We start from the raw sequence: 57,671 nt of genomic DNA, 5'->3' as shown, positions 1-57,671 counted from the left end.
TTCATCAAGGTAATTGACTTAGTGCTGTATGTGTTCAAAGCGCTTGGTTTTGAAGACTATACCGCCCAAGTTTCCCTGCGTGATCCGGAGAACAAAGCCAAATACATCGGCTCAGACGAGAACTGGGAAAAAGCCGAAAGTGCCATTATCGAGGCTGCCGCTGAGAAGGGGCTCACCACTGTAACCGAACTGGGCGAAGCCGCGTTTTACGGTCCAAAGCTTGACTTTATGGTGCGCGATGCGCTGGGCCGTAAATGGCAGTTGGGAACTATTCAGGTGGATTATAACTTACCAGAAAGGTTCCAGCTCGAATACATCGGCGCTGACAATGCCAAACATCGCCCAGTGATGATTCACCGGGCGCCTTTTGGCTCGCTGGAACGCTTTGTGGCCGTGCTGATTGAGCACTGCGGCGGCAACTTCCCGCTGTGGCTCAGTCCCGAGCAGTTTGCCATATTGCCAATCTCAGAAAAATACCAGGACTTCGCGCAGCAGGTATACGACCGACTGCAGCAGAACGACATCCGTGGTTTTGTGGACAACCGCGACGAGAAGATCGGACGCAAGATCCGCGATGCAGAAGTGAGCAAAGTGCCTTACATGCTGATCGTAGGGGAGAAGGAGCAGGAAAACGGAGCTGTGTCGGTGCGCAGGCACGGAGAAGGCGATCTGGGCACCATGACGGTGGATGAATTCATCGTGACCTTTCAGTCAAAAATTGCTGAGATGCTGAACAATTAAGAAGAGATATTTTTTTCTTGATATAAAATGTGCGATATTCGCACCCTGATTGTAGAAACTAAACTTAAGGAGGTAAAACTATAGCTACGCCAAACAAGCGCTACATCCCACGCGGAAAAGTGGAGGAGCCATACAAAGTCAATGATAAAATAACTGCCAGAGAAGTCAGGTTAGTTGGTGACAATGTAGAGCAGGGAGTATTCTCAACCAGAGATGCTCAGAAAATAGCGAACGAGCAGAATCTTGACCTGGTTGAGATTTCGCCAACTGCTAATCCGCCGGTATGCCGTATCATCGACTACTCGAAATTCAAGTACGAGCAGAAGAAGAAAACCCGTGAGATGAAGGCCAAAGCTCAGAAGGTAGTCATCAAGGAGATCCGTTTCGGCCCTAACACAGATGATCACGACTTTGAGTTTAAGCTGAAGCATGCAAAGGCTTTCCTCGAGAGTGGCTATAAGATTAAGTCTTATGTACACTTTGTAGGCCGTACAATCGTGTTTAAGGAAAGAGGCGAGATCCTGTTGCTGAAGTTCGCCCAGGCGCTGGAGGACATCGCGAAAGTGGAGCAGCTGCCCAAATTGGAAGGAAAGCGAATGTTCCTGATCCTTTCTCCAAAAGTGGCTCCTCCTGTTAAAAAGTAATTTGTTTAATTAATTATATACACATGCCAAAAGTTAAAACAAAATCTGGTGCAAAGAAGCGTTTTTCTTTGACAGGTACTGGCAAGATTAAGCGTAAGCACGCTTACAAAAGCCACATCCTGACCAAGAAGACGACTAAGCAGAAGCGTAATTTGACACACACTGGCCTTGTTAGCACAGCTGATATGGACAGAGTGAAGCTGATGCTTCAAATCTAATTCCCCGGAGTTAGAAGGTTAATTTTTTAGTACGAACCCGGCATCTGGTCTTTTGAAGATTACACTTAATCACCAGCCGCCAAAACTTTTTAGAAATGCCTAGATCGGTAAACGTTGTCGCAGCGCGACACAGAAGAAAAAAAATGATGAAAATGGCCAAAGGTTACTTTGGCCGTCGCAAGAATGTCTGGACAGTTGCGAAAAACGCAATTGAAAAAGGTTTGCTTTATGCTTACCGCGACAGAAAAGCGAAAAAGAGAGATTTCCGCGCCCTTTGGATCCAGCGTATCAACGCAGGTGCACGTGAGCATGGCATGTCTTACTCTCAGCTAATGGGCGCTCTGAAAAAAGCGAACATCGACCTGAACCGCAAAGTACTTGCTGACCTGGCGATGAACCATCCGGAAGCTTTCAAGAGCATCGTTGACAAAGTAAAGTAATTTACTTTCGCTATATGACCAAAAAGGGCCTGACGCAAGTCAGGCCCTTTTTGCGTTTATACCTACAGCAAACTAACCAAAGTCATCTTTGCGCATGATGGCAGTCATCGCATAAGGGTATCAAGTTGCACTACTTCGCACCGTTACGGTCGCGTGCGCATCAGCAAATAAGTGATTCCTGGTCAGTGCACGTCTGCCGACATTACTCACCATATAAAGCGATGCGATTATGAAACTAAGTTTTACACTGAAAATGCTGCTGCTATCTGTTTTAGTGTGGCTACCGCTGGAAACGGCCTGGGCGCAGCTATACCTTACTCCGCAGGTCAGGCCCAGGGCTGAGTGGCGCAACGGCTACCAGAGCCTGCCTAATGGGCAGGACGGGGCATTCTTTGTGAGCCAGCGCTCCAGAATTACGCTCGACTATAAGCAGGACAAGGTGCAGACGCGGTTTAGCCTGCAGGATGTGCGGGTATGGGGTGATGAAGCACACCTGAAAGACGTGCCCTCCACAGCCATGCACGAGGCCTGGGGTGAGCTTGCTTTATCAGATAAGTTTGCTGTCAGGCTTGGCAGGCAGGAGTTCGTCTACAACAACGACCGCTTGCTGGGCAATGTGGACTGGGTGCAGCAGGCACGCAGCCACGATGGGCTACTGCTTAAAGCAAGATGGCAAGGTATAAGCGTGGATGCGGGTGGTGCTTTCAATCAGGAAAAGGAAGCCTTATTTGACACCCATTACAGCATGAACAATTACAAGGTACTGGGGTTCCTGTGGGCGCAGAAACAGTTGGGCGACCAGTTGTCAGTTTCAGCCATGCACATCAGCGATGGTTTCCAACGGCCTGATACCGTGGGGGGCGTATACTTCCGGCATACGTATGGCCTGGACCTGACTTACCAGCGCGAGCGCTTGCAATTTAACGGCTCGCTTTACCGACAATCAGGCGAACACGGCAGCGGGAAAAAGATTGCGGCCTACCTGGCGGTAGCAGAAGCGGCCTATACCTATCAGCCTTTCCGGTTCACATTAGGGACCACCTATTTGTCAGGTATGGCCGGGCAAGAGCGCAAGGTGCATTCCTTTAACACGCTGTATGCTACCAACCATAAGTACTATGGCTTCATGGATTACTTTATCAACGTACCAGCTGACACACGGCAGGGCGGATTACTCAATACCTACCTCAAGACCACATTTAGCCCCAAGCCCAGGTATAGCATTTCGCTGGACTACCACTACTTTGCGCTGGCTAAAAACCTACATGCTTCAGAAACGCATGCAGGCACAAATAACAGGTATCTTGGCTCTGAGCTCGATGCGGTGCTCCAGTACAAACACTCCGACCAGATCCAGTTTTCTGTGGGGTATAGCAATTTGTTTGCAGGCCGCTCGATGGCCGCGATCAAGCCGGGCGACGCATCAGCTTACGCCGACTGGGGATGGGTGATGGTCAACATTCAACCGCGCATCCTGTTGAAGTCGTTTGAGAAGGAGTGAGGAAGATAGCATAAAAAAAGCCCTGGACTTGCATCCAGGGCTCTGTAGCGGGGAGCAGAATCGAACTGCCGACCTCAGGGTTATGAATCCTGCGCTCTAACCATCTGAGCTACCCCGCCGAATTGTGGTGCAAATATAAGGGGTAAGTTTTAAAAAAAGCAACAATTGATGCACAAAAAAATATTTTAATTTCTGTATATTTAGCCAATCGGAAATTAATACTATACTTACTCAGTCACTTACAACTACAGATAATGAAAGCTACCAAGACGAAATTTGTGCGTGAGTACCCCATAAATGCATCTGCCCGTTTGCTGTACCCATACCTAAGCACCCCAAGTGGCCTTTCGCAGTGGTTCTGTGACGATGTTTCCATAAACGAGGACAAGCTGTTCAATTTTTTCTGGGACGGCAGCAACCACTGGGCTGAGATGACGAGCCACCGTACTAACCGCTCTGTGCGCTTCATTTTTCTTAGCGAGGACAAATCACACCCTTCGGACCCATCCTATATCGATTTCTCTATTGAATCAAGTGAACTTACGCAGGAACAGTACCTGAAAGTGGTCGACTACTCGGAGGAGGATGACGAAGAGGAGTTGGAAGAGCTGTGGGAGCATTTGTTGCAGAAATTGCGTGAAATAGTAGGAGGGTAGCACATCTTAGCACCAAAGGCTTATCTTTGCACGATTTTTGAAACTCCGGTGTTAGAGAAAATAACCGGGTTTTCAGACGCCCGCATGCCAACTGGCCCACATGAAGAAACTAGATAAGCTAATACTTAAATCATTTGCAGGCCCTTTCTTCCTCACGTTTGCCATCGTGGAGTTTATTCTGCTCACGCAGTATATGCTCAAATACCTCGATGAACTGGTGGGAAAGGACCTTGGGTACGACGTTTTTGCTGAGTTGCTGTTTTATTTCAGCATCAACATGGCGCCTGTTGCACTGCCGCTGGCCGTGCTGCTTTCCGCCCTGATGACCTTCGGCACGCTGGGGGAGCACCACGAACTCACCGCCATCAAAACGTCAGGCGTGGCCCTGCCGCGTATTCTGCGACCCGTAGCCTTTTTTGTGATCGCGCTTTCCATCGGAGCTTTCTTTTTCAACAATTACGTGGTTCCGAAGGCAAACCTGAAGGCCTACAGTCTGCTGTGGGACATCAGGCAGAAAAAGCCGGCCATGAACTTCAAAGAAGGAGCGTTTTATAACGGCCTGCCCGGTTACAGCATCAAAATAAATGAGAAACTGGATGATGGCCGCTCCCTGCGCGACATCATGATCTACGACCACTCCAAAGGAGGCAACAACACCACGGTGATTCTGGCCGATTCAGGACAGATGTATACTGAGTACAATGACAATTACCTGATCCTGGAACTGTTCCGCGGAAATACCTACGTCGATCAGAACAACGGGGGATTCCGGAATTCATCGGAGCAGTTTGTGCGCGAAAAGTTTGATGCCACCAAGATCATTTTCAGTCTGGCGTCTTTTGAGTTGGGCCGTACCCGCGAAGAGCTCTTCTCGGATAACAAGATGATGAAGAACATCGGGCAACTGACAGCGGTAACCGACTCGCTGCGCAATTCCGGTATGCGGGAACGCCGGCTGTATGCCCCGAATGTGGATCCGTTCTACATGTATTTCAAAGCGGATACGGGACAGGTGAAGAACGGCCTGCCTCTTACAAAAGTGCTCCCTGACTCAGTTCATGAAAAGAAAGTACTGCCACCTATTACAGCGGACGTCATGATGGTAGCGGCCAATAAAGCCCGCAATGTGAAGAGCTTCACCGGAAGCTACAAAGAGCGGGTGACAACGCTGAACCGGGACGCGAACAACTACGAGATCGAGATTTGGCGGAAGTATACCCAGTCATTTGCCATTGTGATCATGTTTCTGATCGGGGCACCGCTGGGAGCCATCATTAAAAAGGGTGGTCTGGGTGTGCCCGTAATTATCTCCATTATGTTCTTCATCGTGATGTACGTGTTGGGCATACTGGGAGAGAAGTGGGCAAGAGAGGGGCTGATCTCCGTGGAGGCAGGGATGTGGGGCGCCAATGCCATCCTGCTGCCGATTGGCTTGTTCTTTCTTTATCAGGCGCAGAACGACTCCAGTCTGCTCGAAATAGACTTCTGGCGCAAACTGATGACCCGTTTAAAGCGCAGCAAAATATAGCGCTGCGCCAAAATAACTCGCTGCAAAAAGTTTTTTAATATAGATATTTTATTTAACTTTGCGGCTTATACGGGAAACTATCCACTGATTATAACAGATTGATATTTTTTATACGCAATGAAATTAACTACTGAAGCGAAACAAGAAATTTTTGAAAAGCACAGCCTGAGCAAGTCTAAAACAGACACGGGTTCTGCAGAAGGCCAGATCGCGCTGTTCACTACGCGCATTGCTGATCTGACAGAGCACCTGAAGGTTCATAAGAAAGACTTCGGCACGCGTCTTGGTCTTCTTAAGCTGGTAGGTAAAAGAAGAAGACTTCTGAACTACCTGCAGAAAAACGACATTGAAAGATACAGAGCGATCATCGCCGAGCTAGGTATCCGTAAATAAGCTTATAGAAAATAGGGAATTTCTGACAGGGATTCCCTATTTTTTTCCATTCCGGTTTATATTCCCCTTCCTCTTTGCCAGTACCCCAGCAGCGGCTGCAAACGGTAGCCCTGTTCTTTTTGATGCTAAAAAATAATAATTGAAGATGTCACAAAACGCGATCACAAAAACTATCTTTCTTCCGGATGGCCGGGAGATCATTATTGAAACTGGTAAATTAGCCAAGCAGGCCGACGGATCTGTTGTAGTAAGAATGGGTAACACCATGCTACTGGCAGCTGTTGTTTCTAACAAGGAAGCCCGCGAGGGAGTTGACTTTCTGCCCCTTTCAGTAGACTATCAGGAGAAGTTCGCTTCCTCTGGCAAAATCCCAGGAGGCTTCCTCAAAAGAGAGGCACGCCTTTCTGACTATGAAATCCTGATTTCCCGTTTGGTAGACCGTATCCTGCGCCCCATGTTCCCGGGCGACTACCATGCCGAAACGCAGATGACGATAAATATGATCTCTGCCGACGCTGAGATTTTGCCGGATGCGCTTGCCGCCCTGGCAGCTTCTGCAGCGCTGGCAGTTTCTGATATTCCTTTCAACGGACCTATTTCTGAAGTGCGTGTAGCGCGTATCGACGGACAGTTCGTGATCAACCCAAAAGCTTCTGACCTGAAGAGCGCAGACATCGACATGATTGTGGGTGGCTCTATCGACAGCGTAGCGATGGTAGAAGGCGAAATGAACGAGGTTTCTGAAGAAGAGATGCTCGAAGCAATCGCTTTCGCACACGAAGCCATTAAGGTACAGTGCCAGGCGCAGATGGAGCTAGCCGAAATGGTTGGCAAACTGCAGAAGCGCGAGTACTCTCACGAAACACACAACGACGAGTTGCGTCAGAAGGTATACGCTGGCACTTACGACAAGGCTTATGAAGTTGCCAAGCGTGGCAGAGCAAACAAGTCTGAGCGTAAAGAAGGATTTGCTTCCGTGCTGAATGAGTTTGTGGAGTCACTGGGTGAGGAGCATGGCTACGATATGACGCTTATCAAGACTTACTACCACGATGTGGAGAAGGAAGCTGTTCGCAACATGATTCTGAACGACCGCGTGCGTCTGGATGGCCGTCAGCTGAATGAGATCCGCCCTATCTGGTCGGAGATCAACTACCTGCCTGCTACGCACGGTTCCGCCGTTTTCACACGCGGTGAGACACAATCCCTGACGACAGTAACCCTGGGTACTAAGCTGGACGAGCAGATGATCGACAGTGCGATGGTATCCGGATACAACAAGTTTTTACTGCATTATAACTTCCCAGCCTTTTCAACAGGTGAGGTGAAGCCAAACAGAGGTCCTGGCCGTCGTGAGATCGGTCACGGTAACCTGGCACTCAGAGCCCTTAAGAAAGTGCTTCCTGCAGATTCTGAGAACCCATACACAATCCGTATCGTGTCGGACATTCTGGAGTCTAATGGTTCCTCTTCCATGGCGACCGTATGTGCCGGTTCACTGGCCCTGATGGATGCTGGTGTTCCTGTAAAGGATGGCGTTTCAGGTATAGCCATGGGCTTGATCACAGACGAGCGGACGGGCAATTTCGCCGTTCTTTCTGACATCCTGGGCGACGAAGACCACCTGGGTGACATGGACTTTAAAGTGGCTGGTACCAGCAAAGGTATCACGGCCTGCCAGATGGACATCAAAGTACAGGGTTTGTCACACGATGTGTTGAGCCAGGCACTTGCTCAGGCAAGAGAAGGTCGTCTGCATATCCTCAACGAGATGAACAAGACCATTTCATCGCCTAACGCTGACTACAAGCCGCACACCCCACGTTCATTCAACATTGTGATTGACAAGGAGTTCATCGGTGCTGTAATCGGACCAGGCGGTAAGGTAATCCAGCAGATCCAGAAGGACACAGGTGCTACGATCATCATCGAAGAGAAGAACGATAAAGGCCATGTGAACATCTTCGCCAGCAACCAGGAATCCATGAACAGTGCCGTGAGCAAGATCAAAGGTATTGTGGCACAACCTGAGATCGGAGAGGTTTACATTGGTAAAGTGAAATCTATCCAGCCTTACGGGGCCTTTGTAGAGTTCATGGCGGGCAAAGACGGTTTGCTGCACATTTCGGAGATCAAGCACGAACGCCTCGAGTCCATGGATGGCGTGTTGGAAATTGGCGAAGAAGTGAAAGTGAAGCTGATCGACGTAGACAAGAAAACCGGTAAGTTTAAGCTGTCACGCAAGGCTATTCTACCTAAGCCAGGCGCCGAAGCGCAACAATAATCCTAAAATCTTATACTCCTGATGCCCGTTCCGTATAAGGCGGAGTGGCGTCAGGAGTATTACGTTTTGCCGTGGCGTAAATGCTTCTTGATTTTATTCGTAAAATGTAAGAACTTTGCGCGATTTTCTGATGTTACCACTCCGAGCCCGGAATTAAGATTTTCACATTTTTTTGTTATAACAATATACTCTGATGAGACAACTCAAGATAAGCAAACAGATCACCAACCGCGAAAGCCAGTCGCTGGACAAGTACCTTCAGGAGATTGGTAAAGTCGATTTGCTTACACCGGATGAGGAGGTATCGCTTGCTCAGAGAATCAAAGAGGGAGATCAGTTTGCACTTGAGAAGTTAACCAAAGCTAACCTGCGTTTCGTAGTGTCAGTGGCCAAGCAGTACCAGAACCAGGGTCTGTCGCTAGGCGACCTTATCAACGAGGGAAACCTGGGTCTGATCAAAGCTGCCAAGCGTTTCGATGAAACAAGGGGTTTTAAGTTCATCTCATATGCAGTTTGGTGGATCCGTCAGTCTATTCTGCAGGCACTGGCCGAGCAGTCTCGTATTGTGCGTCTGCCACTGAACCGTGTTGGTTCTCTTAACAAGATATCTAAATCATTTTCTGAACTGGAGCAGAAGTTCGAGCGTGAGCCTTCTCCGGAGGAGATCGCAGAGGTGCTTGAGCTGACAACTGCTGAGGTGGTGGACACACTCAAAATCTCCGGACGCCACGTATCAGTGGACGCGCCGTTTGTGCAGGGCGAGGAAAACCGCCTGCTGGATGTGCTGGAGAACGAAGACGAAGAATCACCGGACACAGGTCTGATGAACGACTCGCTTCGCAAAGAGGTGCAGCGCGCCCTGTCTACCCTTACCAAGCGGGAGGCCGACGTGATCACACTATACTTTGGTCTGAACGGTGAGCATTCATTAACGCTGGAGGAGATCGGAGAGAAGTTCAACCTGACCCGTGAGCGTGTGCGCCAGATCAAGGAGAAAGCCATCCGCAGACTGCGTCATACTTCCAGAAGCAAAGCACTGAAGCCTTACCTAGGTTAAGCCCATAAAAACACTACAAAGAGCCCTGTCCGTAAGGTCAGGGCTCTTTGCATTTCTAGCAGAAGAAGCCCGTCCTCTGCCGGGTTTGTGCTAATTAACACAGGAAGTATGCAGGCAGAGCATCATATTTTTTGTATACTTGCAACCAATTTCGAATAAGCCTCACATAACATGGAAATAGAAAAAGTAAAATGTCTGATCATCGGATCAGGCCCCGCTGGTTATACAGCAGCTATCTATGCTTCCCGTGCCGGACTTAACCCTGTGCTGTACCAGGGATTGCAGCCCGGCGGCCAGCTCACCATCACCAATGACGTAGAGAATTACCCAGGCTACCCGGATGGCATCAACGGTCCTCAGATGATGGAAGACTTTAAGCGCCAGGCCGAGCGTTTTGGCACCGATGTCAGGTATGGCATCGCGACAGCCGTGGACTTTTCTTCGCAGCCGCATAAAGTGACGATTGACGACCAGAAAGTGATCGAAGCACATACCGTGATCATCTCTACCGGCGCATCGGCCAAGTGGCTCGGTATGGAGTCGGAAGCCCGTCTGAATGGCAGCGGGGTAAGCGCCTGTGCCGTTTGCGATGGTTTCTTTTACCGCGGTCAGGATGTGGCGATTGTTGGCGCCGGCGACACGGCCGCTGAAGAGGCCACTTACCTGGCCAACATCTGCAGTAAGGTATACATGATCGTTCGCCGTGACGAAATGCGTGCCTCTACCATCATGCAGGAACGCGTCAAGAAAACCAAGAACATCGAAATACTCTGGAATTCAGTGACGGACGACATCTTAGGTGAATTCGCTGTGGAAGGGGTGCGTGTGCGCAATGTGCTCACAGACGAACTGCGCGAGATTCCGGTGAAGGGATTTTTCGTGGCGATCGGGCATCAGCCAAACTCCGGCATTTTCGCTGACTACCTGAATCTGGACGAAAATGGGTATATCCGTACGATTCCGGGAACGAGCAAAACCAATATTGACGGCGTGTTTGCCTGTGGTGATGTGCAGGACTTTACCTACCGACAGGCCGTGACGGCAGCCGGCTCCGGGTGCATGGCCGCCCTTGACGCTGAACGCTATCTGTCCGCGCAGGATTTGCATTAAAGTTACCAGCTTGTTATACCTGTCAGGCACAATTTGTTTTGACCTGGCAGGAGATGACCACAATAAAATGGCATGGCGGTAGTTAGTTTTGCGACATTGAGCCTAATAAATCTGCTCCGCCTAATATTCAATACAATGCTAAAGTATAAAGCACCCCTCACGATTGCACTCTTTTTGCTCTGTCTCGTTTCCGGGACGGGCAGTGCCTTTGCTCAGGGTAAGGTCAAGGATCTTTTTAAGGTAAAGTCGCCTAAGATAGATTATGTACGGCCTGACACCACCATTTTGATCAAGTATGAGGAGTTTCCGGAGGATGATTCGGATGCTGGCAAGTCTATTTTCTTTAACCCAAAGAAACAGCTGTCCATCGTTAGTGAAGACACGTCAGAACTTGACTTAGGGGAGCAGCATATTGTAGAGGTGTCTGAAGAAGTGCTGATCGACTCTACCTGGATTAAGATTGCAGGCTACTATGCCATTTGGGATACCCGAAACATCAACCCCTACCGCATGGATGGTCGTCAGTTAAAGGACACAGTGGATATCACGCTGTATGATCCAAGGGCCAAACGCGATTACAAAATGCCCCTGGAGAAAACGCCCGTTACCAGTCGTTTCGGTCACAGAGGGTATCGCTGGCACTACGGCACTGACATCGACCTCAACACCGGCGACTCTATTTACGCCGCTTTTGACGGGGTGGTACGCATTAATAAGTGGGATGGCGGTGGATATGGCAACTACATCGTGCTGCGCCATTACAATGGCTTGGAGACGCTCTATGGTCACATGAGTAGAACCATTGCGGAGACCGGCCAGTTTGTGAAGGCCGGCGAAGTGATTGGTTTGGGTGGCAGCACCGGCCGTAGTTCGGGCCCGCACCTTCATTATGAGGTGCGCTACCAAGGTAACCCACTGGACCCGGAGTTGATGTACGACTTTCCTGACTATCTGCTCAAAGGGCAAAGCTTCGTCATCACGTCAGCTTTATTCAACTACTATAACAAGTCGAAGAGCAGCAGTAGCGGCTCGCGCAAAGCAAGCTACCACAAGGTGCGAAGCGGCGATACCCTGTCAGGTATAGCCAAGCGCTATGGCGTTTCTGTCAGCCAGATCACTAAACTGAACGGGATCAGCGCGCGTACGACTCTGAAGGTGGGACGTTCGCTCCGAATAAAATAAGAAAGCAATTGATCATGAAGTTAGATATACTTGCCTTTGCCGCACACCCGGATGATGTAGAGCTTGGCTGTGCCGGTACGCTGATTGCCCATATCGCCGCTGGTAAAAGTGCCGGGGTAGTAGACCTGACACGCGGGGAACTGGGCACACGCGGCACACCAGAAGAGCGCGTGGCAGAAGCAGAGGACGCCGCTCGGATCATGGGACTTGCAGTGCGCGACAACCTGGGCTTTGCCGACGGTTTTTTCGCCAACGACAAAGAGCACCAGCTGCAGATCGTGCGCAAAGTGCGCCAGTACCAGCCTGATATTGTGTTGATGAATGCCCTGCACGACCGTCATCCTGATCACGGACGCGGTGCGGCAGTAGTGGCGGAGGCCTGTTTCCTGGCCGGGCTCAAAATGATCAAGACCTTGGGCGATGATGGTTTGGAGCAGCAGGCATGGCGCCCAAAAGCTACCTACAATTTCATACAGGACCGGTACATCAAGCCTGACTTCGTGATGGATGTGACACCCTATTGGGAGAAAAAACTTGAAACCATCCGGGCGTTCCGAACACAGTTTTACAACCCCGATGACAGCTCGCCTAACACCTATATCTCCTCACCTGAGTTTCTGGATTTCATTGAAGCCCGGGCCCGGGAGTATGGTCACGCCATTGGCGTAACATTTGGCGAGGGCTTTTCCTCTGCCAAACAAGTAGGGGTTCGCAGCCTCTTTGATCTGGTTTAATTTCCTTTTGAAGCATAAGCAGAAGGGGCCGGTTGATTGACCGGCCCCTTCTGCTTTTTTATGACTAGGCTATACCTGATTATACCCTGTTTTTGCGCCAGTTTGAAACAGTATTATTCTGTGTGCCGGCACTCGTTGCGCTCACCTTGGGCTTGTTATTTCCTAGTAGCATTGCTGCCAATACAGCCGAAATTTCTTCCGCATCCTCTGTTGGCTTGGCCTCCAATACGCTAGGAGTAAAGTTGCGCTCAATGAATTTGGTATCGAAATTACCCGAAACAAAGGCCTCGTGCTGCAGCACGAATTTGCCAAAAGGAAGCGTGGTCTCTATACCTGTGATCTTGTATTCGTCTATCGCCCGCAGCATTTTCTCGATGGCTTCCTGGCGATCTTTACCAAATGTCACCAGTTTTGCGATCATCGGGTCATAATAGATCGGGATGTCCATACCTTGCTCAAAGCCATCGTCCACACGCACGCCTAGCCCTTGCGGGCGCACGTAGGTTTCCAGGCGGCCGATGTCCGGCAGGAAGTTGTTGGCCGGATCTTCAGCATACACCCGCAGTTCCAGCGCATGGCCGTTTATCTTTAGATCCTCCTGGCGGAAGTGGAGGGGTTTGCCCTCGGCGATCAGAATCTGCTCTTTCACCAGGTCCAGGCCTGTGATCTGCTCTGTTACCGGGTGCTCTACCTGCAGGCGAGTGTTCATCTCCAGGAAATAGAAGTTCAGGTTTTCATCTACCAGAAACTCCACCGTGCCGGCTCCTACATAGTCGCAGGCTCTGGCCACGTCCACAGCGCAGCGGCCCATTTCATCCCGAAGTTCGGGAGTGAGGACTGCAGATGGCGCTTCCTCGATCACTTTCTGGTGACGGCGCTGGATGGAGCACTCACGTTCAAACAGATGCACAATGTTGCCGTGCGTATCGCCCAGCACCTGTATTTCGATGTGGCGCGGCGAACCAATGTATTTTTCGATGAACACGGAGCCGTCGCCAAAGGCAGAAGTCGCTTCGCTGACAGCCAGCTTCATTTGCTCTTCGAACACCTCCACGCTCTCCACCACGCGCATCCCTTTGCCACCACCACCGGCGCTTGCTTTAATCAGGATCGGGAATCCAACGTTTGAGGCGATCACTTTGGCCTCTTCGACATCAGTTATAGCTTCTTCCGTGCCCGGCACCATGGGGATCTTATACCTGGCAACGGCAGCTTTGGCGGCCAGTTTGCTGCCCATCAGCTCGATGGCTTCCGGGGAAGGTCCGATGAAGATCAGACCGGCTTCCTGCACCTGACGGGCAAAATTTGCGTTCTCAGAAAGGAAACCATAGCCCGGGTGGATCGCATCGACCTGCAGTCGTTTACAGACCTCGATGATCACATCACCCCGCAGGTAGGACTCATTGGACTTGGGACCACCAACGCAAACGGCTTCGTCGGCGTAGCGCACATGCAGGGCGTTGCGGTCGGCCTCGCTGTAGATGGCTACCGTGCTGATACCCATTTCTTTGGCAGAGCGCATCACGCGCAGGGCGATTTCACCACGGTTGGCTACCAGTATCTTGTTGATTTTTCTCATGCTGCAGCTTAGCTTTATTTTTCTTCAAAGAAACAGCATAACAGGCAAACTTAAAAATGAGCTGTCGAAAAAGGGGAGGGAGGCGTATTAGAAATTGTTTATGAATCTATAAAATCATAAATTTGCAGGCAGTATAATAAGAACTGAATATATAGTATAACCTACTACATAAAATCCTTAAATTATCCCGTAACTTAATTAAACACAAGGTGGATTTATTTGAAAAGTTGTTGACCAACAGAGGTCCGTTAGGCAGCCACTCACATTATGCGCATGGCTATTTCACGTTTCCAAAGCTTGAAGGGGAAATTGCCCCGCGTATGAAGTTCAGGGGCAAAGAGGTGCTTACCTGGAGCCTTAACAACTACCTGGGCCTGGCAAACCACCCGGAAGTGCGCAAAGCTGATGCCGAAGCCGCTGCGGCCTGGGGTATGGCCACGCCAATGGGTGCCCGCATCATGTCTGGCAACACCAATTATCATGAGCAACTGGAGTCGGAACTGGCGGATTTCGTGCAGAAGCCGGACGCCCTTTTGCTGAACTTCGGTTACCAGGGTGTTGTGTCTATCATCGACGCGCTGGTTGACCGCCACGATGTGATTGTATACGATGCCGAGTCGCATGCCTGTATCATTGACGGTGTTCGTTTGCACCAGGGCAAGCGCTTTGTGTATTCGCACAACGACATGGCCAGCCTGGAGAAGCAGCTGGAGCGTGCCACGCGCTGGGCTGAAAACACGGGTGGTGCCATTCTGGTGATCACCGAGGGTGTGTTCGGTATGTCCGGTAACCTGGGCAAGCTGGACGAAGTCGTGAAGCTGAAGGAAAAATTCAACTTCCGCCTGTTTGTGGATGATGCGCACGGCTTCGGTACCATGGGTAAGACCGGTGCCGGCACGGGTGAGCATTTAGGCTGCCAGGACGGTATCGACGTTTACTTCTCTACTTTCGCCAAATCCATGGCCAGCATCGGTGCTTTTGTTGCTTCCAATGAGCAAGTGGTAGAGTACCTGCGTTACAACATGCGCTCTCAGATCTTTGCCAAGTCGCTGCCAATGCCACTGACGATCGGTGCCATCAAGCGTTTGGAGCTGTTGCGTACCCAGCCGGAACTGAAGGATAAGCTATGGGAGGTCGTGCACGCCCTGCAGTCAGGTCTTCGCGAAAAAGGCTTCAATATCGGTACCACGGAGTCACCGGTTACGCCAGTGTTCCTGAACGGCCAGATTCCGGATGCAACCCAGCTGACACTCGATCTGCGTGAGAACTACAACATCTTCTGCTCCATCGTGGTTTATCCGGTTGTGCCAAAAGACGTGATCATGCTTCGCCTGATCCCTACGGCTGTGCATACCCTGGACGATGTGAAAGAGACGATCGACGCTTTTGAAAAGATTGCACAAAAACTAGATAAAGGCCTATACTCTAAGTCAGCAGTATCTGTTTAATTTGCTCTGGAGGCCTATATTAAAGTTTGCTAATCTTTGCATGTTATCATTTAATGTGTATATTGGAGCAGTAAAAACAAATGTTTCACTATAATTAACACCTCAAATGAACAACAACTTTAGCAAACTCAAGGACCTTGTAATGTCGTTGGAAGCTGACTTCGAAAAATTCTATGACAAGAACAATGCAGCTGCCGGTACGCGAGTACGCAAAGGCATGCAGGACCTGAAAAACATGGCACAGGACATCCGTAAGGAAGTTCAGGACATGAAAAACAGCACTCCAGAGAAGAAATAAGCTTCTTAAAGCACCAAAAAACAAGAAAGGTGATCTGCAAAGATCACCTTTCTTGTTTATAAATAGCTGTTTATCAATTAGTTAACGGAAACCAGGAAATAGTTTTTCTTCCCTTTCTGCACCACCAGGTATTTTTCCTGCAGCAACTCGTAATTCACAGGTTCTTCCGTTCCCTGGATCTTCTGGCGGTTGATACTCACGCCCCCGTTCTTGATCATGCGCTTGGCCTCGCCCTTCGATTCGAAAATATGGCCCCCTGTCACGTCTGAAAGCAGATCGCTTACTGTGGCCGCTCCTTCGTAGTTATTTCTGCTTACCTCTATCTGCGGCACGCCTTCGAATACAGACAGCAAAACATCCTCTTTTAGGCCTTTTAAGGTCTCTAAATCACCTTTTCCAAATAAAATTTCAGAGGCATCGACAGCTGATTTGTAATCTTCTTCGGAATGCACGCGAATTGTAACATCTTTAGCCAGGGCTTTTTGCAATACACGCAAATGAGGCGCCTGTTTGTGCTCTTCGGTTAAGCGCTCAATCTCGTCCTGAGGCAATAGTGTGTATACCTTGATCAGCTTTTCAGCCTCTTCATCCGACAGGTTCAGCCAGAACTGGTAAAACTTGTAAGGGGAGGTATAAGCCGGGTCGAGCCATACGTTGCCACCCTCGGACTTGCCGAATTTGGTGCCATCCGCTTTGGTCACCAGTTTGCCTACCAGGGCGAAGGCTTTGCCGTCGTCCATACGACGGATCAATTCGGTTCCTGTCGTGATATTTCCCCACTGGTCCGAGGCGCCCATCTGCAGGCGCACGTTCTTGTTCTTGTACAGATGGTAAAAATCGTACCCCTGTATGAGCTGGTAAGAGAACTCCGTAAAGGAGAGGCCCTCGGCACGGTTGCCTTCTTCGTCGGCGCTGATGCGTTTTTTCACCGAGTCTTTGGCCATCATGTAGTTTACGGTCAGGTGCTTGCCCACCTCACGCAGGAAGCCCAGGAAGCTGAACTCTTTAAACCAGTCGTAGTTGTTCACGATCTCGGCAGCATTCTCACCGCAATTGAAGTCCAGGAATTTCTCCAACTGCTTGCGTATACCTGCCTGGTTGGCTTGCAGGGTCGCTTCGTCGAGCAGGTTACGCTCGGCCGACTTGCCGGATGGGTCACCGATCATGCCGGTGGCACCGCCTACCAGCGCGATCGGCTTATGGCCGGCACGCTGCAGGTGCACGAGCAGCATGATGGTGGCCAGGTTACCAATATGCAATGAGGATGCGGTCGGGTCGAATCCGATATAACCAGTGGTCATACCGGAAGCCAGTTGTTCTTCTGTACCGGGCATGAAATCGTGGAGCATGCCTCTCCATCTTAATTCTTCTATCAGATTCATGTAAGCCTAAAAAATCGTCAGTTTGGAGCAAATATAGGAAAGAGTTGGCAGATTCGCGGTCTGTAATTCCCTCACAACCGAGTCATACCGCAAACAGCTTTCAGGTATAGGGGTTGCCATATCCAGCAAGAGCTATACCTGTAGCAGTATACGGAAAGTACTTTTGCTTATAAGAATAAGCTTTTTACTTACATGTAGTTAAAGGCCCTGGCTATACCTAAAGATTGAAGCTTCATACAGGAGACCACAGTGTTATCTATCTTGAATATGCATTAGGCAGGGGGAGAGGAACATATCGGAGGTTTATTCCTTTTTTGGTACTTCTGCCTTTCATTTGCAGCGCAGATAGCTGTATATTTGGTGTCTGTATACCTGATCCGTCACTACCTTATACCTGACCCACACCATGTCGCACACCCCGGAGGGCATCCTGGAGCAATTGAAGAAAAGGCAGTTCGCCCCTGTATATTTCCTGCAAGGCGAGGAGCCCTTTTACATTGACCAGATCGCTGACTTTATAGAGGCTAACGCGCTGCAGGAGCACGAAAAAGGCTTCAATCAGGTGGTGGTATATGGCAAGGATGTGGATGTGGCCACGGTGCTGTTGCAGGCCAAGCGCTTCCCGATGATGTCCGAACGGCAGGTTGTGATTGTGAAAGAGGCGCAAAGTATTGTAGACCTGGAGCGGGAAGAAGGAATCAGACAGCTGGAGGCCTATCTGCAAAATCCACTGCCTTCTACCATACTGGTGTTCTGCCATAAGCACAAAACCCTGGATGGACGAAAGTCGCTGGGCAAAGTAGTGCAGAAACATGCCGTGCTGCTGACCACCAAGAAGCTCTACGATAACCAGGTGCCTGCCTGGATTACCGGATACGTGAAAAGCAAAGGCCTGCAAATCAGTCCCAAAGCGGTGCTGCTGCTCAGCGAGTTTATCGGCGCCGACCTGTCACGGCAGGCCAATGAAATAGACAAACTGCTGATCAACCTGCAGCCCGGGCAGATGATAGACGAGCGGGTGGTGCAGGAGAACGTAGGCATCAGCAAGGAGTATAACATTTTCGAGCTGCAGTCGGCACTCATCGCCCAGGATGCGCTCAAGGCCAACCGGATCGTGCAGTATTTTGAGGCGAATCCTAAAAATAACCCCCTTATACCTAACCTGAGTCTGCTCTTTACGTTTTTCACCAAGCTTTTGACCCTGCACCAGTCCGCAGATAAGTCAGAGTCCGGGGTGCGGAAGAGCCTGGGCAACCGTGGCTTCCTGGTAAAGGAGTACATGCTGGCGCTGCGGGTTTTTCCGCTCATGCGCGTGGTGGACATCATTCACCATATCCGGGTGGCCGACCTGCAGGTGAAGGGCATTACTGGCGGCGATATGAGCGAATCAGAAATTTTAAAGGAACTGGTTTTCAAGATATTGCATCCGGTTCCGAGAATTTTGGCCTCCCATTAAGCACAATTTCCTGCGATCAGCACAATATTTGCTGCTGCTGCGGCATTGTATAGAGGTGTGAGGTGTTTTCCGGTGCTTATTAGCCGGATGTTTAACGCTTGTGGTTCGTGCGGTTATCGATTTTTAATTAACTTTGAGTTTGCCTGTCGGGCATGGCGCCTTCGGGCGCCTATACCTGTTTTCTAAGAATAAGCCATAAGAATAGCTCGTAATCGGGCAGTAAGATACATATGAAGATAGCCTATAAAGTAGCGCTGGCATCGGTTTTGGCTGGGGGAAGCCACATGGCGGTGGCCCAGCACACCCAGGTGTTCACCACAAAAGACAAGCACTACCATGAAGGCGTGGAGTTGTTTGACCGCGCCAAGTACGGAGCAGCTCAGGAGGCCTTCCGCAAGTACATCAACCTGATCGGAGACGATGCCAAGACCGCAGACGCGCAATATTACTATGCGCTGAGTGGCCTATATCTGCTGCACCCCGACGCTGAGCAGCTGATCCTGAACTTCACCCGCAAGTTCCCGACCCACCCGAAGACCACCCTGGCTAACTACGAACTGGGCCTTTTCTATTTCGAGAACAAGGACTACAAAAAGGCGGTGGAGAAGCTGGAGAGCGCCCCGACGCATCTTCTGAGTATCAAGCAGAACAAAGAGCTCGAGTTTAAGCTGGGTTATTCTTACTTCGCCAACAAGGATTTCAAAAACGCCAAGATCTGGTTCGACAAAAACAAGACGACCGGCTTCAGAGAAGACGAACACCGTTTTGCGTATGCATCCAACTACTACGCTGGCTATATTTCCTATCGCGAAGGCGATTATGACGCCGCAAAAGCTGACCTGCTGATCGCCGAAAAGAACGAGTCCTATGCGCAGATCGTCCCTTATATGATCACGGAGATCCTTTATAAGGAGCAGGATATTTTTGAAGTGATCAAATACGGTGAGGCGGCATTGGCCAAAACCCCGAAAGTACAGCAGGCAGAAGAAATCGCGCTTTTGGTAGGGGACGCTTATTACCAGCGTGCCGAGTACAAAAAAGCAGAGGAGTATTTTAGCCAGTATGCCCAGGGGAAGCGCAAGCTGGACCCGGTGATCCAATACAAGATAGCCTACACTGACTACAAGAACGGCAACTATAAAAACGCCATTGCCAATTTTAAGGAAGTGGCCAGCAAAAAGGACGCACTCGGGCAGAATGCAGCCTACTATCTGGGTCTGAGTTACCTGCGCGAGGACAATAAGCAATATGCCCTTACCGCCTTTGACCAGGCCCGAAAGAATAACCAGGACACCACCATCACACAGGCGGCTATTGTAAAATTTGCGCAGGTAAGCTACGAGCTGGGTAATTTCCGTGACGTATTCAACTCCCTGCAGAATTTTAACGAGGAGTTCCCCAAATCGGAGCATGCCGCAGACGTGGATGCCCTGCTGACAGAGGCGTACTTTAACTCTAACAACTACTCAGAGGCTATCCGTCACATAGAGAGTATTCCAAACAAGAGCTACCGTATGCTGGAAACCTACCAGCGTATGACGCACCTGTACGGCGTGAACCTTTACAACGAAGGCAAATTCCCGACGGCAGTTACCATGCTGGATAAATCGCTGCAATATCCTTATGACAAGGAGATCACAGCGGCCAGCCACTTTGTGAAAGGGGAGGCCTACTCGATGGGACAGCGCTTTGTAGATGCCATCAACAGCTACGCAGCCGTATTCCGTAACAGCGAAGCCCGCAAGTCGGAGTATTACATGAAGTCGCGCTACGGCATAGCCTATGCTTATTACAACAGCAAGGAGTATGACAAAGCGATGCCTCACTTCAAAGCCTACGTGGACGGCACCAGCACCAGCGATCCGAACCACTTTGATGCCATGATGCGTTTGGCTGACCTGCACTATGTGAAGAAGCAGTATGCGCCTGCTTTGTCGCTCTACGACAAAGTACTGGCCTCTAACTCCAACGACAAAGACTATGTATACTTCCAGAAAGGTATTGTACTAAGTCTGATGGGGAACAAAGAAGCAGCCAAGCAAAACCTGCAGACCGTTTACAGCCAGTACCAGAAGTCGCGCTACGTGGAGCCGGCCATGTACCAGCGTGCCATCATCGACTTTGAGTCTGGCAACTACCAATCAGCTGTTTCTGGTTTCACGGCATTGATACAGGGAAGGCCGCAAAGCCGCCTGTTACCGAATGCCCTCGAGAAAAGAGGTATAGCCTATGCCAACCTGGGCCGTAATGCGGAGGCCGCCGCTGACTACAAGCGCGTGATCGACGAATTCCCGAACTCCCGCTCTGCCAGTGGTTCTCTTTACAGTCTGCAGGAAGTGCTGGCCACCCAGAACCAAAGCGCTGAATTTGATACCTATGCAGATAAATTCAGAACGGCAAACCCAGAGAGTAATGCCCTTGAAAGCATTGAATTTGAAGCATCTAAAACGCTTTACTTCAACGAAAAATATGATCAGGCGGTCACCAAACTCGAGAACTACCTGAAGGCCTATCCGAACAATCCCTATGTGAGCGAAGCCAACTACTTCCTGGCGGATTCTTACATCCGGGTGAACCAGCCGGACAAGGGCTTGCCACTCATGAAAGCGGTTGTGGAGGAGAATAAGAGTGAGTACGTGAACCGTGCGATTCAGAAAGTAGCGGACGCTGAGTTTGAGAACAAGAACTACGCAGAGGCGATCAAGTATTACAGCCGTCTGCGCGACACGGCCACAAACCGCCGTGAGCAGCAAACTGCCCTGACCGGTCTGATGAAGAGCCACTTCCTCTCGAACGACTATGCCGCGTCGAAGCGCATTGCCAACGAGTTGATCAGCCAGGGTAATTCCGCGCTTTATGTCTTCAACACAGCACAGCTCTACAAAGGCAAGGCGACCTATGCCGAAGGCAATCTGGACCAGGCCGTGAAAGAGCTGCGTGAAGCAGCGGCGTCCGCAACAGATGAAAATGGAGCGGAAGCACATTACCTGGTGGCGGAGATCCTTTTCAAGCAGAAAAAATATGCAGAGTCGATCGATGTAGCCTTTGACTTCAACACGAAGTTCTCCAGCTATGATTTCTGGCTGGGCAAGTCTTTCCTGATCATCGCCGACAACTATGTGGCGCAGAACGAAACCTTCCAGGCCACTTCAACCCTCAACTCCGTTATTGAGCACTCACCGGTGCCGGAGATCGTGGCAGAGGCGAAACAGAAGCTGGCCAAATTGGGTGGCGCACCCAGCACAGCCCCGGCTGACTCAGTAAAGGGAAGAAAGCGATAATGCATCATGAAGAGAAATAGCAACATGAAGAATAGATTGAAAAAAGCTTCCATAGCAGCGATTGTGCTGTGTGCCGGGTTTAGCTTTCTGAACAGCGCCCAGGCGCAGACAACAGGTTGGGGCGAAGGGGCTAAGCTACAGGACTCTGAAGTAGTGGTGGAGAAGGATCGCAAGATCGAACTGCCAAGAGCTTCGCGTAACTACCAGAAATTTGCCGTGGTAACCCCTGAGCCGGGCGAGCGCAATGTGCGCTACCGTTTCAACGACTACCGCCTCGAAGGCCAGGATGTGGATCTGCAGATGCGTGTGCTCACCATTAAGCAGGACGAACTGACCAAGCTGTACGGTAACTATGTAAAGGCAGGTATAGGCAACTACGGTACGCTATACCTGAAAGGCTACTTCCATAATAAGCGCAGCAATACGGCTTCTTACGGAGCCGATGTCAGCCATATCACCTCAGCCAGAGGACCGGTAGACGGTAAGAATTCCGCTGTTACCAACTCGGCGATCAACCTGAATGGCGAGTCGTATATGCAGGGCCTTACCCTGGGTGGCAAACTGGGCTATGGTCGTGACAAGTACCATTTCTATGGATATAGCCCTGTACAGGAAACAACTGTAGACCGTGATACCATCAGCCAGGTATTCAACCGCGTGCATGCCGAAGGGTATATGCACAACCATGGTGCCGGTATGCCACTTCTGTTCAAAGCAGGATTGAACGTGAACTACCTGAACGACCACTATGACATGCGGGAGACGAACATCGCTGCCAAACTGAACACCGAGTATGGTCTGGATGATGTGTCGGCTTTCAAAGTGGACGCTGACCTCTCCTTGGTATCGCACAAAGACTCTGCCTCGGTTAGCCGTACTTTGTTCAAAGTGCATCCGCAGTACGAGCGACAGCTGAATGCCATCCGGCTTGCAATCGGTGCCAACATTGCCTATACAGGCGACACTGTGAACGACGCCCGCAAATTCAATGTATACCCAACGGTACGTGTAGGAGTAGAGCCTATTAAAGGTAACTTGTTGATTTACGCAGGTATGGGTGGCGACCTTCAAAGAGTTACTTTATATCAGCTGACGCAGGAAAACCCCTACCTGGCCCCTAATGTAAGAGTGGCTGATCAGAACAAAGGATTGGAGGTGTACGGCGGTATGCAGGCCAACATTGCCAACTTTGTACACCTGACAGGTCGTGTGGCCTACCAGAACTTCCGCAACATGTACTTCTACAACAACTCGGCGAGCGATTCTACCAAGTTTGACCTGTTGTATGACGACGGCGTGACAAATGTTTTGAATATTTATGGAGAGGCTACTTTCAATTATTCAGACGAACTGCGCATTGGATTAAAGGCTGATTATAACAAGTATAGCACAGCCACCTTAGAGCAGGCATTTCACCGTCCGGAGCTGATGGCGAGCGTTTTTGCCACCTACAACTTCTATGATAAGATTCTCTTTAATTCAGAACTTTACTATATTGGGAGTTCTTTCGGGCGCATTCACCGTCCTGACGGCACATTCGGGCTGCGGGAAACAGATACGATCGTTGACCTGAACCTGAAGGCCGACTACAGATTCTCCAACAGATTCACGACTTTCCTGATGGTGAATAATTTGTTTGCGCAGAAATACGAAAGGTTTGTAAATTACCCCAACAAAAGTATCAACCTGATAGGAGGAGTCTCTTATTCATTCTAAGTGCCTATGGTAGAAAAGCACATCAAGCACCTGCTCTATAATCACGACTGCGTGATCATACCTGATTTTGGCGGGTTGATTACGCGCTATGTGCCTGCCCGGATCAACCCGGTGAAGCATACGCTGGTGCCGCCGTCCAAAAAGATTGCTTTCAACGAAAAGCTTGTCCTGAACGATGGACTGCTCATCAGCACCATCGCTTATGCCAACAACAGCTCAAAAGAAGAGGCCAGGCAGCTGGTCATCTCTTTTGTGCATGAGGTACGCACCCGCTTGGAAAGTGAGCAGCGATTTGAGCTCACCGACATCGGCGTGTTCAAATACAACCACGAGCAGAAGCTGGTATTTGAATACACGGAAGGCGACAATCTGCTGGAGGCAAGCTTCGGCCTGCCCGAGATCGTCGCCAGACCGATCCGCCATGAGGAGCCGGCTGTGCTGCGCACCCTCATTAAGGAGCGCCAAGCGGCAGAGCCGGCACCAGCCAGAAAACCTTTCAAAGCCCGACTGAAGCGCGCCTACCACGTGGCTGCCGGTCTCGCCCTGACAGGTTTGGTAGGAACGGCCCTGTACATGCTTTCCCTTCAAACGGATTATAACCTGAGCAGCCTTTATCCGACGTCGCTTGTAAATGACGAGGAGCGGGCAGACGAAAAGACTTCCTCTGTTTCTATACCTGTTCAACACGAAGCTACCTTAGGACAGCCAGTCCCTACTGATGTATTAGACGCATCGGGAGCAGGTATGATGGATGGGGCAGATGCCTGGGGCGACGCTTCCAGTAATACTTCCGGACAGGAGGCTCAATATGCTGCAGATGAATTCGTTTATGAGAAGGCTGAGGCAGTTGAAGAAGTGGCAGCACCGGCACCCGTAACGACCACGGTGAGCGATAAAGATGGCCGTTTTTATATTATTACGGGCGGTTATGCCCGCATGCTGAACGCTGAGTTCAGCCGTCAGGAGATAGCGGAGAACGGCCACGAGGCTAAAGTCTTGGAGCCTGGTAAAGGCAGCCGTCTTTTTAAAGTATCTGTAGCTGACTTTGCTTCGGCAGAGGAGGCGCAGGCTGCCATGAACACTTACAGAAAATCATTCGGAGAAAATATTTGGGTTTATAATAATTAACATGACATCTCTCTTCTTACAAATTACAACGACTCCTGCTGACACGACTTCTATGTTGATGGATGGAGCTGAAACAGCGGAAAACTCAGTTTCGTTGATGGACCTGGCGATGGCGGGTGGTTGGGCCATGATCCCGCTGCTGCTTTTGTCGCTGGCTGCCGTTTACATTTTCTTCGAGCGCTACCTGACCCTAATGAAGGCTGCTAAAAACCCGGATGGTTTCAGCGACCGCATCAAGAGCATGGTATTGGCTGGTGACATTAACGGGGCCCGCATGCTGTGCGCTCAGACGAACACACCGGTAGCCAGAATGTTGGGCAAAGGTATAAGCCGCATCGGCAACCCACTCAAAAACATTGAAACCTCTATCGAGAACGTAGGCAAGATCGAAATCAGTAAATTGGAGCGTAACCTGGCTTCGCTGGCAACCATCGCAGGTGCAGCACCCATGCTCGGTTTCCTTGGAACGGTAACTGGTATGATCCAGGCCTTCATCGCCATTGCACAGGCGGAAGGTACCATCAGCCCGCAGCTGCTATCGGCTGGTATTTACCAGGCGATGGTAACAACGGCTACCGGTCTGATTATCGGACTTCCTGCCTATGTAGGGTACAACTACCTAGTGTCCAAAATCGACAACATTGTGCACGGCATGGAGTACTCTTCGATTGAGTTTATTGATCTTTTACAAGAACCACAACTTTAAGCATGAATTTACGCTCTAAAAATAAGATCAACCCAGAGTTTAATATGTCGTCGATGACCGACATCATATTTCTGTTGCTCATATTTTTCATGCTTACCTCAAACTTCGTGGCGCCTACCGGCCTTCCAGTTAGTTTGCCTACAAGTAAGTCATCTACCATAGTAATCCAGAAAATAAGCGTTACCATTACGCCCGACTTAAAGTATTACTTAAACGGAAAAGAAATCAGTCTTTCGGATCTAGAACCACAATTGGCAGCACTTTTGCAGAATGCAGATGAAGGTGTGGTTGTGTTGCATGTCGATAAGAGTGTTCCGGTGGAGTACCTGGTAAACGTGGCAAGTGTGGCAGCAGGTCTGAATGCGAAAGTAACGCTGGCCACAACGCCGACAGAATAATAAGTACTGAGATGGAGATAGCATTAAATAAGGAAGAAGAAAAAAACAGGAAAATTGCGGCAGGTATTAGTATTGCCCTGCACGTGATTATCCTGTTGCTTTTGTTCTACCTGCTGGCTTGGAGTGGGGCACCGGGTAAACCGGACAAGGAGATGGGTATTGAACTGGACTTCGGCATGGATGCCGTGGGCAGCGGTAGTGTACAGTCGAAGGCTACTCCGAACGAGTCAAAGAACGTGCAGGACAGCAAGCCAGCTCCAACGCAGCCGGAACCGTTGCCTGATCCAAAGCCTGTTGCAGCAGCTACACCAACACCTCCAACTCCGGTTGAAACCCCGAAGGTTGTCACCACAACTGCAGATGCGCCCGTGGTGGTGAAAGAGGAGGCAAAGCCTCAGCCGAAGCCACAACCCAAAGAGGAAGTGAAGAAGCCGGTGGAGAAGCCCAAGGAGGAGGTGAAAAAGCCAGAGCCTGAAAAACCCCGTGCGCTATACCCTGGCAAACCGACCGAAAGCACGGGTACCGGCAAGAGTGGGACGTCAAACGAAGCAACCGGTAACAACAACGGTGATGACGCCAACAAAGTAGGTGATAAAGGTGACCCAAGAGGCATCATGGGTGCCAAGAACTACGAAGGCACACCTGGCGGCGGTGGCGGTGGCGATGGTCTGGACATGGCCGGCTGGCGCTACGATATTTCTCCGAAACGTGACCCTTACGAAAACGAAACCGGTTTTGTGAAGTTCCGCATCCGCATCGACGCCGACGGCAACCTGATTGGCATCGACCGACTGGAGAGCACAGTGTCTCCGCACGTAGAGAAATGGTACCGTGAACAGCTTCAGAAGACAACCTTTAGCCGCACGGGTGGAGGCAGAAGTACAACAGGAGCCACCGGTACCGTTACCTTTGTGATCCGATCACGCTAATTTCTATTGATTTCATGACTTATCAAGAATGTCTTGATTACCTATACCAGCAATTGCCGATGTTTCAACGCATCGGCAATATTGCTTTTAAGAAGAGCCTCGACAACATCATAGCCCTTTGCGATGCGTTTGGACTGCCCCAGCATAAGTTTAAGACAGTGCATGTGGCAGGCACCAACGGCAAAGGCAGCAGCTCGCACATGCTGGCTGCCGTGCTTCAGAGTGCCGGATACAAGACGGGTCTCTATACTTCACCACATCTCAAGTCCTTTACCGAAAGGGTGCGTGTAAACGGTGCTGAGCTGCCCCAGGATTACCTGATTCGGTTTGTGGAGCAGCACAAGGAGCTGTTTGAGCAGGTGAAACCATCCTTTTTCGAGATGACCGTGGCCCTTGCTTTTCAGTATTTTGCGGACGAGCAGGTAGACGTTGCCGTGATCGAAGTAGGCCTGGGTGGGCGGCTGGACTCAACCAACATCATCTCACCGGAGCTTTCGCTTATCACGAACATCGGTTTTGACCACCAGGCGCTGCTGGGCGATACGCTGCCCGAAATAGCAGGGGAGAAGGCCGGCATTATCAAGCCCCACACGCCTGCCGTGATCAGCACCAAGCAAGCTGACATCGTGCAGGTGTTCGAGCATAAGGCCGCTGCTGAACAGTCGCCGCTCTATTTTGCCACCGATAGCATTCTCGTGCAAGTGCGGGAGCAACAGCTGGAGGGACAGGTTTACGATGTATACCTGAATGGCAGCTTGTGGCTAGCTTCACTCCAGTCTGATCTGGCAGGGGTATACCAGCAGTATAACCTGCCCGGCGTGCTCAAATCGCTGTTGCTGCTTCGTGAGCGGGGCTTTATTATTTCGGATGAAGCAATTCGCCAAGGTATAGCTAACGCTAAAACCATTACCGGCCTGAAAGGGCGTTGGCAGGTGTTAGGATTTAATCCTTTAACTGTTTGTGATACAGGTCACAATGTGGATGGCATTAAACAAATACTTGCTCAGCTGCACTCGCTGAAACCGAAGCAGGTACACATGGTGTTTGGGGCCGTGAATGACAAAGATGTGACCACGATCCTGCAGCTTCTGCCGAAGGCCTATACCTATTATTTCTGCCAGGCACAGATACCCCGCGCGTTACCAGTGGGGGAGCTCCAGGGAAAAGCCAGGCAAGTAGGATTGCAAGGAGAAGCATATGCCACGGTGAGCGCAGCCATTGCCGCGGCCAGGGGAAATGCGAAACCGGATGAGGTAATTTTTATCGGAGGTAGTACCTTTGTGGTCGCAGAGATTGACGAACTATAAGAAATGGGAAGAAGTAAATTAGCGAAATTTGCCGCCATAGCGGAGCGTGAGAATGTAATTGAGCGGGAAGGAGAACTCTATGGTCAGCTGAAAGGCAAGTGGCGGGACGAGTTTTTCGAGAATGATAATCCCCTGATCCTCGAGATTGGCTGCGGTCGTGGGGAGTATACCGTGGGGATGGCTCGTCTGTATCCTGACAAAAACTTTCTGGGACTGGATATCAAGGGAGCACGGATCTGGAAAGGCAGTTCGCTGGCGGAAGAGGAAGATCTGCACAATGTAGCTTTCCTGCGCACTTTTATTGAGAACCTGGAAGATAACTTTGCAGAGGGCGAGGTGGATGAAATCTGGGTGACCTTCCCCGACCCGCGACCGAAAGACCGCGATATCAAGCGCCGCCTCACCTCACCGCGTTTCCTCGATCTGTATGCAAGGGTTTTAAAGCCGGGCGGGATCCTGCACTTGAAGACCGACAACCAGATGCTTTTCGAGTATACCCTGGAAGTGTTGCAGGAGCGTAATCCAAAGGACCTGCTTTATACCGACAATTTATACCAGTCCGACCTGCAAGAGCATACCATGGGCATCTACACCACATACGAGAAACGCTACCTGGCCGACGGAATCACCATCAAATACCTGCAGTTCAAGGTATAGCCTTCAGGTATAATTGCTTACATTTCAAAACAAGACGGTCCGCCATACCCAGGTATAGCGGACCGTCTTTATTATTTCGGTATGGATATTTGTTAGAAGTACAAGGTTTACAAGGTATAGCTAGTTTCAGAAGAAAAAATTACCGAGCCAGGTGCACGATTCGGACAGGTCGCGACCTGTCCCTACAGGTAATAATGCTTTATAAACGGCTTTCTATAAGGCTCTACGGTATTTATCAATCCCGAAGGAAACTGTCGTGTATTTCCTAATCCCTGTGTATAGGTTCTATAGGTATAGGGGACAAAGCTGTACCTCGCAGAAACACTTCCAGACTCGGAAGTCCGGAAGAGCCGGCGTTAAATCATTGCACAGAACGGTATTACAGCATAGCGCCACTAGACGGAAACGATGTTAAAGTGTAAAGTCGCTATATCACAACTCTTAAACTTTCTAACTCTCAAACTCCTAAACTTCCAAACTCCCTAGTTTTCTTCTATTTCCTCGAAGATTTCCTGCAGTTCATCAAAGTCCTTTAGGCCAGGTTTGATTTCGTGACCACCTCGCAGGCCGATGCCGGCAGGTTTGATCTCTTTCAGGACAGTGTTGATATTGTGGCGGTGAACCCCGAAGCCCAGGTATATATGGAAGCGCTTGGCCAGGTTCTTCAGGAATTTGATGTTAGTGTCGTCGATGTTATCAAAATCCGATGAATAGATCAGGAAACTGTCAACAGACGGGCTGTAAAGCTCCATCATTTCTAGTAGCTCGCTTTCTACCGTATCCTTATTGATAAACACCTTCTGGATAACCGGACGGTTGATCTCTTCGATTTCATCGATCAGGTAAGGGGTGTCCAGCTGGATGTAATCGAGGCCGAAGTCATCGGCGTATTGATTGATGATATCGGGCTTGGCACGCTCGAACTCGCCGGCCAGTTTCACGCCAGATACCCAGCCCACAATTTCCTTCAACGTGTCGGAAGTCATGCGCTCCTTATCATCCAGTTTCAGGTTAAAGCTGATCACATCAACGCCCATGCCGGCGCAATAACGAGCATCACTCAGATTGTTTATACCATTTACTATTACAGAGGTCCGTAAGCCCATAGCAGTCTATCTTTTTAGAACCGTTTCGGTTCTGTTCATCTTATTTTATTCCAAAGTAAGTCCCAAATCGGGTATGATGCCATATTTTTCAATGATTTTTTTAACGCACCATCTCTTTCCAAATTGTTGTCGCTACAATATTTGCCCGGCTGAATCTTTATTAGTGCCCCGATGTTACTATCTTTGTAGTAAAATTATAGCATTTCGAATTACAATTCTGAAGATAAATGAGTAAGTTAGGAAGGGTATTGGTAGCCATGAGCGGCGGCATTGACAGCTCCGTGGCGGCTGTGATGTTGCATGAGCAAGGTTATGAAGTGGTGGGAATGACCATGAAGACGTGGGACTACGCATCGAGCGGCGCCAGTAAGAAGGAAACCGGTTGCTGCAGCCTTGACTCGATCAACGACGCCCGCAACATAGCAGTGCAGCTTGGCTTCCCGCACTATATCATAGACATACGCGAAGAATTCGGTGATTTTGTGATCAACCACTTCACGGACGAATACATAGCCGGTCGCACGCCAAACCCATGCGTGCTGTGCAATACACACATCAAATGGGATGCCTTGCTGCGTCGTGCCGACCAGTTGGGCTGCGATTTTATCGCCACCGGTCACTATGCCAACATCCGCGAGGAAAACGGACGTTATGTGATCTCCAAAGGGCTGGACGAGAGCAAGGACCAGTCATATGCGCTGTGGGGTATCTCTCAGAAGAGCCTTGCCCGCACTATTTTCCCGTTGGGAGGGCTGCGCAAAACTGAGATTCGTCAGATGGCCATGGACCGTGGTTTTACCGAACTGGTGAACAAGCCGGAGTCTTACGAGATCTGTTTTATACCTGACAACGACTACCGTAGCTTCCTGAAGCGTCGGGTAGAAGGTTTGGAAGAACTCGTGGCCGGGGGAGAGTTCGTGCTGGAAGATGGCACTGTGGTGGGCAAGCACGAAGGTTATCCGTTCTATACCATCGGGCAGCGCAAGGGCCTGGGTATAGCGCTTGGTTTCCCGGCCTATGTGACCCGTATCGAAAAAGACGCTAACCGCGTGGTGCTGGGCAACTACGAAGACCTGGCCAAGAACGCCATGACCGTGGGCAAGCTCAACATGGTGAAGTACGAAAACCTGATCGGCCAGCCTATACCTACCATTACGAAAGTAAGGTATAACGACCCAGGTACAGAGGCCATTATCGAGCAGGAAGGCGACAAAATGAAAGTGCACTTTTTGAGAGGGGTGCATGCGATCGCTCCTGGTCAGGCTGCCGTATTTTACGAAGGCAACGACGTGATCGGTGGCGGCTGGATCGAGACGAACTTTAACTCAGACTATAACCTGAACGTGTTGCAATAATGAGAAGAGCCCTTCTGCTTCTGGTTGTGCTGTCCGCTTTTGTGGCTGGCTGTGAAAGTAAATACAAGGACCCCGACCCGCAAGCGATGGGCTACGACTATTATCCGCTGGAGATAGGGCAGTACCGGGTGTATAATGTGGAAGAAACGCTTTATTTCGGTGAAATACCTTCCCGACTTAATTACCAGTTGCGTGAACGGGTAGACACGAGCTTTATCGACCAGACAGGTCAACTGGTTTATAAAGTTATTCGATCTAAACGACCAAATGCTACTGCTGCCTGGTTGGATGATTCGGTGATGACAGTGGCCAAGAGCCCGACTATGGTCATGCTGACCAAGGACAATACTAAATACGTTAAGCTTGTTTTTCCCGTTAAAGAGAGAAATGAATGGGTCGGCGATTTGTATAACACAAACTATGCATCTCCAGAGCGAGATGGCAAGGTGCGAGATAAAAAGGATGTTTATCAATACGAGGATGTTGGTACTCCTTATCAGTTGGATGGACAGGGTTTTAATAATACTGTCAGAGTAGTTCAAAGTAATGAGGCTGATTTGAAACGAGTTGATGAGCGTTTCGAAGTTTATGCTGAAGGCATAGGACTTGTACATAGACTTTTTAGTAGAATCACTAGTGATTGCAACCAAACTATCTGTGACGAGAGCTCTTATAAAATCACAAGCGGCCACGAACGTGAGGAAATCTTAATCGAACACGGTAAACTATAAGACTTATGCGATCTCTGACCCTGTTTGTCTGTCTCCTTTTGCTGGCCCTTTTTGCCAAGGCGCAGGGGAGTGGCGGCGCAGAGCAGAAGCACCTGATCTACTTCACTGACAAGAACAATTCCCCTTATTCGGTAGCACAACCAGCGCTATACCTTTCTGCCAAGGCCATCGAACGCCGCAGCAAGCAGGGTATAGCGCTTTCTGTTCGTGACTTGCCGGTTAATTCCTCCTATGTGAGCGGCCTAAAAGCAACTGGGGCGAAGGTGCTCTATACCTCCCGCTGGTTCAATGCGGCGGTCGTGCAGTGCTCGCCTGAGAAGCTGGCCGAACTACAAACATTAGCTTTCATTAAAGGGACCCAGCAACTCAACCGCCTACCAACTTCTGCATCTGGCAAAAAAGGAACCCAATCAAACGACAGCTTAAAGCTTGAAAAGGCTTCTTTCGATGCTTCTTATTTTGGCCCGTCCTTTCACCAATCTAACATGCTAGGTATACCGGAGCTGCACGCGGCTGGCTACCAAGGCGAAGGTATGACGATTGCTGTGTTCGACGCCGGCTTTCCGGGCGTGAACAGCATTAGCGCTTTCTCGCACCTTTTCCAGAATGGGCAGTTAAAGGGAACCTATGATTTTGTCGGCAACAAGAAAGACGTTTACGGGCACAGTCAGCATGGCACTTCAGTGCTGTCCACGATGGCTGCTTATGAACCCGGCCGCATTGTGGGTACTTCCCCCAAAGCCGACTATTATCTTTTCCGGACAGAAGATGCCGCCACAGAGCATAACATTGAGGAAGTGAATTGGCTGCTGGCCGCAGAGTTTGCCGATAGTGCCGGAGTGGACGTGATCAATTCTTCGCTCGGCTATACCTTGTTCGATGCGCCATCTTACAGCTATACTTACAGCGAGCTTAACGGTAATACGACCATCATTACCCGCGCAGCCGATCTGGCTGCTGCCACCGGTATGCTAGTGGTGACGAGCGCCGGCAACGAGGGCAACAAAGCCTGGCGCTATATTTCCGCACCCGCCGATGCCGATTCTGTACTCACGGTAGGAGCTGTTGACTCACTTTCAGTTCATGCACTCTTCAGTTCAGTAGGACCTACCGCCGACCAAAGGCTGAAGCCGGACGTGGTGGCGATGGGTCAGCAGGTATACGTACTGTCCTCCTCCGGAAATTTAGGTCGTTCCAGTGGTACCTCTTTCTCGGGACCAATCATGGCAGGTATGGTTGCCTGTATCTGGCAGGCCCGTCCGAAGCTCACCAACATGGAATTGCTGGAGCTGATGCGCCAATTGGGCAGTAACTATAACAACCCCAACAACACCATCGGTTACGGTATTCCGACTTATGCCCGACTTGTAACAGGTCTGGCGGATGAACTGGCGGATGGTATCAGCATCACCAATCCGGTATTAGAGGAGCCTATTGTGCTGCGGATGGACGAAACCTGGCAGCAGGAAAACGCCCTGGCGCGGCTCTATGATGCGTCTGGCAAACTGGTACATACCCAGATGCTGTTTGCAAACCAAGCGGTTCACACGCTCAGCATCAGACCTTCCCGTCTTAAAAAAGGCATCTACCTTTGCCAGGTGAGCTCCAACAGCAGAAACGTCACACTGCGCTTTGTCAGGCTCTGATGCCCCTGTGTATGTTTTTCACACGAAGGATTCTATCTTAATTTCTATATTTGTTACATGAAACCAATTATTGCTCCCTCTGTACTAGCTTCTGATTTTGCCAACCTGCAGTCCGAAGTAGAAATGCTGAACGAAAGCCAGGCCGACTGGCTGCACATCGACATTATGGACGGCCGTTTTGTGCCCAACATTTCATTTGGATTTCCGGTGTTGCAGGCCATTCAGCGCCATGCCAAAAAGCCTCTGGATGTGCATCTGATGATCGTGGAGCCGGAGCTTTACATTGAGCAGTTCAGAGAGGCGGGAGCCGAGATCATTTCGGTGCACCTGGAGGCCTGCAACCACCTGCATCGTACCATTCAGCAGATTAAAGCAACAGGAGCCAAAGCAGGTATAGCCCTGAACCCCCACACTTCCGTACAACTGCTCGACGATGTGATCGCGGACGTGGACCTGGTATGTCTGATGTCGGTGAACCCGGGATTTGGCGGTCAGAAATTTATAGAGAACACCTACCGCAAGATCGAAGCCTTGAAAAACCTGATCATTGCCCGCAATTCCAAAGCGCTTATTGAGATTGACGGCGGCGTGAATCAGCAGAATGCACCTTTGCTATTGGAGAAAGGGGCAGATGCCTTGGTAGCCGGCAGCTTCGTGTTTAATTCAGCAGATCCGCTGCAGACCATCGCCAATCTGAAAAATCAGGCATAATTTTAAAAACCTAAGCACCCCTATGCTCCGATATCTTGCGGTATGGCTCTTAATGCTGCTGCCAGCAGGTGTCTATGCACAGCAGGGGATCATAAAGGGTACGGTTCTGGACCAAAACCGCCAGCCACTCGAGATGGCCACGGTAGGGGTGCAGGGCCGTACCCTTGGCGTTCAAACCGATGGCCAGGGCAGGTATAGCCTGAAAGTGCCTGCTGCTGAAGATCTCGTCCTGGCGGTGCGTTTCCTGGGGTATAAGCAGCAGGAGCGAAGCGTTCGCCTCGAAGCGGGGCAGGAGTTTGTACTCGACTTTGTATTGGAAGCCGACCCGCAGCAGTTGCGGCAGGTGGATGTGCGGGGCAAACGCGAAGACGATACCCGTGAGCAGGTCAGCGTCACCAAGCTGGATCCGACACTCACGAAAACCCTTCCTTCCGCTTTCGGGGATTTCAACATGATACTGGCCACATTGCCCGGCGTGACCAGCAACAACGAACTTTCCTCTACCTATTCGGTGCGGGGTGGCAACTTCGACGAAAACCTGGTTTATGTCAACGGCATCGAGATCTACCGTCCTTTTCTGATCTCGGCGGCCCAGCAGGAAGGACTTAGCTTCATAAACCCCGACCTGGTGGCCAATGTGGAGTTTTCTTCCGGGGGCTGGCAACCCAAGTACGGCGACAAGCTGTCCTCGGTGCTAAACATCGAGTACAAACGTCCCACATCCTTTGCCGGCTCCGTGACCGGTAGCCTCACCGGCGGCGCCATTCACCTGGAGGAAGCCTCCAGGAACAAACGCATCTCATACCTGATAGGCCTGCGCCACAAGAATAGCAGGTATATGCTGCAGGGGCTGCAGGTGGACGGGGAGTACCGCCCCACTTTTACGGACGGACAGGTATACCTGAGTTTCGACCTGGGCAAAGAGCCGGAACGCACGACGCTGGGATTGCTCGGTAGCTATGCCCGCAACAATTTTCGGGTGGAGCCTGAAGACCGCACCACCACTTTCGGTACCCGGCAGGCACCCCTTCGGTTGCTTGTGGCTTACGAGGGACAGGAGAACATGGAGTACGATACCTACCAGGTGGGAGCCAATCTCAAGCATCAGGTGTCGGAGGAGTTATTGACAGAATTCATCATCTCAGGCGTACACTCACTGGAGCGTGAGTTTCGGGATATAGAGGCCTTGTACCGACTCTGTGACGTGAATACGCTTGGTCGCAACGACAAGGGCGAGTGCCTCCGTGACAGGGGCATCGGAAGTCAGTTTGACCATGCGCGTAATGCGTTGAAAGCGCTGGTACTGGCCGCTGAGAGCCGCAACACCTGGCGCCTGAGTGCCCGCAGTACTGTGCTGGCTGGAGCCAAGGCCAGCCTGGAGCGCATCAACGACCGCCTGGCGGAGTACGGCTTCGTGGATTCTTCGGATTACGTGACCATGGCCTATCAGCTTGATTCGGAATTGAATCTACATACCCAGCGCTATAACGGCTATGTGCAGCATACCTACGAACTGGATTCACTTAGGACAATCACCTATGGCATCCGGGCCAGCTACTGGAACTATAACAATGAACTGACCATTACGCCTCGAATTCAATATTCCTTTATCACCCGCTACAACCCTGACCTTTCGTTTAAAGCAGCTGTAGGACTTTACTACCAGCCTCCCTTTTACCGGGAATTGCGCAATTTCCAGGGTGAGCTGAACCCGGACCTGAAAGCGCAGCGTTCTTTGCATGCCGTAATCGGAAGCGATTATCTGTTCAAGGCCTGGGACCGTGACTTTAAGCTGACGACTGAGGCCTATTACAAGCACATGACCAACGTCGTGCCCTATGATCTGGACAACGTACGATTGCGCTATTACGGCCAGAACAATGCAAAAGCTTATGCAGCCGGTTTTGATGTCCGGGTAAACGGAGAATTCATAAAGGGAGCGGAGTCCTGGCTAAGCTTAGGGATGATGCAGACGCGAGAGAACGTGCAGGGCGACTCGAGCCTGGTGTACAACAGTTCAGGCGAAATAACCGGAAGCAAGGATCGTGGTTATCTGCGTCGGCCAACGGATCAGCTGGTTAATATTGGCGTCTTCTTCCAGGACCACCTGCCGGATAACCCAACCATCCGCATGTACCTGAACGCAGTGTATGGCAGTGGACTGCCCTTCGGTCCGCCTAATCGTCCGGATTTCCGCAATGCCTTTTCTGGGAAGTCCTACAAACGAGTGGACATCGGATTCTCGAAGCTGATTGCCTTGGGAGATGACCTGACAGAGCGAAAAAAAGTATCGTTGGAAAGCCTTTGGATCGGCCTGGAGGTACTCAATATCATCGACGCGCAGAATCGTATTTCCTACAGCTACGTTACGGATGTAAACAACCTGACCTATGCTATACCTAATTTTCTGACAGGCCGACGGGTGAACCTTCGCTTCATCGCCCGTTTTTAACCAAAAAACAAAGCGAGGCTTCGATAGTCACCGAAGCCCCGCTTTGATTCTCGTTTACAGCGCTGTTACCTGCGCTTTTTCCACTCGTTATACGCCGATTCGATTTCCCGCGCATACGTCTGGTAGCTTTCCGGCTCTTTTGGACCCAACTGCATGGCCTTTGCGCTCAGGTTAGCGGCTACCTGGTATTCTCTGTTCAGCGCATACAATCTTGCTTTTACCCAGTTGTTGAAAAAAGTCTCTTTAATGGCGATCGACTTGTTGATATATTCCAAGGCCTTTTCGTGCTGGTCTTTGCGGGAGGTCAGGTAATCGGCAGCCTGTGCCCAGGTATACCAGTCGTCGGGAGCAGCTTCTTTTAGTGCTTTGTTGATGTTGGCCAGCGCCTTCTTCTCAATTTCTGTTTCAATGCGGATCGTCACTTTTGAGTTCTCCCAGGTCAGGTTTAGCGTGCCGGTGTTGGTGCTGATATCACTGAAGGCGAACTGCAATGTTTCCTGGAAAGGAATCTTTGTTGGAGTCACCCGCAGGTAGGCCACGTCATTTAGCTCACTGTAGCCTTCCAAACCCCAGAGTGTCGTGTCTTTATTCAACACAATGTTCCATTCCGTCTCGTTTTCAGGCAGAATAAAGAAGGAGTAAGTACCAGCCGGAACACGTTCGTGGTTCAGGAAAAGATCATCTTCGAAGGTAATCAAAGTAGCCTCGTTGGCACCAGCCCGCCAGAGCTTTCCGTAAGGCACCAGCGATCCAAAGATCTGACGCCCCTTAACACCAGGTGCATGGTAGCGCACCGTTATCTCAGTCAGTCCGATGGTTTGTTTCACCATAGCGGCAGGGCTGGCCTGCGGCAGTTTGATCTGGGCGGCCGCTTGCTGACTAAGTGCGAAGCAAAAAACAAGGGCCAGTAAACTGAGCAAATACTTCTTCATGATCTATATACGTGTGTGGTGCCTTCGGTAGTATGTGCTGATACCGAAAAAACTATGCCAAAGCTAGAAAAAATATATATCAAATTTTTGATACAAAGTTAGCTAAAAATAGCACTGATTTTCAAAGGTTAATTCGCTATAACATCGCATAAACCATGCTAAGGGTCTAATAATTGGATAGCAAGCATGCTAACAATAGGTGAAAGGTATATAAACTTTAATATAATATATAAATAAACTAAAAAATTATTTGAAGAGTATAACCTTTTAACTGTATTTTTGTATAAAGCTATTAATTATTTTAAATTTTATAAGCTTAGGTGTGGTTTCAAGAGAACATGTCTTCTATAGTGTTGCTATGCATCAATCAGGAGAGCTATGTTCTTTTTTTATGTCTAAGCCATAACTGTCACCAACATGCTACTACCAGTTGCACCTTAAATCATCAAGGTGAGATGAATTGAAATGCTTTTAACCCTAAACCCTTTATTACTACTTTATGAATGGTAAATTTTTACTAAAACACATTGCGAAGTGGCGACTGCTGTACGTAGTCACGTTAATGGCCTCGCTTTCTTTTGCAGGCGTTAATGCCCTCAATGACTACAATCCTACGGTGATGTCGGATAAGGAGGATTACTCGCCAGGTCAAACAGCAATAATTGAAGGCTTTGGTTGGGTGCAAGATTCCTTAGTCGATGTTCATTTCAACGAAGATCCTTCTCATGACCATCACCATGGCTATCATGATACTAAAGTGGACAAGAATGGCTACTGGAAAATTGAATATCCAATTGAAGAGAGACACTTAGGGGTAACTTTCACAGTAGAAGTTAAAGGTAAGCAGACAGGTAAAGTTGCAACTACTGTATTTACTGATGCGGGTATTGGATCTGTCACAGTATTGGGTGGGACCACATTTTGTACAGGTCAGCAATTAGGTATTTCTTTTTCAAAAACTGCTGCGGGTGGAAGTCAATTTCCTGCAAATGTGACTTTTATAGCAGAAGTTTCTAATGCATCCGGTAATACTAGTTTTGGAGAAATTGGACGAATAACTGACTCTCAAGGGGGAAATGGGAGTTTGACAATTAATGGTACTGTTCCTAACCTACCAGCTGGCTCAAGTTACAGAATAAGAGTTAGATCGGTTAACCCAATTACAAATAACGCTGTAAATACTTCTAATATTGAAATTAAAGTCTCTCCATCTGCGCCAAAGGTTTCTAGTAATGGCCCAGTTACAGTTGGTGGAACATTGAACTTATTTGCCTCAACAATAACTGGAGCTACTTATAGCTGGACTGGTCCCAATGGTTTTACTTCAGCAGTACAGAATCCAACTATATCAAATGTCACTTCAGCTGCAAGAGGAACTTACTCGGTAACTGCGACTGTGAATGGTTGTACTAGTGTTGCGGGTACAGTTGAAGTTGAAATCAATACTATAAAACCCACAGCTCTTTCAGTAGGTACTGCTATAGGTACATACGGTGGAACTACTTCACTTTCTGCTACCCTCAAATCAGAAACCACTAACCTTAGTGGAAAAAACATTAAATTTAATTTGAATGGCGAGTCAGTTGGTACTGCTACAACGGATGCTAATGGAGTTGCCGTTTTAAATAATGTTAGCCTAAGTGGTATCAACGCAGGAGAACACACTAATGCTGTTACCGCAATGTTTGAAGGTGATGCAACTTACAGTGAAAGTAGCAGCACTGCCAACCTATCTGTAAACAAAGCCGAACAATCAATCACCTGGAATAACCCTGCTTCTATCACGTATGGCACAGCTCTTTCAGGAACACAACTCAATGCCTTAGCATTAGAGAACGCTGCTTTGACCTATACTCCGGCGGCGGGTTCTTTGCTCGATGCGGGTGATAATCAAACACTCTCTGTAACCGCAGCTGAGACAAATAACTACAAGGCTGCTATAGCTACCGTCCTGATCGATGTGGCCAAAGCAACTCCGACTGTTCTGCTGACAGTGGGTGGTCCTTATACCTATGACGGTGCTGCCAAATCGGTAAGCAGTGCAACTGTATCAGGCGTGGGTAATGCTAACTTGGGTGCTGCAACTGTTACTTTTAAAAAGGGAGATGTGAGCGTTGAGCTTCCTGTTAATGCAGGTGAATACGAGGTGCTGGCCTCTTTTGCCGGGAATGATAACTACGAAGCAGCTACTGCAAGCGGCACATTGGTTATAGGAAAAGCCGAAGCTACTTTACTGGCCTCAAACGTAATCGGGAAAGTGTATAATGGCTTATCACAAGGCATCGCGGTGACTACTTCCCCTGATGGATTGAATAGTGGTGTAACCATCCAGTATTTCCGTGCTGGAATTGCAGTCCCAGCTTCTGAAATTATCAATGCAGGCAGCTATACCTATACCGCTTCTCTGGAGCATCCGAATTATGCTGCCGAAGCGATCAATGGTACTTTTTCTATCAATCAGGCTACTTTAACGATAAGTGCTGATAATACCAGCAAAGTATACGGTGACCAAAATCCTGACTTCGTAGCTTCTGTAGTAAACGGTGCGGTGCAAGGGGAGGGTTTTAACGTAACTGCCTCCTCTGTGGCCAACGTCGGTTCTGATGTAGGAGATTATCCTATCGTTCCAGCCGTGACAGGCGCTACCCTGGATAACTACACTGTTGTTAAGAACAACGGTACTTTCACTATATCCGCAAGACCTATCACTGTTACCGCCAACTCTGGTCAGGCTAAGGTATATGGCGAAGCTGATCCTGCAGCCTATACCTATCAGCTTACATCCGGCAGCTTAGTTGAAGCTAATCACCTGACGGGCGCTTTAGATAGAGTTGCAGGTGATAATGTAGGTACTTATGCGATCAACAAAGGGACTTTGGCAGCTACATCTAACTATGCACTCACCTACGTAGCAGCTGACTTCGCAATTACAAGACGCCAAGTGACAGTAACCGCTGATGCACTGAACAAGGTATACGGCGATTCGGACCCAGAACTGACTTACACAGTAGCATCCGGCTCGGTTATAACAGGGGACAAATTTACTGGTGCACTGCAGAGAGTCACTGGTGAAAATGCCTCCACTTATCCTGTTATGCTCGGAACGCTAAGCCTCGGGGACAACTACAGCCTGAGCCTCACTGAAGGAACATTTTTCACGATTACTCCAAAGGGAATCACAGTAACGCCTGCTGCAGGTCAGAACAAAGTATACGGCAGCACTGATCCTGTATTCAGCTATACCACAAGCGCTGCTTTAGTAGGCAATGATGCTTTCACTGGGGCTTTGTCTAGAAACAGCGGTGAAAATGTAGGAAGATATGCCATTACAAGAGGCAGCCTGGCGCTTAGCGACAACTACACCCTGGATGTGGTAGAAACGGTAACTTTCCAAGTCACTCCGAAAGCGCTGGTAGCGTCTATCACTGCAAGCGATAAGGTATACGATGGCACAACCTCAGCCTCCGCTACAGGTAGTGTTCCAGCAGCTGACCTGGTGGCCGGCGATGTGGTCTTGGTAGCCTTGAAGGATGCTGCCTTCGATACCAGAAGCGTGGGCAATGCCAAAACAGTGAGTGCTGCTGTTTCGATCGACAATGAAAATTACAGTCTGAGCAATTCAACGGCTACTACTACAGCTTCCATCACTCCTAAAGAAATTTCCGGAGCATTTGCAGCGGCAAATAAGGTATACGACGGGACAACCGATGCTGCCGTAACGGAGCGTTCCCTGCGAGGGGTTATTGATCAGGATGTTGTGCAGCTTGTTGGCGGCACTGCTACGTTTAGCGATAAGAATGTGGCTAACGGCAAAACCGTGACCTTAGAAGGAGCCATGCTGAATGGAGAGGATGAAGGCAATTATAGCCTGAGCAACGTTAGCACAGCTTCAGCTGACATCACGCCAAAAGCCGCTTCTGTATCACCAATAGCTGGTACGAAGGTATATGGTACTTCTGATCCTGCATTGTCAGGCAGTACAGACGGATTCCTGGCGGCAGATGGCATTACGGCCAGTTATACCCGAACACCCGGTGAGCTGGTAGCCCGTTACCTCATTAGTGCAACCCTGTCGCCTGCAGAGGCAGTTGGCAACTATGATGTTACGTATAACACTGCTCAGTTTGAGATCACAAAGGCTATGCTGGTTGTGACTGCCGACAACAAAAGCAAGGTATACGGTGACGAGAATCCGGTCTTAACTGGTAAACTCGAAGGAGTTGTAGGCAATGATGCCATCGAGGCAACTTACAACACTGTAGCCACTGTAGCCAGTCCGGTTCAGGCTTATCCGATTACGCCGTCACTTTCCGGTGCTGCGCTCAGCAACTATGAGGTAGAGAAAAAAGACGGCGTACTGACCATCACAGCGGCTGCACTCACTGTAACAGCAAAGGATGCGTCTAAGGTATACGGTGATGCCAATCCTACCTTTGAGGGTGTAATCACTGGCATCAAAAACAACGATGCCATTACAGCAGTGTACAGCACGCCGGCCACAGCCGGAAGCAGTGTCGGTGAATATAAAATTGAGCCAACACTTGCAGGCACTTCACTCAGCAACTACATCGTTACAAAAACTGACGGTAAGCTGACGATAACCGAACGAGCCATCTCCGTTACGGCAGACGTGAAGAACAAGACTTATGGTGATGTTGACCCAGCGTTGACTTACCAGATCTCTGCTGGTTCCCTTGTAAACGGAGATGACTTCAGTGGTTCGCTGAACAGACTAGCAGGCGAGAATGTGGGTATTTATGCCATCGGAAAAGGGACTCTTGCTTTGAGCAGCAACTACGCCCTGACCTACGTAGGCGCCAACCTCAACATCAGTCCACTGGGAGTCACTGTTACTGCGGACGCAAAGCAGAAATACTGTGGTCAAGTGGATCCTTCATTAACCTTCACTTCTAGTCCTATTGAAGGCTCTATGCTGCCAAATGGTGATTTAATCACATTCTCCGGTTCACTCACCAGGGATTCAGGTGAGAATGTGGGATCACACAGCATCAAGCGAGGCAGCCTCGCAAACAGTAACTATACCATCTCTTACATACCTGCTAATCTGGATGTCTTAGGTGTTTCCATTGATGCAAGCGCCAGCAGCAAACCTGTTGCCGTGGGCTCCTCAGCGAGTCTGTCTGCAACGGTTACAGCTGGTACTGTGGGTGTTGGTGCTGTTCCGGTTACTTTCACAGTGACTGACGAAGCCAATAATGTTGTGTTTACTAAAACTATCTCAACAAACGGATCAGGTGTAGCAACTGAAACTATTTCAAGTTCAGTGCTTGCACTAGGTGTCTATAAAGTTGAAGCTGTGGCTGGTACTGGCTGTGCAACCTCTAATGCTTACATACCTGTATTTGATGCGAGTGGAAGCTTTGTGACCGGTGGCGGCTGGATTGACTCTCCGGTTGGCGCGATGCCTGCAAATCCTGAAGCAGTTGGTAAAGCGAACTTCGGTTTCGTTTCCAAATACAAGAAAGGCAGCAGCCAGGTAGATGGTAATACGGAGTTCCAGTTCAGTGCGGGCAGTATCAACTTCAAGAGCACCATGCACGAGTCTGGTTCGCTTGTGATAGCAGCTGGCAAAGCTACCTACCGTGGCACGGGAACTGTGAACGGTGCATCAGGTTACAAGTTCACCATCGTTGCCATAGATGGTGATTGGAAAGGTGCAACAGGGCCAGACAAATTCAGAATTAAGATTGTTGATGGAAGAGGTCAGACAGTATATGACAACCAGATTAACAGTGACGAAAACTCCGGCGAAGCCACTATCTTAGGCAACAACGGTACAGGTGGCGGCTCTATCGTGATCCACGAAGCAAAAGAGCTCACCGCCAGCAACGGCAAAAAACTCGAAACCGCTGACCAACTGGAAGGCTTGTCTTCTGCCCGCTTCGACAACTATCCAAACGCGTTCTCTGACCGCACGACGATACGTTTCGCTTTTGATACAGAGCAGCACTTTGCGCTGGAAGTATACGATGTGAGAGGCTCGCTGATCAGGAAAGTGGCGACTGGCAAGGCTGATGCCGGACAGGTATACGAGTACGAACTGGATGCCCGTCATCTGGCTGAAGGCGTGTACTTTGCCCGTCTGATCACTGGCTCTAAAGCACAGACCATTAAGATGATTCTCAAAAAGTAAGCTGACGCTTGCAGGGTCTTATGGCCCTTAACTAAAAAGGCACTTGTCGTAACTGACGGGTGCCTTTTTAGTTAAGGGCCAAATTTTGCCCCACCGAAAAACAATACCGGCGCATGTTTGTATAAACCAAAATCAACTGTACCTTTGCCGCAGCAGATGAGCAATACCACGCTACATATCATTTCTTTCACTTCTACGGCAGCGCCTGTTGCCTGTGGTTCTGCTGCGCATCACCATCATTTCCATCATTCCTCGTAAGAGGAATAAAACAATCATATAGCCCCCCGTAGGGTCATTGCACCCTTATTATACTTTGCCAGCAGCAAGGTTATACTTATTTGTACCTATTTAATCCATTCAACATATATGCTACGTTTAGCAATCCAGAAATCCGGCAGACTGAGTGAAGACTCGCTGAAACTGATCCGTGAGTGCGGTATCTCTTTTATCACCAGCTCGCTCAAACTCAAAACCGAATCAACCAACTTTCCGCTCGAAATCCTATACCTGCGCGATGACGATATACCGGGCTACGTGGCCGATGGCGTGGCCGACATAGGTATAGTGGGGGAGAATGTGCTGGTCGAGGAAGGGATGCAGCACCTTGCGGTCGAACAGCTTGGTTTTTCGAAATGCCGCCTGTCGCTGGCGGTGCCGAAGGGCGACCCCTACGAAGACATCAGCGACCTGCAGGGGAAAAACATCGCCACATCCTATCCTAAACTGCTGCAGGCCTACCTGGATGAAAAAGGCGTGCAGGCCAACATCCATACCATCAGCGGTTCTGTAGAAATCGCCCCCAGCATCGGGCTGGCAGAAGCCATCTGCGATATCGTGAGTTCGGGCAGTACACTGATCAGCAATGGTCTGCGGGAGGTAGAGCGTGTGTTCAAGTCGCAGGCGGTCCTGATCGCGAACGGCGGCCTGAATGCTGAAAAGCAGGAGATCCTGAATAAGCTGTTGTTCCGCATCCACGCCGTGCAGCGTGCCCAGAAAGCGAAATATATTCTGCTGAACGCCCCGAACGAGAAGATTGCTGAAATCAGCCAGCTGCTGCCGGGTGCAAAATCACCTTCCATTTTACCACTGGCCGAGGAAGGCTGGAGCTCACTGCACTCGGTAGTAAATGAGGATGATTTCTGGGAGATCATTGAGAAGCTGAAAGAGGCTGGTGCACAGGGCATATTGGTAGTACCTATTGAAAAAATGATCATATGATGCGCAAAATAGAATATCCGGCGCAAGCAGACTGGCAGGAACTGGTCAAGCGGCCCACCCAAAACTATGAAGACCTGGAAGCAGGTATAGCCCAGACCTTCCAACTGGTGCGGGAGCAGGGCGATGCCGCTTTGCTGGAACTGACGCAAAGGTATGACGGCGTAAAACTGACAAGCCTCTTTGCTACGCAGGAGGAGATTGCAGCGGCAGAATCTGAATTATCCGCTGAACTGAAGGAAGCCATTCTGCAAGCATACAGTAACATACAGCTTTTCCATGCGCAGCAGGCCGAGCAGCCTAAGCAGGTAGAAACCATGCCGGGCGTGACTTGCTGGCGCAAAAGCGTGCCGATCGATCGGGTAGGCTTATACATTCCGGGAGGCACGGCTCCTTTGTTCTCTACATTGCTGATGCTGGGGGTACCCGCCAAACTAGCCGGTTGCACGGAAGTGCTCCTGTGCACCCCACCGACCAAGGACGGCTCCATACACCCGGCCATACGCTACACAGCCTCCCTCTTAGGTATAGACAGAATTGCCAAGGTGGGCGGTGCACAGGCGATTGCAGCCATGGCCTTTGGTACGGCGTCTATACCTGCGGTGAACAAGATCTTCGGACCGGGAAACCAGTATGTAACCGTAGCCAAGCAGATGCTCAGCAAAACCGGCGTGGCCATTGATTTGCCAGCCGGACCATCGGAAGTTCTCGTGATAGCCGATGACTCAGCCAACCCCGCTTTTGTGGCGGCCGATCTGCTGTCGCAGGCAGAGCACGGCGCTGACTCGCAGGTGGTGCTGCTGACCAACTCTGTTGAGATGTTAAACCAAGTAGAGAAGGAGTTGCAAGAGCAGCTGGAAGTGCTGCCCCGCAAAGCATTTGCAGCCAAAGCCTTACAAAACAGCTTAGGTATACTGCTTGGAAGCGTAGAAGAGATGCTGCGCTTTTCAAATCTATACGCTCCGGAGCACTTAATCCTTTCCATCAGTAATTTTGAGGAAGTGCTGGACGAGATCACCAACGCCGGTTCGGTCTTCCTGGGCAATTACAGTCCGGAGTCGGCAGGCGACTATGCCTCGGGCACGAACCATACCTTGCCCACCAACGGTTATGCCCGGGCGTACAGCGGCGTGTCGCTCGATAGCTTTGTGAAGAAAATCACCTTTCAGCACATCACCCCGTCAGGCTTGCAGAACATTGGGAAATCGATTGAGGTAATGGCCGCCGCGGAAGGTCTGGAAGCCCACAAAAAAGCAGTAAGTATCAGATTGAAGGAGGTGCAAAATGTTTAACCTGGAGAAAATTGTACGGCCGAACGTGCTGAAAATGAAAGCTTATTCCTCCGCACGCGACGAGTTCAAGGGGGCAGCCAGTGTTTTTGTGGACGCTAACGAGAACAACCTGGGTAGTCTGGCCGGAGAAGGATACAACCGTTACCCGGACCCACATCAGAAAAAGCTGAAGGAGAAGATTGCAGGTATAAAAGGGGTAAAGGCCTCCCAGATTTTCCTGGGCAACGGTTCTGACGAAGCCATTGATCTGCTGTTCCGGATGGTGTGCCGGCCGGGACAGGACAGCATGCTGCACCTGCCACCCACTTACGGCATGTATGAGGTATCGGCTAACCTGAACGAAGTGCAACTGGACGCTGTGCAGCTGACGCCAGACTTTCAGATTCCGGTGCTGGAAGTGTTGCGGCAGGTGAAAGACACGACCAAGCTGATCTTTGTCTGCTCGCCCAACAACCCGACCGGCAACCTGATCGAGACAGAAAGCATCGAAACCCTGCTGGATAATTTTTACGGACTGGTGGTTGTCGACGAGGCCTACATTGATTTTGCCGATGCGCCGAGCTGGGCCACCCGCTTGGCCGAGTACCCGAACCTGGTTGTACTGCAGACTTTTTCCAAAGCCTGGGGTATGGCAGGTCTACGTTTAGGTATGGCCTTTGCCTCGGAAGAGATCATTGCGCTGCTTGACAAGATCAAGCCGCCTTATAATATAAATGAAGCCACCCAGGAACTGGCCCTGAAAGCACTGGAACAGACAGAGCAACTGGCCTATATGGTGGAGGAGATCGTGCAGGAAAGGGAAATGCTCACACAGGCACTCCCGACCCTGGATGCTGTGGAGAAAGTCTACCCCTCAGATGCCAATTTTCTGCTGGTGAAGGTGAAGGAGGCTAATCGTCTCTATACCTATTTGCTGGAGCAGGGCATCGTCGTACGCAATCGCGCCAGTTTGCCAGGCTGCGAAGGTTGCCTTCGCATATCTATTGGCACGGTAGACGAAAACCAGCAACTGTTTCAGGCCATCGCGAAGTTTTAATTAAGTAGCACGACACACGTATCAAGTAGCACGATGCCTTCAGCGAGGACTGGACAAAGGAATATTTGACAATGGACAAAGGATTTTTCGGGAAACGACTATGCTGTAGCTATTCCGTCTTTTGTCTTTAGTCAAATAGTCTTTTGTCCATTTCACCGAAGTCGTGCTACGTGCTACGTGTGTCTTGATACGTGATACAATATAAAAAATGAAAAAAGCATTGTTTATAGACCGTGACGGCACCATACTGGTCGAACCGAAAACGGATTTTCAGGTGGACTCTTTCGAAAAATTTGAGTTTCTGCCTAAAGTGATCCGCAACCTATACAGAATCTATACCGAGCTGGATTATGAGCTGGTGATGGTGACCAACCAGGATGGGCTCGGCACCGATTCCTACCCGGAGCATACCTTCTGGCCTTATCAAAACAAGATGCTCGACATCCTGAAAAGAGAAGGTATAGAGTTCGCTGACATCCTGATCGACCGGAGCTTTGAGCATGAAGGGCTGGAGACCAGAAAACCAGGTATAGGCATGATGAAAAAGTACCTGTCGGGTGAGTATGATCTGGCGAACTCTTACGTGATAGGAGACAGGCTGACGGACGTGCAACTGGCCAAAAACCTGGGAGCCAAGGCGATTTTTATCGGCGAGAACACGGTAGAAAAAGCAGCCCTGAGCACCAACGACTGGGATGAGATCTATACCTTCCTGAAGCTACCGGCCCGTCGCGCTACAATCAGGCGCCAAACGAACGAGACGGATATTGCCATTGATCTGAACCTGGATGGTACCGGTCAGATGGATATCCATACCGGTCTTGGTTTCTTTGACCATATGCTGGAGCAGCTTGCCAAGCACGGCAAGCTTGACCTGCGTATACAGGTAAAAGGTGACCTGCACATTGACGAGCACCATACCATCGAAGACACCGGACTGGCCCTGGGAGAAGCCTTCCTGGCAGCGCTAGGCGATAAGAAAGGAATCAGTCGCTATGGATTTCTGCTGCCGATGGATGATGTGCTGGCACAGGTAGCCATTGACTTTAGCGGAAGACCCTGGACCGTATGGGAGGCTGACTTCAAGCGCGAGAAAGTGGGGGACATGCCGACCGAGATGTTCTTCCATTTCTTCAAGTCGTTCAGCGACGCGGCCAAGTGTAACCTCAATGTGAAAGCCGAAGGGCAGAACGAGCACCACAAGATCGAGGCGATCTTCAAGGCATTTGCCAAAGCGATTCAGGTGGCGGTAAAACGCAATCCGGAAGACAATTCTATACCCAGCACCAAAGGGACTTTGTAAAACACAGGAAATAAAAAGGCTGACTGTAAGTTAACAGTCAGCCTTTTATCTGGTTGTAAGCGGTTGGTTGGATTTCAGCAGGCGCGCAACCAGTCGCTGGCTGCCTCTATATCATCAAAAGTTTGAATAAAGCTTTGGTCTTCTGTGCAGTTGAGCGTCTTGTCAGCGGAAAGGCGGCTAAAGGCGCTGGGAGAGTATACCCAGGCAAAACATTCCAGCCCGGCAGCCTGCATCCGCGGGAGCCAGTCCTGGCCCACCCATTTGGAGGCCCCTGACCAGATCCCTTCCACGTTCGTATTGTCGTTCAGCACCTTGGTACAGTTTGATTCCAGCAGCAGCTCCAGAATTTTCTCACAGCCAGCTACCACGGTGTCGTAGTTCTGGTAGCCGCGCCAGTTCACATAGAGCCAGCCCTCCGTGTGGTTAAATTCAATAAGAATATTGCTTTGCCTGTGTAAAATTTCGTTTCTGACCAATTTCATAGCACGCTCTCAAATATATTCAGCTCTACCCCGATTTACTGGCCTGGATTCTAATACAAACCATTGGCCAGGGTAAATACACGCAAGTGGAATTGGTTCTTCTCAAAAATCAGACCCAATCAACGCATGCCAGCTGAGATGCTCCAAATAGCTGGCAAACAAAGTTTAACTGGAAGGGAGCAGGGGGGCGCTTTTGCAAAATATTCCCAAATAAGGAATTGCTGTCCCAAATCCAGGTATGGCAGGATCATACAGGAGAAGTATAGCGGCTTTTGAAGGCCAGGTTGGAATCCGGAGGCATTTGATCAAAAATATTTTCCTGAGAATTTGTATTCCCCGGTTTAGCCTTTACCTTTGCAATACAGGGTTCCAATATTCCCCGTTTTCAAAAAAGTACATGATCCAGAATTTTCTTCATACTGCATGGTGGTGGCACGTTACGCAAAGTCTCGTGAACAGCCCCGCTATGTATATTATGAAGAGATAGTATAGTCTATAGCCAAAGGTATAAAAGCCTGCTGTTCGCCTGAACAGCAGGCTTTTTGTTTTTAATTCAAATCTGTAAGATGACAAAGTTTAAAATCACGACAACGCATAAACGCCTCCTGGCCGACACGCTCACGCCGGTGAGCGTATACCTGAAGCTACGCGACCGCTACCCGAACAGCATTCTGCTGGAGAGCTCAGACTACCATGGCGCGGAGAACAGTTTCTCATACATCTGCTGCAGTCCGATGGCGAGCATCAAGGCGGAGAATGAAATCCTGACGGAAATATTTCCGGATGGCAGCAGCGCAACGACAGAAATTTCCGAAGCCGTAAATGTAGCTGCCAGGCTTTCGGATTTTGCCGGCAGATTTGAACCCCAGCAAAACAGCTTCAACTTTATCAGCAATGGTTTGTTTGGCTACATGAACTATGATGCGGTGCGCTATTTCGAGGACATTGAGCTTGATTTGCGTGCCGACCGCCAGCAGATGCCAGACCTGTACTATGCCGTGTACCGCTATATCATTGCCATTAACCACTTCACCAACGAGGCATTTATTTTCTCGCATACCTATGGCACGGAAGAGGAGCATGGCATCGCACAGCTGGAGGCCTTGCTCAACAGCCGCAACATTCCGAGCTATACCTTCAAATCGATAGGCGAGGAGGCTTGCAATATCGGCAGGGAGGCTTTTTTGCAGAACATCAAACGGGCGAAGGCGCATTGTTTCAGGGGGGATGTGTTTCAACTGGTACTTTCCCGCCGCTTTGAGCAGGCTTTTCAGGGAGATGACTTTAACGTATACCGGGCGCTTCGCTCTGTCAACCCTTCGCCATACCTGTTCTACTTCGACTATGGCAGTTTCAAGATCTTCGGTTCCTCGCCAGAGGCACAGTTGGTGATCAAAGACGGCAAGGCCAGCATTTTTCCGATAGCGGGCACTTTTCGCAGAACTGGTGACGATGCCGCCGATGCCGCCCTGGCCGAAAAGCTTTTGGCCGACCCGAAAGAGAATGCCGAGCACGTAATGCTGGTGGACCTGGCCCGCAACGACTTGAGCCGGAACGGCCACCAGGTAGAGGTGGAGACATTCCGGGAGATACAATTTTACTCGCACGTCATTCACCTGGTGTCCAAGGTGTCGGGGCAGCTGCACAAGCGGGAAGACTCGCTGCAGATGGTGGCCAGCACCTTTCCGGCGGGCACGCTTTCCGGCGCTCCCAAGTACAAGGCCATGCAGCTGATCGATCAGTACGAAACGACTAACCGCTCCTTTTACGGAGGCTGCATCGGCTTCCTGGACTTCAACGGCAATTTCAACAGCGCCATCATGATCCGCTCTTTCCTCAGCAAGGACTACAAACTCTTCTACCAGGCCGGGGCCGGTATCGTGGCCGCATCGGACGAGAACAGCGAACTGCAGGAAGTGGACAACAAATTATTGGCTTTGCGCAAAGCCCTCACCTTAGCACAGGAGATCAACTAATATGAACGTTCTGGTTATCGATAATTACGACTCCTTCACCTACAACCTGGTGCACCTGCTGCTGGAACTGGGCGCGGAGGTGACCGTGCGACGCAACGACAAGACAAGCCTGGAAGAAGTGTCTCAATTCGAAAAGATCATGCTGTCGCCGGGACCAGGTATACCGGACGAAGCAGGTATGCTGAAGGAAATCATCCGCGAATTTGGGCCCACTAAGAGCCTGTTCGGGGTGTGCCTCGGGCATCAGGCGATAGGTGAGGTATACGGCGGTAAGCTGTTTAACAGCAACGAGGTATGGCACGCCATTGCGACACCCGTTGAGGTGGTTTGCAAAGAGGAGCCGCTCTTTCAAAACCTCCCGCAAACATTCAACACCGGCCGCTACCATTCCTGGCTGGTAGAACAAGACCTACCCGACTGCCTGGTGCCAACAGCTGTGGACGGCACCGGCAACATCATGGCCCTCCGCCACCGCGACTATGATGTGCGGGGTGTGCAGTTCCACCCGGAGTCGGTGCTGACGGAGCACGGTCGGGAGATGATTAAGAACTGGTTGAATAGTTAAAAGTTGAAAGTTAAAAGTTGAAAGTTAAAAGTTGAAAGTCGTGCTACTTGATACGTGTGTCGTGATACGAAAAGAACATGAAAGAAATACTGAACCACTTATTCGAACATAAAACGCTGAGCCGGGAGCAGGCCCGGGAGGTGCTGAAAAACATTGCCGCGGGCAGGTATAACCAAAGCCAGATCTCGAGCTTCCTGACAGTCTACATGATGCGCAGCATCACGGTAGAGGAACTGGAGGGATTCCGCAATGCCTTGCTGGAGTTGTGCCACCGTGTAGAACTGGATGCCTACGACCCGATCGACCTTTGCGGCACCGGCGGCGATGGGAAGGATACCTTTAACATCTCGACCTTATCTTCCTTTGTCGTAGCAGCAAACGGAATCGCGGTGACCAAACACGGCAACTATGGTGTGTCGTCCGCTTGCGGCTCTTCCAACGTGCTGGAAGCCCTGGGTATACAGTTCACCACCGACACCGATAAACTGGAGCGCAGCATTGCCGAGTATAACATTTGCTTCCTGCACGCGCCGCTCTTCCACCCGGCTATGAAGAGTGTCGGCTCGATCCGGAAGGACCTTGGCGTGAAGACCTTCTTCAACATGCTTGGCCCGATGGTGAATCCGGCCTTCCCGAAGAAACAGCTGGTGGGCGTGTTCAGTCTGGAGCTGGCCCGCATGTACGGCTACCTCTACCAGCAGCAGCCCGACATCCGATATAGCATCCTCCATACCCTGGATGGCTACGACGAGATTTCCCTGACGAGCCCCTTCAAGGTTATTGCCGATAACAAAGAGCAGTTACTCGACGCAGAAGACCTGGGTTTAAGCCGTTTGGTACATGCCCAGATCAAGGGTGGCGAAGGTATAGCGGAGTCTGCCGAAATCTTTTTGAAGGTGCTGAAAGGCGAGGGCACCGCTGCCCAAACCGACGTGGTCTCTGCCAACGCCGGCATGGCCATCCACTGCGCCCGTCCCGAGACCGCTATACCTGATGTAGTTGCTTTAGCTAAAGAAACCATTGAATCAGGCAGGGCCTATACCTTATTTAACAAGCTGATAAACGACCAAAAGATGGTGACGGCGTAGTCATTTTCAAAACTTCCAATCTCCAAATCTTAAAATCCAAAAAACATGAACATACTCGACCAGATCATCGCACATAAATACAAAGAGGTAGAAGAACGCAAAGCGCTATACCCGGTAAAATTGCTAGAAAAAAGCCTGTACTTTGAAACGCCCTGCCTGTCACTGGAGCGCTACCTGTTGCGGCCCGACAAGAGCGGCGTCATTGCCGAGATCAAGCGCAAGTCACCTTCCAAAGGCGACATCAACCCCTATGTATCCGTGGAGCGGACTTCAATTGGCTACATGCAGGCGGGTGCATCTGCTTTGTCCATCCTAACGGATAGCCATTTCTTCGGAGGCAAAAACGAAGACCTGATGATTGCCCGCAAGTACAATTACTGCCCGATCCTGCGCAAAGATTTTACGGTGGACGAGTACCAGATCGTGGAGGCCAAGTCCATTGGAGCCGACGCCATTCTGTTGATTGCTGCCGCGCTTGAACCGGCAAGACTCCAGCAACTGGCCGCCTTCGCCCGCTCCTTCGGACTCGAAGTGTTGTTGGAGGTGCATTCCCGGCAGGAGCTGGAAGCTACCTTGTGCGAATATGTGACCATTGTAGGCGTGAACAACCGTAATCTCCAGACTTTTCAAACGGATGTAGCCCTTTCGCTGGAATTGGCACAGTTCATCCCGGCAGGTATAACCAAAGTATCGGAAAGCGGATTGAAATCTCCAAAGACCCTGGTTGAGTTGCAGGAGGCTGGTTACAACGGTTTCCTGATCGGGGAGACCTTCATGACAGACGGCAGACCGGAACGGGCAGCAGCTGAGTTCATCCGCGAGCTGCGCCAGCTACAGCAGCGTGTTTCGCTTGAGCAGGCACAGTCCTAGGCTCGTACTACATCATTAAAAGACTTGAGTAGCATGGAAGACCTGAAAATAAAAGTTTGCGGCATGCGCGAACCGGACAACATCCGGCAGGTGGCCGCCTTGCAACCAGACTACATGGGCTTTATTTTTTATGAAGGCTCCAAACGCTACTGCGAAGGCACCATCACACCGGAACTTTTAGCGGAGCTTCCGCAGGGTATAGAGAAAGTAGGGGTGTTCGTAAATGAGTCGACCGAAGTTATGCGCGCTATGGTGCAGAGGTATAGCCTGGATCTGGTGCAGTTGCACGGGCGCGAAACACCAGGTCAGTGCCGGGAATTGCAGGAGGCAGGTATACGCCTGATTAAAGCCTTTTCGGTAGACGATCGCTTTTCCTTCCAGAACACCTTGCTCTACGAGCGCTACTGCGAGTACTTCCTCTTTGACACGCGTGGCAACAACTACGGCGGCAACGGCACTGTCTTCGATTGGGAGATTCTCAAAGGCAACTTCTCACCTATACCTTATTTCCTGAGCGGCGGCCTGAATCTGGAGAATCTGGAGAGTAAGGAGTTTGAAAAGCTCCGTCCGAAGCCCTTTGCCATCGACGTGAACAGTGGCTTTGAGCTGGAGCCGGGGCTGAAGGATGTGGAGAAGCTGAGGCGCCTTATGGCGCTGGTTAATAGTTAATTTATTTTACATTTAGACAAAGGACATTTTGACAAAAGACTCTTTCTCTAAAAAGTCCTTTGTCTTTTGTCAAGCAGTCTTTCATCAAAAAATATATGAAATACCAAGTAGACGAAAACGGGTTTTACGGCAGATTCGGCGGGGCTTATGTGCCCGAAATGCTATACCCCAATGTGGAGGAGCTGCGCCAGAATTATCTGAAGATCATGGCAGAGCCGGATTTTCAGGAGGAACTACAGGCTTTGCTAAAGGATTATGTGGGTCGCCCGACGCCGCTATACTTTGCCAAACGCCTGTCCGAAAAGTATAACACGAACATTTACCTTAAGCGCGAGGACCTGAACCACACCGGGGCGCATAAGATCAACAATACCATCGGGCAGATATTACTGGCTAGGCGACTGGGCAAGACCCGCATCATCGCGGAGACAGGGGCGGGGCAGCACGGTGTGGCCACAGCTACAGTTTGTGCACTAATGAACCTGGAATGCATCGTGTACATGGGTGAAGTGGACATTGAACGTCAGGCGCCTAATGTGGCTCGTATGAAGATGTTAGGAGCCACAGTAGTGCCCGCCACCAGTGGTAGTCGCACGCTGAAAGACGCGACCAACGAAGCCATCCGCGACTGGATTAACAACCCGGAAGACACCTATTACATCATCGGCTCGGTGGTGGGGCCACATCCATACCCGGACATGGTGGCCCGTTTTCAGGCGGTGATCTCCGAGGAGATGAAGGCGCAGCTGCTGGAGAAGACCGGCAGTGAGAACCCGGATTACGTGGTCGCATGTGTGGGCGGTGGCAGCAATGCCGCCGGTGCTTTTTACCACTACCTGGATACGCCTGAAGTGAAGCTGGTAGCCGTGGAGGCCGCCGGCTTAGGTATAGACTCCGGTGAATCTGCCGCCACTTCCGTGCTAGGCAAAGAAGGCATTATCCACGGCAGCCGCACCTTGCTGATGCAGACAGAAGACGGGCAGGTAACGGAGCCTTACTCCATTTCTGCCGGCCTCGACTACCCGGGCGTTGGTCCGCTGCATGCGCACCTGCACCAATCCGGCCGCGCCATATTTGAGAGCATCACGGATGAAGAAGCCCTGCAGGCGGTGCTGGAATTGACCCGACTCGAGGGTATTATACCTGCCCTGGAAACCGCCCATGCCCTGGCAGCGATCGGCAGGTTGGGCGCAAAACCGGATGACGTGGTGGTGATCAACCTTTCCGGACGGGGTGATAAAGATTTGGCAACTTACTTAGACAGATTCAACTTAGATGGAAAATAGATTACAGCAACTCTTTGCACATAAGCCCACAGGTATACTTTCGATCTACTTCACGGCCGGCTATCCGAACTTAGAGGACACCGTGCCGAGCATTCTCGAACTGGAGAAAAATGGCGTAGACCTGATCGAGATCGGCATGCCTTTCTCAGACCCGCTGGCAGACGGACCGACCATTCAGCAAAGCTCCGATGTCGCCATCGGCAACGGCATGACCATCCCGAAGCTTTTCGAACAGCTGCAGGACATCCGGCGGCATACCCAGATACCGCTGGTGCTGATGGGTTACCTGAACCCGGTGATGCAGTATGGTGTGGAGCGTTTTCTCCGGAAAGCCAGCGAACTAGGTATAGACGGCTTGATTTTGCCTGATTTGCCATTGTCGGATTATGTGCGGGAGTATAAAACTATGTTTGAGCAAAACGGCCTCAGCAACATTTTCCTGATCACACCGCAGACGCCGGAGCAACGGATTCGGGAGATCGACTCGCACACCAACGGCTTTATTTACATGGTATCTTCGGCTTCAGTGACGGGGGGGACCACAGCGCAATCCGTCAACAATAAGGCTTATTTTGAGCGGGTAAGCGAAATGGGCCTGCGCAATCCGGGTATCATCGGTTTTGGCATCCACAACCACGACACGTTCGCGCAGGCGTGCAACCATGCCAGCGGCGCCATCATCGGCAGTGCTTTCGTGAAGGCCATAGCCAAAGAGGGAATGCTCGAGGACAACATCCGTACATTTATTCAAAGCATCAAACAGAACGAAATCGCATGATCATACAACTGCAACAAGGTATACCTGCCGAGCTCCTGGAAGCGATACTTCAGGAAGTGAAAGGTATAGGCTTTAAAGCCAATGAAGTAAAAACACAGGAAGCACACTACATCGTCGGCATCGGCAAAAAGGATTTTGACATCCGCACCCTGGGCCAGCTGCCCGGCGTGGCCGACATCCACCGCGTATCCGACGAGTATAAACTAATCTCCAGGAAATGGCGCGTGAATCCGACGCTCATCGACCTGGGTGACGGCGTGGTAATCGGAGAGGGCAACTTCAGCATCATGGCCGGTCCGTGCTCGATTGAGAGTGAGCGTCAGATTGAGCTGGTGGTGGAACACCTGAAGGCCAACAACGTGAAGATCATGCGGGGTGGTGTATTCAAACCGCGCAGTTCACCATATGCTTTCAGAGGAATGGGGCTAGAGGGTTTGCGCATGTTCCATCAGCATTGCAGACAGAACGGCATCAAGATCATCACCGAGGTCATGCAGGTATCGCAGATCGAGGACATGATGGATTATGTAGACGTGTTCCAGGTGGGAGCCCGTAACAGCCAGAATTTCAATTTATTGGATGCACTGGGTGAGGCGCAAAAGCCCGTACTTCTGAAGCGCGGTATCTCCGGAACACTGGAAGAGCTGCTGCAAGCTGCTGAATACATTTTCTCGAACGGAAACGAAAAGATCATGCTCTGCGAACGCGGTATACGCTCCTACGAAAACGCCTACCGCAACGTGCTCGACCTGAACGCTGTGCCGGTACTCAAAGCTAAAACCCACTTGCCGGTCATTGTTGATCCCTCGCACGGCATCGGCCTGCGGGATCATGTAGAACCGATGTCGCTGGCCGCCGTCATGGCTGGAGCCGATGGCGTGATCTACGAAACGCACCAGAAGCCGGAGGAAGCTTTTTCGGATGGACAGCAAACGGTGAATTTTCAGGAATCCGAGCGTTTGATCAAAAGAATGCGACAGGCATTTGAGCTTCGGGAATCGTTTTAGTAGCAAGTTATGCGGTAGTATGATGTGAGTGTCCACGATTGTGTCCGCTATGGTGGGGCCTCTGGCCCAGGTATAGGTATAGGTATAGGTATAGGTATAGGTATAGGTATAGGTATAGGTATAGGTATAGGCGCTCTGTAGCAGACCACTTGCAGGTATAGTAACCTGTTTTGCTTTGTATCTTGCCCTGGCCGGGCGGGCCCTACTTTTTTTCTTGATAAAAAGAAAGAGGGACCCTACCCCC

The 57,671-nt window shown here is 50.3% G+C and carries 47 protein-coding genes and 1 tRNA gene (1 of these 48 only partly in view); 42 read left to right on the top strand and 6 right to left on the bottom strand.

Annotated features, from left to right (window positions below; genetic code table 11):
- The 5 genes from thrS to IEV97_RS00895 form a co-directional block, all read left to right on the top strand.
- Positions 1-741, top strand: the 3' end of a protein-coding gene (gene thrS / locus IEV97_RS00915) for a threonine--tRNA ligase (protein WP_188499630.1). 1,200 nt of this gene lie to the left of the window's left edge; the window shows 741 of its 1,941 coding nt (coding positions 1,201-1,941); the start codon falls outside the window, past its left edge; it ends in the stop codon at positions 739-741.
- Positions 742-860: 119 nt separating this feature from the next.
- The gene (gene infC, locus IEV97_RS00910; protein WP_188499629.1) at positions 861-1,385 is read left to right on the top strand and encodes a translation initiation factor IF-3; all 525 of its coding nucleotides are present in this window, start codon (positions 861-863) and stop codon (positions 1,383-1,385) included.
- Between the two features lie 23 nt (positions 1,386-1,408).
- A complete protein-coding gene (gene rpmI / locus IEV97_RS00905) occupies positions 1,409-1,603 on the top strand; it encodes a 50S ribosomal protein L35 (protein ID WP_076666337.1) in 195 nt (64 codons plus the stop codon).
- A 95-nt stretch (positions 1,604-1,698) separates the two neighbouring features.
- Positions 1,699-2,043, top strand: a complete 345-nt coding sequence (gene rplT, locus IEV97_RS00900) for a 50S ribosomal protein L20 (RefSeq protein WP_007656428.1) — start codon at positions 1,699-1,701, stop codon at positions 2,041-2,043.
- Between the two features lie 229 nt (positions 2,044-2,272).
- Complete coding sequence (locus IEV97_RS00895; protein WP_188499628.1) at positions 2,273-3,544, top strand: alginate export family protein; 1,272 nt, start codon at positions 2,273-2,275, stop codon at positions 3,542-3,544.
- Between the two features lie 45 nt (positions 3,545-3,589).
- Here the strand turns inward: IEV97_RS00895 and IEV97_RS00890 are convergent.
- Positions 3,590-3,663: transfer RNA gene (locus IEV97_RS00890), tRNA-Met, on the bottom strand.
- A gap of 135 nt (positions 3,664-3,798) precedes the next feature.
- Between IEV97_RS00890 and IEV97_RS00885 the strand changes: the two genes are divergently transcribed.
- The 8 genes from IEV97_RS00885 (at position 3,799) to bshB1 (ending at position 12,488) form a co-directional block, all read left to right on the top strand.
- Positions 3,799-4,200: an START-like domain-containing protein gene (locus tag IEV97_RS00885; RefSeq protein ID WP_188499627.1), complete on the top strand. Its 402-nt coding sequence runs from the start codon at positions 3,799-3,801 to the stop codon at positions 4,198-4,200.
- Between the two features lie 100 nt (positions 4,201-4,300).
- Positions 4,301-5,728, top strand: a complete 1,428-nt coding sequence (locus IEV97_RS00880; protein WP_188499626.1) for an LptF/LptG family permease — start codon at positions 4,301-4,303, stop codon at positions 5,726-5,728.
- 117 nt (positions 5,729-5,845) lie between these two features.
- Positions 5,846-6,121, top strand: coding sequence for a 30S ribosomal protein S15 (rpsO, locus tag IEV97_RS00875; RefSeq protein WP_116543530.1), 276 nt, complete (start codon positions 5,846-5,848; stop codon positions 6,119-6,121).
- 145 nt (positions 6,122-6,266) lie between these two features.
- Positions 6,267-8,405 carry a polyribonucleotide nucleotidyltransferase gene (pnp, locus tag IEV97_RS00870; protein WP_188499625.1) on the top strand — a complete coding sequence of 713 codons (2,139 nt, stop codon included), beginning with the start codon at positions 6,267-6,269 and terminating at the stop codon, positions 8,403-8,405.
- A gap of 193 nt (positions 8,406-8,598) precedes the next feature.
- On the top strand, positions 8,599-9,462 hold the full coding sequence (locus IEV97_RS00865; RefSeq protein WP_007656436.1) for a sigma-70 family RNA polymerase sigma factor: 864 nt from the start codon (positions 8,599-8,601) through the stop codon (positions 9,460-9,462).
- Between the two features lie 171 nt (positions 9,463-9,633).
- Entirely contained in the window at positions 9,634-10,572 is a 939-nt protein-coding gene (trxB, locus tag IEV97_RS00860) for a thioredoxin-disulfide reductase (protein ID WP_188499624.1), read from the top strand.
- A gap of 135 nt (positions 10,573-10,707) precedes the next feature.
- Positions 10,708-11,754: a M23 family metallopeptidase gene (locus IEV97_RS00855; RefSeq protein WP_188499623.1), complete on the top strand. Its 1,047-nt coding sequence runs from the start codon at positions 10,708-10,710 to the stop codon at positions 11,752-11,754.
- A gap of 14 nt (positions 11,755-11,768) precedes the next feature.
- On the top strand, positions 11,769-12,488 hold the full coding sequence (bshB1, locus tag IEV97_RS00850; RefSeq protein ID WP_188499622.1) for a bacillithiol biosynthesis deacetylase BshB1: 720 nt from the start codon (positions 11,769-11,771) through the stop codon (positions 12,486-12,488).
- A gap of 79 nt (positions 12,489-12,567) precedes the next feature.
- Here the strand turns inward: bshB1 and accC are convergent, their stop codons facing one another.
- On the bottom strand, positions 12,568-14,067 hold the full coding sequence (gene accC, locus IEV97_RS00845; RefSeq protein ID WP_188499621.1) for an acetyl-CoA carboxylase biotin carboxylase subunit: 1,500 nt from the start codon (positions 14,065-14,067) through the stop codon (positions 12,568-12,570).
- A 209-nt stretch (positions 14,068-14,276) separates the two neighbouring features.
- On the opposite strand from accC, the gene IEV97_RS00840 reads away from it, so the two are divergent.
- Complete coding sequence (locus IEV97_RS00840) at positions 14,277-15,515, top strand: aminotransferase class I/II-fold pyridoxal phosphate-dependent enzyme (protein WP_188499620.1); 1,239 nt, start codon at positions 14,277-14,279, stop codon at positions 15,513-15,515.
- 106 nt (positions 15,516-15,621) lie between these two features.
- Positions 15,622-15,813: a BF3379 family histone-like protein gene (locus tag IEV97_RS00835; protein ID WP_116543523.1), complete on the top strand. Its 192-nt coding sequence runs from the start codon at positions 15,622-15,624 to the stop codon at positions 15,811-15,813.
- 77 nt (positions 15,814-15,890) lie between these two features.
- Here IEV97_RS00835 and tyrS read toward each other — a convergent pair whose 3' ends face one another.
- On the bottom strand, positions 15,891-17,195 hold the full coding sequence (gene tyrS, locus IEV97_RS00830; RefSeq protein ID WP_188499619.1) for a tyrosine--tRNA ligase: 1,305 nt from the start codon (positions 17,193-17,195) through the stop codon (positions 15,891-15,893).
- A 406-nt stretch (positions 17,196-17,601) separates the two neighbouring features.
- On the opposite strand from tyrS, the gene holA reads away from it, so the two are divergent.
- The 9 genes from holA to trmB all read left to right on the top strand — a co-directional run bounded on the left by holA (position 17,602) and on the right by trmB (position 28,773).
- Positions 17,602-18,651, top strand: coding sequence for a DNA polymerase III subunit delta (gene holA, locus IEV97_RS00825; protein WP_188499618.1), 1,050 nt, complete (start codon positions 17,602-17,604; stop codon positions 18,649-18,651).
- Positions 18,652-18,881: 230 nt separating this feature from the next.
- Positions 18,882-21,932 carry a tetratricopeptide repeat protein gene (locus IEV97_RS00820; protein ID WP_188499617.1) on the top strand — a complete coding sequence of 1,017 codons (3,051 nt, stop codon included), beginning with the start codon at positions 18,882-18,884 and terminating at the stop codon, positions 21,930-21,932.
- A gap of 24 nt (positions 21,933-21,956) precedes the next feature.
- The gene (locus IEV97_RS00815; RefSeq protein WP_229733730.1) at positions 21,957-23,648 is read left to right on the top strand and encodes a TonB-dependent receptor; all 1,692 of its coding nucleotides are present in this window, start codon (positions 21,957-21,959) and stop codon (positions 23,646-23,648) included.
- Positions 23,649-23,654: 6 nt separating this feature from the next.
- Entirely contained in the window at positions 23,655-24,776 is a 1,122-nt protein-coding gene (locus IEV97_RS00810; protein WP_229733729.1) for an HU domain-containing protein, read from the top strand.
- A 52-nt stretch (positions 24,777-24,828) separates the two neighbouring features.
- Positions 24,829-25,482 carry a MotA/TolQ/ExbB proton channel family protein gene (locus tag IEV97_RS00805; RefSeq protein ID WP_188500360.1) on the top strand — a complete coding sequence of 218 codons (654 nt, stop codon included), beginning with the start codon at positions 24,829-24,831 and terminating at the stop codon, positions 25,480-25,482.
- 2 nt (positions 25,483-25,484) lie between these two features.
- On the top strand, positions 25,485-25,880 hold the full coding sequence (locus tag IEV97_RS00800) for an ExbD/TolR family protein (protein WP_188499614.1): 396 nt from the start codon (positions 25,485-25,487) through the stop codon (positions 25,878-25,880).
- Between the two features lie 11 nt (positions 25,881-25,891).
- A complete protein-coding gene (locus IEV97_RS00795; RefSeq protein ID WP_188499613.1) occupies positions 25,892-26,809 on the top strand; it encodes a hypothetical protein in 918 nt (305 codons plus the stop codon).
- A gap of 14 nt (positions 26,810-26,823) precedes the next feature.
- Positions 26,824-28,116, top strand: a complete 1,293-nt coding sequence (locus IEV97_RS00790) for a bifunctional folylpolyglutamate synthase/dihydrofolate synthase (RefSeq protein WP_229733728.1) — start codon at positions 26,824-26,826, stop codon at positions 28,114-28,116.
- A 3-nt stretch (positions 28,117-28,119) separates the two neighbouring features.
- Entirely contained in the window at positions 28,120-28,773 is a 654-nt protein-coding gene (gene trmB, locus IEV97_RS00785; protein ID WP_188499612.1) for a tRNA (guanosine(46)-N7)-methyltransferase TrmB, read from the top strand.
- 482 nt (positions 28,774-29,255) lie between these two features.
- Here the strand turns inward: trmB and trpF are convergent, their stop codons facing one another.
- The gene (gene trpF / locus IEV97_RS00780) at positions 29,256-29,879 is read right to left on the bottom strand and encodes a phosphoribosylanthranilate isomerase (RefSeq protein ID WP_188499611.1); all 624 of its coding nucleotides are present in this window, start codon (positions 29,877-29,879) and stop codon (positions 29,256-29,258) included.
- A 227-nt stretch (positions 29,880-30,106) separates the two neighbouring features.
- On the opposite strand from trpF, the gene mnmA reads away from it, so the two are divergent.
- From mnmA to IEV97_RS00755, 5 genes are read left to right on the top strand one after another with little or no spacing between them, the layout of a single operon-like run.
- Positions 30,107-31,234, top strand: a complete 1,128-nt coding sequence (mnmA, locus tag IEV97_RS00775; RefSeq protein WP_188499610.1) for a tRNA 2-thiouridine(34) synthase MnmA — start codon at positions 30,107-30,109, stop codon at positions 31,232-31,234.
- Entirely contained in the window at positions 31,234-31,965 is a 732-nt protein-coding gene (locus IEV97_RS00770; protein ID WP_188499609.1) for a hypothetical protein, read from the top strand. Before mnmA ends, IEV97_RS00770 begins: the two co-directional genes overlap by 1 nt.
- Before the next feature lie 5 nt (positions 31,966-31,970).
- Positions 31,971-33,611: a S8 family serine peptidase gene (locus tag IEV97_RS00765; protein ID WP_188499608.1), complete on the top strand. Its 1,641-nt coding sequence runs from the start codon at positions 31,971-31,973 to the stop codon at positions 33,609-33,611.
- Between the two features lie 57 nt (positions 33,612-33,668).
- Positions 33,669-34,322 carry a ribulose-phosphate 3-epimerase gene (gene rpe / locus IEV97_RS00760; RefSeq protein WP_188499607.1) on the top strand — a complete coding sequence of 218 codons (654 nt, stop codon included), beginning with the start codon at positions 33,669-33,671 and terminating at the stop codon, positions 34,320-34,322.
- A gap of 22 nt (positions 34,323-34,344) precedes the next feature.
- Positions 34,345-36,774 (top strand): TonB-dependent receptor, encoded by a 2,430-nt coding sequence (locus IEV97_RS00755; protein ID WP_188499606.1) that lies wholly within the window; start codon positions 34,345-34,347, stop codon positions 36,772-36,774.
- A 65-nt stretch (positions 36,775-36,839) separates the two neighbouring features.
- Here the strand turns inward: IEV97_RS00755 and IEV97_RS00750 are convergent, their stop codons facing one another.
- Positions 36,840-37,706: a DUF2911 domain-containing protein gene (locus IEV97_RS00750; RefSeq protein ID WP_188499605.1), complete on the bottom strand. Its 867-nt coding sequence runs from the start codon at positions 37,704-37,706 to the stop codon at positions 36,840-36,842.
- A gap of 499 nt (positions 37,707-38,205) precedes the next feature.
- Here IEV97_RS00750 and IEV97_RS00745 point away from each other — a divergent pair, with 499 nt between their 5' ends.
- The 5 genes from IEV97_RS00745 to hisB all read left to right on the top strand — a co-directional run bounded on the left by IEV97_RS00745 (position 38,206) and on the right by hisB (position 48,706).
- A complete protein-coding gene (locus IEV97_RS00745; protein WP_188499604.1) occupies positions 38,206-43,860 on the top strand; it encodes an MBG domain-containing protein in 5,655 nt (1,884 codons plus the stop codon).
- Positions 43,861-44,226: 366 nt separating this feature from the next.
- Positions 44,227-45,078, top strand: a complete 852-nt coding sequence (gene hisG / locus IEV97_RS00740; protein ID WP_188499603.1) for an ATP phosphoribosyltransferase — start codon at positions 44,227-44,229, stop codon at positions 45,076-45,078.
- Positions 45,078-46,367, top strand: coding sequence for a histidinol dehydrogenase (gene hisD, locus IEV97_RS00735; protein ID WP_188500358.1), 1,290 nt, complete (start codon positions 45,078-45,080; stop codon positions 46,365-46,367). The genes hisG and hisD overlap by 1 nt, the downstream gene beginning before the upstream one ends.
- Complete coding sequence (hisC, locus tag IEV97_RS00730) at positions 46,360-47,403, top strand: histidinol-phosphate transaminase (RefSeq protein ID WP_188499602.1); 1,044 nt, start codon at positions 46,360-46,362, stop codon at positions 47,401-47,403. Before hisD ends, hisC begins: the two co-directional genes overlap by 8 nt.
- 208 nt (positions 47,404-47,611) lie before the next feature.
- Positions 47,612-48,706 (top strand): bifunctional histidinol-phosphatase/imidazoleglycerol-phosphate dehydratase HisB, encoded by a 1,095-nt coding sequence (hisB, locus tag IEV97_RS00725; RefSeq protein ID WP_188499601.1) that lies wholly within the window; start codon positions 47,612-47,614, stop codon positions 48,704-48,706.
- A gap of 74 nt (positions 48,707-48,780) precedes the next feature.
- Here hisB and IEV97_RS00720 read toward each other — a convergent pair whose 3' ends face one another.
- The gene (locus IEV97_RS00720; RefSeq protein ID WP_188499600.1) at positions 48,781-49,188 is read right to left on the bottom strand and encodes a hypothetical protein; all 408 of its coding nucleotides are present in this window, start codon (positions 49,186-49,188) and stop codon (positions 48,781-48,783) included.
- Between the two features lie 566 nt (positions 49,189-49,754).
- On the opposite strand from IEV97_RS00720, the gene IEV97_RS00715 reads away from it, so the two are divergent.
- The 8 genes from IEV97_RS00715 (at position 49,755) to IEV97_RS00680 (ending at position 57,427) form a co-directional block, all read left to right on the top strand.
- A complete protein-coding gene (locus tag IEV97_RS00715; RefSeq protein WP_188499599.1) occupies positions 49,755-51,164 on the top strand; it encodes an anthranilate synthase component I family protein in 1,410 nt (469 codons plus the stop codon).
- 1 nt (position 51,165) lies between these two features.
- Entirely contained in the window at positions 51,166-51,729 is a 564-nt protein-coding gene (locus IEV97_RS00710; protein ID WP_188499598.1) for an anthranilate synthase component II, read from the top strand.
- A 77-nt stretch (positions 51,730-51,806) separates the two neighbouring features.
- Complete coding sequence (gene trpD, locus IEV97_RS00705; RefSeq protein WP_188499597.1) at positions 51,807-52,817, top strand: anthranilate phosphoribosyltransferase; 1,011 nt, start codon at positions 51,807-51,809, stop codon at positions 52,815-52,817.
- A gap of 45 nt (positions 52,818-52,862) precedes the next feature.
- Positions 52,863-53,687, top strand: coding sequence for an indole-3-glycerol phosphate synthase TrpC (trpC, locus tag IEV97_RS00700; RefSeq protein WP_188499596.1), 825 nt, complete (start codon positions 52,863-52,865; stop codon positions 53,685-53,687).
- 33 nt (positions 53,688-53,720) lie between these two features.
- The gene (locus IEV97_RS00695; RefSeq protein WP_229733727.1) at positions 53,721-54,356 is read left to right on the top strand and encodes a phosphoribosylanthranilate isomerase; all 636 of its coding nucleotides are present in this window, start codon (positions 53,721-53,723) and stop codon (positions 54,354-54,356) included.
- Positions 54,357-54,451: 95 nt separating this feature from the next.
- Positions 54,452-55,642, top strand: coding sequence for a tryptophan synthase subunit beta (trpB, locus tag IEV97_RS00690; protein WP_188499595.1), 1,191 nt, complete (start codon positions 54,452-54,454; stop codon positions 55,640-55,642).
- On the top strand, positions 55,632-56,420 hold the full coding sequence (trpA, locus tag IEV97_RS00685; protein ID WP_188499594.1) for a tryptophan synthase subunit alpha: 789 nt from the start codon (positions 55,632-55,634) through the stop codon (positions 56,418-56,420). Before trpB ends, trpA begins: the two co-directional genes overlap by 11 nt.
- Positions 56,417-57,427: a bifunctional 3-deoxy-7-phosphoheptulonate synthase/chorismate mutase gene (locus IEV97_RS00680; RefSeq protein WP_188499593.1), complete on the top strand. Its 1,011-nt coding sequence runs from the start codon at positions 56,417-56,419 to the stop codon at positions 57,425-57,427. The genes trpA and IEV97_RS00680 overlap by 4 nt, the downstream gene beginning before the upstream one ends.
- Positions 57,428-57,671: the final 244 nt, after the last annotated feature.

Source organism: Pontibacter amylolyticus (assembly GCF_014638845.1).
In the GTDB taxonomy this organism is placed as follows: Bacteria; Bacteroidota; Bacteroidia; order Cytophagales; family Hymenobacteraceae; genus Pontibacter; species Pontibacter amylolyticus.
This window is presented reverse-complemented; position numbering and strand designations above follow the sequence as displayed.

Coding starts and splice junctions, on each gene's coding strand:
- IEV97_RS00895 (WP_188499628.1), top strand. CDS start 2,273: ATGAAACTAAGTTTTACACTGAAAATGCTGCTGCTATCTGTTTTAGTG.
- pnp (WP_188499625.1), top strand. CDS start 6,267: ATGTCACAAAACGCGATCACAAAAACTATCTTTCTTCCGGATGGCCGG.
- rplT (WP_007656428.1), top strand. CDS start 1,699: ATGCCTAGATCGGTAAACGTTGTCGCAGCGCGACACAGAAGAAAAAAA.
- mnmA (WP_188499610.1), top strand. CDS start 30,107: ATGAGTAAGTTAGGAAGGGTATTGGTAGCCATGAGCGGCGGCATTGAC.
- trpF (WP_188499611.1), bottom strand. CDS start 29,879: ATGGGCTTACGGACCTCTGTAATAGTAAATGGTATAAACAATCTGAGT.
- IEV97_RS00790 (WP_229733728.1), top strand. CDS start 26,824: ATGACTTATCAAGAATGTCTTGATTACCTATACCAGCAATTGCCGATG.
- trpB (WP_188499595.1), top strand. CDS start 54,452: ATGAAATACCAAGTAGACGAAAACGGGTTTTACGGCAGATTCGGCGGG.
- trxB (WP_188499624.1), top strand. CDS start 9,634: ATGGAAATAGAAAAAGTAAAATGTCTGATCATCGGATCAGGCCCCGCT.
- IEV97_RS00695 (WP_229733727.1), top strand. CDS start 53,721: ATGGAAGACCTGAAAATAAAAGTTTGCGGCATGCGCGAACCGGACAAC.
- trmB (WP_188499612.1), top strand. CDS start 28,120: ATGGGAAGAAGTAAATTAGCGAAATTTGCCGCCATAGCGGAGCGTGAG.
- rpe (WP_188499607.1), top strand. CDS start 33,669: ATGAAACCAATTATTGCTCCCTCTGTACTAGCTTCTGATTTTGCCAAC.
- accC (WP_188499621.1), bottom strand. CDS start 14,067: ATGAGAAAAATCAACAAGATACTGGTAGCCAACCGTGGTGAAATCGCC.
- IEV97_RS00680 (WP_188499593.1), top strand. CDS start 56,417: ATGATCATACAACTGCAACAAGGTATACCTGCCGAGCTCCTGGAAGCG.
- IEV97_RS00800 (WP_188499614.1), top strand. CDS start 25,485: ATGAATTTACGCTCTAAAAATAAGATCAACCCAGAGTTTAATATGTCG.
- hisG (WP_188499603.1), top strand. CDS start 44,227: ATGCTACGTTTAGCAATCCAGAAATCCGGCAGACTGAGTGAAGACTCG.
- IEV97_RS00865 (WP_007656436.1), top strand. CDS start 8,599: ATGAGACAACTCAAGATAAGCAAACAGATCACCAACCGCGAAAGCCAG.
- holA (WP_188499618.1), top strand. CDS start 17,602: ATGTCGCACACCCCGGAGGGCATCCTGGAGCAATTGAAGAAAAGGCAG.
- rpmI (WP_076666337.1), top strand. CDS start 1,409: ATGCCAAAAGTTAAAACAAAATCTGGTGCAAAGAAGCGTTTTTCTTTG.
- IEV97_RS00770 (WP_188499609.1), top strand. CDS start 31,234: ATGAGAAGAGCCCTTCTGCTTCTGGTTGTGCTGTCCGCTTTTGTGGCT.
- IEV97_RS00720 (WP_188499600.1), bottom strand. CDS start 49,188: ATGAAATTGGTCAGAAACGAAATTTTACACAGGCAAAGCAATATTCTT.
- tyrS (WP_188499619.1), bottom strand. CDS start 17,195: ATGAATCTGATAGAAGAATTAAGATGGAGAGGCATGCTCCACGATTTC.
- IEV97_RS00820 (WP_188499617.1), top strand. CDS start 18,882: ATGAAGATAGCCTATAAAGTAGCGCTGGCATCGGTTTTGGCTGGGGGA.
- IEV97_RS00755 (WP_188499606.1), top strand. CDS start 34,345: ATGCTCCGATATCTTGCGGTATGGCTCTTAATGCTGCTGCCAGCAGGT.
- hisD (WP_188500358.1), top strand. CDS start 45,078: ATGCGCAAAATAGAATATCCGGCGCAAGCAGACTGGCAGGAACTGGTC.
- IEV97_RS00765 (WP_188499608.1), top strand. CDS start 31,971: ATGCGATCTCTGACCCTGTTTGTCTGTCTCCTTTTGCTGGCCCTTTTT.
- IEV97_RS00885 (WP_188499627.1), top strand. CDS start 3,799: ATGAAAGCTACCAAGACGAAATTTGTGCGTGAGTACCCCATAAATGCA.
- IEV97_RS00795 (WP_188499613.1), top strand. CDS start 25,892: ATGGAGATAGCATTAAATAAGGAAGAAGAAAAAAACAGGAAAATTGCG.
- IEV97_RS00810 (WP_229733729.1), top strand. CDS start 23,655: ATGGTAGAAAAGCACATCAAGCACCTGCTCTATAATCACGACTGCGTG.
- trpA (WP_188499594.1), top strand. CDS start 55,632: ATGGAAAATAGATTACAGCAACTCTTTGCACATAAGCCCACAGGTATA.
- IEV97_RS00880 (WP_188499626.1), top strand. CDS start 4,301: ATGAAGAAACTAGATAAGCTAATACTTAAATCATTTGCAGGCCCTTTC.
- IEV97_RS00815 (WP_229733730.1), top strand. CDS start 21,957: ATGAAGAATAGATTGAAAAAAGCTTCCATAGCAGCGATTGTGCTGTGT.
- IEV97_RS00710 (WP_188499598.1), top strand. CDS start 51,166: ATGAACGTTCTGGTTATCGATAATTACGACTCCTTCACCTACAACCTG.
- IEV97_RS00855 (WP_188499623.1), top strand. CDS start 10,708: ATGCTAAAGTATAAAGCACCCCTCACGATTGCACTCTTTTTGCTCTGT.
- IEV97_RS00745 (WP_188499604.1), top strand. CDS start 38,206: ATGAATGGTAAATTTTTACTAAAACACATTGCGAAGTGGCGACTGCTG.
- IEV97_RS00805 (WP_188500360.1), top strand. CDS start 24,829: ATGTTGATGGATGGAGCTGAAACAGCGGAAAACTCAGTTTCGTTGATG.
- trpC (WP_188499596.1), top strand. CDS start 52,863: ATGAACATACTCGACCAGATCATCGCACATAAATACAAAGAGGTAGAA.
- hisB (WP_188499601.1), top strand. CDS start 47,612: ATGAAAAAAGCATTGTTTATAGACCGTGACGGCACCATACTGGTCGAA.
- bshB1 (WP_188499622.1), top strand. CDS start 11,769: ATGAAGTTAGATATACTTGCCTTTGCCGCACACCCGGATGATGTAGAG.
- hisC (WP_188499602.1), top strand. CDS start 46,360: ATGTTTAACCTGGAGAAAATTGTACGGCCGAACGTGCTGAAAATGAAA.
- rpsO (WP_116543530.1), top strand. CDS start 5,846: ATGAAATTAACTACTGAAGCGAAACAAGAAATTTTTGAAAAGCACAGC.
- trpD (WP_188499597.1), top strand. CDS start 51,807: ATGAAAGAAATACTGAACCACTTATTCGAACATAAAACGCTGAGCCGG.
- IEV97_RS00835 (WP_116543523.1), top strand. CDS start 15,622: ATGAACAACAACTTTAGCAAACTCAAGGACCTTGTAATGTCGTTGGAA.
- IEV97_RS00715 (WP_188499599.1), top strand. CDS start 49,755: ATGACAAAGTTTAAAATCACGACAACGCATAAACGCCTCCTGGCCGAC.
- IEV97_RS00750 (WP_188499605.1), bottom strand. CDS start 37,706: ATGAAGAAGTATTTGCTCAGTTTACTGGCCCTTGTTTTTTGCTTCGCA.